The sequence below is a fragment of the Siminovitchia sp. FSL H7-0308 genome, assembly GCF_037980985.1.
GTDB classification, from domain to species: Bacteria; Bacillota; Bacilli; order Bacillales; family Bacillaceae_C; genus Siminovitchia; species Siminovitchia thermophila.
In genome coordinates, this window is the sequence record NZ_CP150282.1 from 3,690,975 (window position 1) to 3,748,645 (window position 57,671).

The window sequence follows — 57,671 nt, forward strand, 5'->3', positions numbered from 1 at the left end:
GCGGCCGTAATAGAAGCGATGACTTGTTGATGTTTATTAAATAACGGAACTGCCAGTCCGAATACTTGGTCTGTATATTCACCGTGGGTATAGCACCATTTTCTCTCTTTAATTTCTTTTAACTCATTCAATAAAGCGATTTTGTCTGTAGTCGTTTTTTCAGTGTACCTCGTTAGTCCTTGATCCATAATGGCAAGCTGTTCTTCTTCCGGCAAAAAAGCCATAATGACTTTGCAAGAAGCGCCCACATAAAGGGGTGTTCTAGTGCCGATTGACACTGAAAACTTAATTCGTTCCTCACTCTCGGCAATCGCCAACGTCACTCCGTCATTATTTTCCTTCCAAGTTAAAAAGATGGATTCTTTTGTTTTTTCCGCTATCTTTTCCATAATAGGCAAAATATCTTCTGTAATGGACATTCTTTCTCTGATAATTTCGCTAAATTCAATAAACTTTAAGCCCAGCTGATATTTTTTCGTCTCGGCATCTTGTGTTAAAAATCCATTCCTTTCATACGTTTTAACAATTCGATTGACAGCTGTATGGCTTATATTTAATTCTCTGGCCAGCTCCCTGACTCCCCATGCTTTCTTTTGCGCCGTAAAACAATTTAATACTTGAATGGCGTTATCTAGTGTTTTTAACATCATCATGATCTCCCTCCTGCTCTTTATACTAATTTATCAAGCCCATTTCTTCTAGTTTGTAAGAGCAGGAATGGGTATTGATGATTACACCTCTTTTTTATAAACCTTTCTGGCATCAGCCAACGAAATATAACCATTTTTCACATCACTGATCACTTGTTGTAAGGGCCGTTCTTCAGGATTGCCATACCCCCCTCCAGTTGCGGTAGCCAACTCTACAACATCGCCTTTATTAAATTGCAAGTTTTTCAGAATTCCCGTAGGCCCTACTTTTGTGCCATCCTTTCTCATTACTTTAATGTAGCTTTTCTCTCCCTCTTTACCGCCATTCACACCCCAAGGAGCATATTGATGCCTTCCAAAACTGATGGATAGTCTTTGCCCATCACTTAAAGCCCTGTATGTCCGAATCACACCTGAACCGCCAATAAATTTTCCAGCTCCTCCGCCATCACATCTTAAGGCGTATTGTTCTACTAGAACACCATATCTGGCTTCGGCAACTTCAATTGGGATGTTATACGTTTCTCCATCCCCCATACAAAATTGCCCTCTTTGTCCATCATGGTCATGAGCCGCACCCCAGCCGCCAACCGATGGTTCCACTAATAAGAACGGTTCCTCTGTTTCAGGATGTATGCCGCTTATTAATACCGAGGAAACAGATAGCAAGTGCCCGGCCGGCAACTGCTCCGGAATATACGGGGCCATCGCCTTCCATATTAAGTCCGCGCCCCCCAATCTGCCCTCAAAGTTCATCGAAACGGGGGCAGGTCTTTCGGCGGAAATAATGGAACCTTTATCCGTTATAATCTTTAGAGGGTGAAAAATACCTTCATTTATATTTTTCGTTGGATGAATAATCGCCAAGTACATCACTCTTACACTTGCCATCAAGCCATAATAAGAGCAATTCACCGGAGACTGAACTTGTTTATGGCTGCCTCTAAAATCACATATAAATTCATCATCCGTGATGGTCACTTTTACCTGAATAGGATATGGACCTCCAGTATTGGGATCATCCTCTATAAAATCGGACGCTTCGAAAGTTCCTTTTGGCAATTTTGCCAATGCCTGTTTTGATAATATTTCTCCTTGCCGCAGCAAAAAGTTGATGGATTGAATAACGGCTTTCTTTCTGTATTTTTGACAAAGCTCTTCAAATCTTTTCCTGCCCGTTCGCAATGCGGCAATTTGCGCCCACATATCACCTAATGATTGTTTGGGCAAACGAACATTTTGCTCAATAATACTGACAACCGCCTTGTTTACTTTTCCGCCTTCAAATAATTTAACACCCGGCAACTGAAGGCCTTCTTGATAAATTTCGATAGAATCATTCGTAAAAGACCCCGGGTCCTTTCCACCCACTTCTGTCCAATGGCCCTTGTTCACTGAAAAAGCAACAATCTCATTTTCGAAGAAGATGGGCATGACCAAACCTACATCTGATAAATGAGAGCCCCCTCCCACATAAGGATCATTGATAATAATTACATCACCATCTTGCAAGTCTTTTCCATCATCATAAAGTGTCAAGACATGCTGCACCATCGGACTTAGCATACCGATAAAACTGGTTACCCCATTGCCTTGGCTGATCAAATTTCCTTTGGCGTCTGTTAAACCACACGCATAATCCAAAGCTTCATAAAACATGGGGCTCATAGATGTTTTTGCCAACGCGATAAACATCTCATCCCCGATAGATAATAACGAATCTTTGATCACTTCAAGCAAAAATGGGCTTGGGCTTTCAATCTTTTCGGAAAACATGTTCATACCCCCGTTTCAATGATTAAGTTGCCGTACTTATCAACCGCTAACGTTTGGCCGGGATACAGTACTGTCGATGTTTGTTTCTCTTCTATAATGGCGGGACCTTGTATCACGGTATCTGTTCCTAAATATTCCCTGGCATACACTTTCGTTAGGAGCCAGCCCTCCTGTTCAAAATAAACACCCCGCACCTCTAAAATGGGGTTTTGCCGTTTTGAAGCCGCATCTATTTCTCGCGGGCTGATTTTATCCACTTGTCCAAAACCCGTCACATGAATATTGACGATTTCCGTATCGGTATCAGGCAATTTAAACGTATAATGTTGTTCGTGTAATTCATGAAACTTCTCGATGATTTCCTGGCGATTTTCGTTTGACCAGTCACCATTAGGAACAGGAACTTTGACCGAGTGTTCCTGGCCGGCATATCTCATATCCAAATATCTTGTGAACAAAATGCTGCCGGCTTCCATTCCCTCTTCCATAAACTCTTCAGCAGCCACTGATTCTATCTTTTTCCACTTGTGATTCAGTTTCTGTAAATCCAACTGTTCAAAAGGCTCCACATAAGTCTGGATATAATCGCGTCTCAGGTCTGTTTGCAGCATGCCCCAAGCTGAAAAAACAGCAGACGAAACCGGAATGATTACTTTTTTAACCCCTAATTCTCTCCCTAAAACAGCGGCATGCATGGACCCTCCGCCGCCATATGCAATCATGACAAATTCAGATGGATCATAACCCTTCCGGACAGATATTAACCGTAAAGCGTTCAACATATTGGAATTGGCAATTTGGATAATACCTAATGCCCCTTCCTCTGTTGACACTTGGAACGGTGCAGATACTTGTTCCTTCATCACTTGCTTTACTTTTTCCATATCCACATCGTAATCGAAGTTTTTGGGCGATAATCTTCCGGTAACCAAATGGGCGTCTGTTGTAGTAGGCGATTCTCCTCCCAAGCCGTAAGCAACCGGTCCGGGATAAGCGCCTGCTGACTGCGGCCCCACCTGCAAAGAGCCTAAATCGTCAATCCAGGCAATGGAGCCGCCGCCATTGCCGATTTCGACTATATCAACCACTGGCGCTTTTATCGGGTAGCCGGCGTTCGTATCTGTCTTTTCAATATAATAATCGGTCGTAATTTTCACTTCAGATTGGTGAATTAAGGAACATTTTGCGGTAGTCCCGCCAATATCAAATGCAATCATATTCTTTTCTCCTATCAATTCACCCAACACTTTCGCACCGTAAATCCCAGCGACAGGCCCCGACTCTACCATTTGAATCGGGTCATTTTTGGCATGTTCAAAAGTCGTGGACCCGCCATTAGATTGCATAATATACTTCGTTCCATCAATATGAATATTTTCAAGTTCCATTTTCAGGTTATTAATATACTCCGTTGCAATCGGCTTTACATAAGAATTCAATACTGTTGTATTCGTTCTCTCGTATTCACGCCATTCTTTTGATACTTCAAATGAAGCGGTTACATATACTTCAGGCCAATGCTTTTGAATGTACGCTTTCGCCATTTGTTCATGTATAGGGTTTTTATAAGAATGCAAGAAAACAATCGCAATGGCTTCAACGCCTTCTTGTCGAAAATATTCTATAGCTCTTTTTAAATCGCTTTCATGTAATTCAACTAAAACCTCGCCTTTGAAATTCAATCTTTCCGCCACTTCAAGCCGCAAATGCCTTTCAACAAAAGGCTTCGGTTTTTTATATTTGAAATTATAGAGATCAGGCCTGTTTCCCCTCGCTATTTCTAAAACATCTCTCATCCCTTGGGTCGTAATTAATCCTACTTTTACGCCCTTTCGTTCTGTCAACGTGTTGATGACGACTGTAGAACCATGAATGAACATGTCAATTTCACCGGGAGAAATCCCGCTCTTTTGTATGGCATTTAATATGCCCCTTTCGTACCTTCCGGGGGTGGTGTGATCTTTGGCAATGCCAAACTCGCCATTTTTTTTGATATAGACTAAATCTGTAAATGTTCCTCCGATATCTGTTGCAACTCTCATGTTATGCACCCCTCATAAAGTGTACCGATAATAGAACCAGTGGTTCTAAATTTAACTTTGTGTTATTCATTATAATACCAATTCAGAATAATGCAAGAGGTAAAATAAAATGAAACTTCATTCAGCTACTGAATGTTAATTGAACCAATCGGGCATTTAGCTGCCGTTTTCTCACACTTAGACCTTCTTTTGTATCAACTCACGTCTTGAAGTGGTGTATAGGGCACCTTACATGCGGGATAAAAAAGATAAATATGGTAATAGAAAATTCTTGTTGAATTTTATAAAACAATGCGAAATCTGCGAAAGTTGCATAAATGAAAAGCACAAAGAGTGGCACCAACATTTACGTGCATGGGATATGTAATGGATAATTACGCGCCAGTCTTTTTCAAAAGGGAAGCATAGTAGTGAATATGACGGAAGCCATTCATTAGATTCGCCTAGTAAAATCAGGATAATCGTCTAAGCTGGTAAACTGCCCAATGCGACTGGAGGCAGACATGAAGTATTTAAAAGGCATTCCGCCGACTTTGTGGAATCAAGAAAGAAGAGGAGGTGAAGATGACATTTTATAAAAAAGAGACTTTTCCCTTCACGACACGGGTATTGATTCTGTTGAAAACGTTCCTTTATGCGGCGTGGACCAGACCATCCTGATTCAGGCAGATGACCCAACCAAACCTGTTTTGTTGTTCATTCATGGGGGATCGTCCATGCCAGTTCCGAGAGTTGCGTCCCGCGTCCGGGTTGATGTGATCACCCTGGCAAAAGAACTCGTATTAGTTTTTGGGGATCAACGAGGGGCAGGTAAATCTTATCATCAATCCATTCCACCTGAATCTATAAGAGTGGCAAAGGGCTTTAACAAACATAGTTTGTATATCAGTTTGAGTGATGAGGAGTAACTGGGTAAATTGGAAATTACCTGCCCTTTATTTTGAGAAGAGGCAAGCTAGATACATTTTATCTTGCCCATCTTAAATGAACGTTTAATGAACGTACTATTAAAAAACTGGAACTACTATCAGAAAGCACCCATGTAATCTTCGATATTAATAAGAAATTAAAAAAACTGATTTTTCCATCCGGGAATCATCAGCTTTTACAACTTTTTATGATTATGAAAAGAAATATTTTCTCGCCGATTCTTGATATGCGCTTTACCAACATAGAGAAATGCGGCTATTAGCAATAGAGACAGGGAAAGAAATCCGAATGTAATGACGACCTTTTTAAAGCCAATCATATCGAGTAATAGACCTATTGTCACCAGCGATATTTGTAGTACAGTTCTTTCAATCATCGACTTAAATGCAAAAAAACGACCATGGAACTCATTGTCAATCGTTTCTTGGCATAGAGTATTAAAAATAGGGTTAAAGATCCCATAAGAAAGACCAAATAAGGCAAACGCGATAATTGGAAATAAAAATATATGAGAAAATGAAAGGAAAAATTGAACAATGACAATAAAAAAACTTACAACCAACATACTATATATACGATTTTTATGTTTAATTTTCTTACTTATAAAAGTACTAGAAAGAATGAGAGAAACTCCTTCAACAGCATATAATATTCCCTTCATAGAAGGGTTGTTTTGAATAGTACTTATTTGAACGACAAATAAATTAAAACCCGCAATAAAAATAATCGGGATGATAGATAAATAGAGCATCATTTTAACATCGAATGTTTTTGATATTACTGAAAATATCTCTTTGAATTCAACCTTTTTCTTTTTCTCCCTTTTAAAGCCAGTATCTTCGACTTTTAATAAAAATGTGATGATGAAAACAAATAAGAAAGCTACAAATGAAACAGCATAGAGGAAATGTAATGAAGCAAAAGCCAATAAAATTCCCCCCATCGTTGCTCCAAAAATTCTTGACAGCGTTACAATATTCAAGTTCAGTGAATTAGCTATAAGCAAATCTTTCTCTTCAGTTATTTCAACAATAATAGCTTGCAACGCGGGCTCAAAAAAAGAAGCTGAACAGCTTACACCAATACTATAGGCTAACATCCACCAAACTGATTCGGTCATTAAGGCAATGAACATAAACCCAACAGACATTATTCTCATTATACCGACAGTTAATAAAATTTGTTTTTTAGCTACACCATCAATGAGTCTGCCAGCATATGGACCAATTAATACACTACATACACTGCCTGCCACCAAAAATATAGATTGTAAAAGATGTGATTCCACATTTCTTTGTAAAAATTGCAGATTTCCTATCAGTCCAATCCATAATGCCAATTGGAATAGTAATTGACTCGTCAGTACTATTACTAAATTTCTGTTTTTAAATATGTTTGTTTTAAAATTCATTACATCCTTCCTTTACAAACCTTAGCTTAAGATCAAATGCTAGAGACTCATTTGATCTATATCTAATCCCTTGATTTCACTTTATTTTTAATTCCTCTTCGACATATCGCTCAGTTAAGTGACCTGAAAAAAATATCCTGGCCCAAATGGTTTGAAAACAGACACTTATATCATCCAATATGGTTATTATCTTACTTTTTTTTAATTTTCGTAAAGTTATTATCCTTAAGAAAATGAAAACGAATCTTTTAGACTATTTTAGTTTTGGATTAGCGTGTTGCAATATGGTTTACGGTTTACTTTTTCAAAAGTGGGACAAAACGATATAAAGTGAAACTTCATTCAGCTACTGAATGTTAATTGAACCAATCGGGCTTTTAGGTGCCGTTTTCTCACACTTGGACCTTTTGTATCAACTCAGGTCTTAAAGTGGTGTATAGGGCACCTTACATGCGGGATAAAAATGAATAAACCGCATGAAATCAAATGTAAAAATCTTGATTTCACGCGGCTCTATTTTCACTGTTGTACAAATATCTTCGTTTTCAACTGATTATGTCCAAGTCGTTTTCGAATAATATTTCGATGATTGATCATTCAACCTTGTTCATCTACGATGCTTTTCGCCTCCGGAAGTAGAGCACTCCACCAATGAGTAACATCATAATGCCCAGTGCCAGCCAGTTATAAATTGATGTGGCGGTATTTGGAAGCTTGCTCGATTCTGTATGATCCGCTTCACTTTGTTTCGTTGTACCCGCTTGTTTGCCATTTGCGTCTTTGGCTGATTTTTCACCTTCAGGACGCTTTGATTCTTCTTCTGGCTTTTTAGGCTCTGTTCCTGGTTTTGAAGAATCTTCTTCAGGTTGCTCTATTGGATCTCGTGGTTCTTCTCCCGGTTTATCGGGCTTCTGCTCTGTTTCCCCAGGTTTCTCCCCTGTTCCAGGTTGCTCAGGTTTTTCCTCTGGATCTGTTGGTTTCTCCCCTTCTCCCGGCTGCTCAGGTTTTTCTTCCGGGTCTGTTGGATTTTCTCCCTCTCCTGGCTGTTCAGGTTTTTCCTCCGGATCTGTTGGATTTTCTCCCTCTCCCGGCTGCTCAGGTTTTTCCTCTGGATCTGTTGGATTTTCTCCCTCTCCCGGCTGTTTGGTTAACGTATGGGAATCAATTAATTCATTGTCAGTTGTATAGGCTTCAATTTTTATTTCATTTTTATTGACTGCTAAAGAAGTGTATACTTGCTTGTTTTCCGCATAAAGCACGTCTACATAATCATGCTTTTCTCCAGGATAAAATTTAGGTCCTGCTGATCCGCCAATAATATAAGATGTGCCTGTTCCATCTTTCTGCGGCTTGCCATCCTTCATTGGGTAACTCCGCATATATGCATGGTCATGTCCTGTTAAAACTAAATCCACATTCAATCCTTCTAAAACGGGAGCGAAAGTCTCAATGGTTGCGTCCGTTCCTCTCTTTGGGTTGCTTTTATATGGCGGACGGTGGAATACAGCAATATTCCAAAGCTTATCTGAGTCTGCTATTTCTTCTTTGATCCACTCTTGTTGTTCTTCCATATCTTTAATACCGAACTCGGAATTCAACATAATAAATCGTACATTCCCGTAATCAAACGAGTAGACAAAGTTTTCCTTGCCTTTAGGTCCATTTTTAGGATAAGGGAATAATGTTTTGTACGTATTTTCTCCATCTCCATACACATCATGATTCCCCATTACTGACATGAATGGTACTTTACGAACCAATCCTTCGGACGCTGTTAAAAAATCATTCCATTGCGCTAATTTATTGCCTTCTTCTACAATATCCCCGCCATGAATAGCAAACTTGGCATCAGGATATTTTTCTAGAGCTGATTCATATAGCTTTGTCCATAATGAAAAACCAGCTTGGTCGTATGCTTGTGTATCCGCGAAAAGCAAGAAACGAAATGGATCGTCGTCCGCGGCATTTTCTGTTGTAAATGTACTTACTTCACTCCAGCCTTCAGCGGTTCCATCTCCCACTCTATATTGATACGTGGTACCCGGGGTTAATTTGGTTGCTTCTGCATAATGTTGCATAAACTCGCCAATTTCATCAGAAACGAATGTTTTGTTTCCTTTAAATCGAAGTACATGTTCACTATCGAAACCTGCTTTATCTGTTTTGGCAACTACTTCTAAAACAGAAGTATCAACGGCAGTATTTGTCCGCCATGTTACATGCTGGGTTGTTTTCGGGTCATTCGTCCAAGTTAACGTGATCTTCTCAGGTACAGGTGTTCCAAGCTGTGGAAGAACTTTAAATGAAAATACCTGGCTAACTAACTTCCCTTTGCTCGCTTGTAATTTTAATGGAATCTGGGCCAATGTAAGCAAGTCTGTTTTACTTTCTCCATTTACATCTGTAGGATTCAAAAGAGAACTCCATTCTACTTCCTCTACATCATCCTTTGGCACATGAAAATAACGTTGTTGGCCATCCGGCATATAAATCCGATAAAAATCAAAGCCTTTGTATGGAGTCTTAGCGACAGGAATATATGTCCCTGCTTCCACTGGCTGGAAAGGCTCCCCAGCTACTCCGCTTCCGCCTTTATAAATATGTGTTGATTTTTTTACTTGAATGAGCTTCTGATCTCCTAAAATATCGACTTTAGCCCCTTCAACCGGCTTTCCTTCCTGATCTACCACTTTAAAGGTACTTGGTGTATGAAGAGATTTACCTTCCACACTAAGTGTCAACGGTTGTGAAATCTTATTTTTATACGCTTTTGCATAAAACGGAATGGTACCTATTGCTTCATCCACATACGTTTGTGTGCCATTGGCAAGCGCAATCTCGAAGTCTCCAGACGCATCAATTCCTACATCGAACTTGAGTGTAGCAAGAACCTCATTGTCGGAAAGAGCCACATCTTCTAGGTTGTCCCATTCTAAAGTGATTTCTCCAGTCTCTTCATTAACACTGTTTTGTACAACAGATTGTTGTAACTTTTCCGGAATAATAGCTTTTGGCTTTTCTCCCTCTTCACTATGAAACTGTAACAAATTGCTGTCATATGTCAGAACCATCTTCGTCCCGCTCAATGCTTTAGCATGTTGCATCGTTACTTGCACTTCAAAGCTCGAACCAGCATAGATTTTCTCCGGTCCTTTCCAGGCAAATGCGGGACCACCATTAGAAACATAAAATTCCCAGCTTAGAAACTTATGGTTTCCTGCTTGATCAAACACTTCGATTCTGGCACGGTTTAACCCTTCAGCGAGTGCCTTTTCGGGTTTATAGGAAACTACACCTGTTTTCGCATCATATGCAACAGACACTGGCTCGCCATTAACTGTTAAAAAAATCTTTTTCGGATCAATGCCTGAACCATTTTCATCGCTGACCACAGCAGTAATTTCAGGCTTATTGGAATAGGCGATTTCACCGTCTGCCGGTTTAACATTTGCAATGGTTGGATTTGTTACATCTTCATCTGTATCCTCATATACCGCACGAATTTGATCAATATATATACTTCCGGCTGATTTGGACTGATCACTAGTTGCCATATAACGAATCGCTTGGCTGCTCATTGTATAAGGTGCTTGCCAATTATCCGGAATTGACGCTTCTACATATTTCCAACCTTCCCATGTTACGCCATTAGGATAGCTATCCGTATAGTCGATATTAAAATTTTCGCCATTAGCATCGGTGAGCTGTTGTCTTAACCAATGTTTGTGACCATCACCATAAACCCACATACCGATTTTCTTTGGTTTTCCCGGTATTTTGATTTTTTCTCCTAAAGACGCATAAATGCCTGATGTGCCTTGCGTGTTTAAAAAGTCATAATCCAATTTTAAAGCTTGTTTGCCAAACCTTACCACTTCATTTGATATACCAATATTGACTTTATTGTGCCTGGCTCCGCTGACAGTCCAACTTCCCAGCCCTTGTTCAAAATCTTCCAAGACAATATAGGGCTTATCAACTGTTTCTTCCGCCACCTTTTCCGCTTTGGCAGGATCTGATGTATTCAACTGCTTATTCTGATTATGTATATCTTCTTCGCTTTCCTTATTATGTTTAACTTCTTCGCTTTCCTTTTTGTTAGGAGTAATTACTTCGGCTTGTTCCTTTTTATTTTCTTCTGTATGAGGTACCGCTTCTTGTTTTGGTTGTTGCTTTTCTATACCAACAGGCGCCTCTTTACCAGCTTCCGGTTGACCTTCTACAGATAGGTCTTTTTCCTCAAGTATTTCTTCCTTATTTTGTTGTTGATCAACTTGTTCTTCCGTTTGAGTTGCTTGAGGTGGGTTTTCCATGCTCTCCAACTGATCAGCCTCAGCATAAACCCATCGTACATTACTTCCTATTTGTGTAAATACAATTAAGAAAATAATTGTAAATATAAATAATTTCTTTTTCATAGAAAAATTCTCCCCCCAGTGCGATAATGGTTATACTTTGTCAATAATCGACAGTATTTAACATACCATCACAAGGGTAATGATTTGTTAAGCTACTATAAAGTTCATGTAAAAGTTTCGTTTATCCAACTAACCCTATATACCTGCCTCAAGTATTCTCATAAATTGGCAAATGATTTAAAGCCATTACCAAAGTCACAAATGAAGAGAATTAACTAGGGGGAGGGGAATATGTCGAAAAAAGAGGAGAATTTTAGGCCATAATATGGGAGTCTTTCAAAAAGGCAGAGTGTTATTCAGATGACGGGAGTACTTTTATAAAGTAGAGAGTATTAGCCTGATGACGAGAGTACTTCAAAAAAGAACAGACCATTCCTTCAGATGACGGGAGTACTTTTATAAAGTGGAGAGTATTGGCCTGATGACGAGAGTATTTCATAAAGTAGCGAGTATCCCAGAGTTAGCAAGAAATATTTTTAGATGATCAGGTAACATCTCCTGCAACATTACTCATCACCTTCGTAGGCGTAGTTGTAGACAGATTGATCAGCCCCAGAAAAATGCTCAAATGATACGCTGTAGACAACGCCGCTCCTGGTGATGACCATATACGATATATATTAGATTCGTAAAAAATTGATATATTCGGAAAATATTACAAAAAGAGGGCTTATCCCCTCTCCTTGGTATTACCAAGTTTTCACACTCACACACCGAACTGATATATAAGTGACTTCCAAATCATTCAATATTCAATTTTACCCAAAATATAAGCAGCTACCAAACCAATGATAAAAGTCAAAATACTAACGAATGTTAATGTCAGATTTGCAGGCCATCCAGGAAAAATAACGAAAAACGATCCAATAACCATCCCGATGATAACTGCAAAAGTACTTATTCGATAATGAGTTAAAAAATAATGAATCACTTTACTCATTATGATAATTCCCAGGGCAATTCCAGCTCCAGTGACAGCAATGATATCAAGCTTAAAATTGCTAATAGCGCCAATTACAGTCGGATAGACACCAATTACCAATAATATAAATGAACCGCTGATCCCCGGTAGAATCATAGCAGAACTGCCGATGAATCCGGAAACAAATAACAGAAAATATGTTGCAAAAGTCATATTCTCTATCACGGCTCCTTCACTTTCGTTTAAAAAAGCGAGTGAAGCGATTAAAATGGCGCCGATGACCAACAGGACGTATTGCTGTGCTTTAAATGTACTCTTTGCACGTGCTTGGCGAAACAAAAAAGGTAAAACGCCCAATATTAAACCAAGAAAAAAGAAGTAAGTCGGTCCTGGATGCGTATGAAGCAGCCATTCCATAAGCCGACTTAACGAAAAAATGGAAAGAACAATACCTAACCCGAGAGGAATTAAAAAGCTTAATTGTTTTTTCCAACCTTTTGAAAATACTCCATTAATCGCTTCTATAAGCCGATCATAAATTCCTAATAGAACGGCAATCGTTCCGCCACTCACGCCTGGGATCACATCACTTGCTCCCATCACTATACCCCGATAAATATTTTTCCATTCCATGTTTGAAACTCCCTTATTTATATTTAGATTAAGATTTACCTCACATGAAAAATGTTCCAGAAAGATCCAATGGACATGTAGTAAAATACGCGAGTGTCCAGCATAGATAAGAAGATAGCGCAGACTCCAATAGTCAACATGATTGTCTTAATAAGGTGCACGGACATGTTTTTAAAGGGATTCCCTGAATTGGTTGCTTCCCTCTTGGCACCTTCTTCGCCACCACCTTGTTTCATCAAGTCATCCAATTATGTTCTTATCTTCATCACTCTGTTCCAATTGATTGCCATATCTAGTCCATCACCCTAATTTAACTACAAGCTATTTATGCGAATATGATTAATATAAATTAATGCAACTGTAATTGCAATTCAGTAGCAAAAATGAAACCCAAGTGGATCACTTCGAAAATTCAATCCAACTTGATTTTTCAAAAGTAAATTATATCTACTTTTCCTTTATATCTCTGAAACTAACTGTTTTTTTCCTTGTCACGAATGGCCCCCTAAAATAAATTTTTTCACCTATTCTCAAAATTTGATAGCCGAATAGCTTTACACTTTAGAAGGGATTCAGATAGACAGATTTTTTCATGTTCTGCCCATGCTATAGAACAAACTGGCTAATATTGGTAAAAGGAGAGTATGATCATGCGTAAGATCTCCACTTGACTAACGTGCGCTCATCCTCCCGTATCTCTCATATTGTTCTTCGTCCAGCTTATCCATTAGGTGGGGGTCGAATAATGGGTCTTCGTCGAATAGAATCAATAAATTTCGACTCTCTAATTTTTTTGGTAGCTTTCCCTCCGCATTCGTTTTCCCTTAAGTATTTGATTCATTAAAAAAATAAAATGATTTTCAGGAGGCTGAGACACAACCAAATCAGCTGATGAAAAAAACGAACCATAAAGTGAAACTTCATTCAGTAGGGCTCCTACTGAATGTTAGTTGAACCAATCGGGCATTTAGGTGCCGTTTTCTCCCACTTAGACCTTTTGTATTCACTCAAGATTTTGAAGTGGGAGTCTTACGGCACCTTACATGCGGGATAAAGTGAAACTTCATTCAGTAGGGCTCCTACTGAATGTTAGTTGAACCAATCGGGCATTTAGGTGCCGTTTTTCTCCCACTTAGACCTTCTATATCAACTCAGGTCTTGAAGTGGTGTATATGGCACCTTACATGCGGGATCAATTATCCCAGTGTATAATACGCAAACTTTTAGCGTAGTAAAATATGTAGACTCTTGCGGGAATAGCTCGAGCTGAAGATCCCGCAGGAAAGCGACCTTTGCTTTCCGAGGAAGCTGAAGCCGGGCCCGCGGAAAGCGAAATATGTTGACGGAGCGATGATAGGAAATAAACCAAACAATTATAAATTAAATGTTCGGTTTTTACTATTTTGTATTTGCTTATTTCCCAGCCTCTTGATAACACAATGCCTTGGGAACATTCAAGTAAAAATTCTTCTTAAATCATTCGGTCCTCTTTTGATCATTTCTGTATGAGAATCCCAAAAGATTGGACCTCTTCTTCGGGTGGGGATTGATAGCCTATTAATTTACTATGCGTCCAATTCATTTTATCTTTTATTTCAATCAAGAATTCAGCATATTTAAATGCCGCCAACCCTGAATCAATCACTGGAATCCCCAACTCTTGTTGAATTTCATCATACGTTCCAAATTCTGCTGTACACCCTAAAACAATGATATCCGCCCCATCTTTTTCAATAGCTTCTTTTGAGGCTTGCAAAATTCTTCTTTTCGTTTCTTGTAGATCTTTTTGAAATTCATGCACTTTTAAATCGACAGACTTAAAAGAAACGACCCTTTCACCAAATCCATATTTCCTTACGTTTTCTCTCATCTCAGGTATACACTTTTTTTCACTGACAATGATAGAAATCGTTTCCCCAAGAGTTGATGCAATATGAAGGGAAGATTCTGCTGGAGCGGCCACAACCATTTTTCTGCTAATTTCTCTGCTCGCTCTTAAAGCGGTATCATAAAAGCATCCAATAATCGCGGCATCATAATTTTCCTCTTCCGCTTCTCGAACTCTTTGTATGATTTTCGGCATCACCATTGCCTCATACGAATGGTATTGTAAGTGGCATGGTCCCTTCCCGTTTTCTAAAGAGACTACATCTACACTGGTATCCTGTAGCTTGGAATTATTTAACATTTGTTGAAATTCATGATTAAAAATATCTGTATGAATAGGATTTATAAATAAAATTTTCTTCACTCTTGATCATCTCCTCATCTTTTATACGAAATTTTCTTCTAAGAGCGGGGACTGGTACCCAATTCATTTACTATGGGACCAATTCATTTTTCCTTTCATTTCGGTCAGTAATTCCGCATATTTAAATGCGGCCAATCCTGAGTCAATTACTGGTATGCCTAATTCTTCTTGAAGCTCTCCATACATGCCAAACTCGGCCGTACAGCCTAAAATGATGACATCTGCTCCATCCTTTTCAATGGCTTCTTTTGAGGCTTGCATAATTCTCTTCTTAGTTTCTGTGAGATCTTTCTGAAATTCATGGACTCCCAGGTTGACAGATTTAAAAGATGTTACTTTTTTTGTAAAACCGTAATGTGAAACATTTTCCTGCATTTCAGGAATCCACTTTCGCTGCCCTACTATAATAGAGATAGATTCCCCTAAAGTAGCGCCAATATGAAGAGATGATTCAGCTGGAGCAGTGATCATCATATTTTGACTTACTTCTCGTGCCGCTCTAAGTGCCGTATCATAAAAGCAACCAATCACCATTCCGTCGAAGCCTGCGTTTTCTGCTTCTTTAACCTTTTTCACAATATTAGGCATGGCGATCGCCTCATAGCAGGTATACTCTAAATGCTGGGGACCAACGCCCTCAAGAGAGGATACTTCAATCTCTGTCTCTTTATTTTTATATTGTTTTAAGATTTCAAGATAAGGCTGATTAAAAATATTGGTATGGATAGGATTCAGAAATAATATCCTTTTCATTCTGCCACCTTCTCGTTTGGCGTCTTTTTAATGAATTTATGATAGACAGTATACAAAACAAAACTAATGATAAAGCCATTTACAGCAGGTATGAAATACGGGATTAAATAAGCTACAAATCCCCCAATCAGCCAAGTGATAATACCAGGCCAGTAAAAGCCTTCTTTTCGATTAAATTGTCCTTTTGATACAAAAAAGTATTCACTGATTAACACACCGGCAACTGGTGAGACAAAAACGGCAAGCAATCCTAAAAACAATAGAAAAAATTTAACAATTCCAAATATTGATAGTGCTGTACCAACTATTGCGACGATGAGTGTCCACCAAAATCTACTCCATCCAAATGCTTTTGTCAGTGCTAAACCCGCACTGTAAGCTGCCACGATATTGGTAGTCCATTGTAGCAAAATAACAAATATCAAGGCAATGGCTGGCAAACCTAAAACCGATAAGACTTGCGAGATATTCCAAGGTTCATCAACCCCAAGCGTTGTTGCAGTGAGTGCCATCATGGCTCCTATCAACGTTAATATAATAAGTGGCGCCACTATGCCAACAATCCCTGAAAGAGAAACACTAGAAACCTTTGGATGGGTCCAACGAGTATAATCGGGCGCAAACGAAGCACCTGCCACCATACTTCCTATCACAATATTGATTCCCCAAAAGAGAGATTCTGTAGTAGCAGGTTGATACGATAGTACATGGGATAAATCCGAAGTATTAAAAACTTTAATAACCCCTAAAATGGTAATCCCCAAAATAGCGGGAATGCTTACATAATCCAACCAAGCTATGCTGGTGATCCCGAACAATGCCGGAACAACAAATAGCAAACCGATAATAATCATGAATAGAGGCACTAGATTTGTATGACCCCCAAAAGCCTGATTTAATGCTTCTGCAGCAATTGACACTTGTACACCATACCATCCAAAGGCAGGCAATGCCCCTATCACCATACCTGTTGCGATGTTGGTTCCTTTCTTTCCAAAAGCCGCTTCTCCAACCATGTAAGTGTTCAATCCCTCTTTTGCGCCAATCACTCCCATCGGAATATAAAAGAGACAAAGTAAAATGGCTGTGGCAATACCTAATGATAGTAATGCTTGGGTGAGTGTTAAATTCACAATCAGACCACCACCAGTTGCAAAGGAGGAGATAGCTGCTGTCATGCCAAAAAAAATCGCCGCTACACCCAGCCATGACTTTCTATCTTTGTATGGAATGGGGTTTGTAGAATAATACTCTTCACTTTTAATTACATTGCTCTCATTCGTGGTCGCGATTGTCTTTTTAACGGCTGTATCTCCCATACTCTTCCTCCTTTGATAAATCACATTTTAGGAATATAATGAATTTTCGTGATTCTATCATCTTGAAACTATTCTTTTTCTATTCCAGCAATAGAATAGGAAAACTTTTTCTCCTATTCTATTGCTTTTATTAAAACATCAAGCCTTAATGAAGGCGTATACTAATTCACAAGCACTTTTACTTTTATTCACGCACCAATGCTTTTCTCCGGCTGGTATATAAGATGCCTCACCCGCACTTATTTCAAAAGGATTTCCTCCACTTTCACCAGACAAACTACCTTTCACAATATAAGCGTACTCATGCTCTGTATGGCTTGTCGTTCCTTCTTTTGGCAAACGTTCTCCGCCTGGTATGGAGACAAAGCCAAAGTCGATTTCTGCTCCAGGAAATTTTCTTTGAAAAAGACTTTTCACCGTTTCTTTTTCACTAAAATCGGGTTTTTTTATATTCATTGTTTTCCCTCCAAATGTCTTTCAGGCAGCTCTTTATATTCAAACGTAAGCGGATCTACTTCTACCAAAAAATGCTCTCTTGCCTCATCCACTGTGAAATAACCATTTTTAACGTCCTGAGCAACTTTTTCAGCAGGCCGTTTTCGAGGGTTTCCATATCCACCGCCTGTTCCTGTCATTAAGCGAATCACATCATTCTTGTTAAGCTTATATCGAGGATAGACACCATAAGGCCCATCAATTTCTCCGTTTGATTTATGAATATAAAACTCATTTGGCGAACCATCATTGCCGCCTTTCATGCCCCACGGACTGAATTTGTTGCGTCCGTAAGTAATAGTGGCCGCTTGATCATCCGACAATGCCCTGTAAGCTCGAATGACACCTTTACCGCCGATATATTCTCCCGCACCAGCCCCAGTGCCATCCTCACGCAAGCTGTATTCATCTACCCGTACCCCGTATCGCGTTTCAGCCACCTCTATGGGAATGTTATATGTTTCTCCATCCGCAATACAAAATTGTCCCGAAGCGCCATCTTGGCCTTCGGCCCCACCCCAGCCACCAACCGATGGTTCGACAATTAAGAACGGCTCTCGGGTATCGTGATGATTGCCGGACAAGGTGACAGAACTGACGGATAAATGATGGCCAGCAGTGAGACGATTAGGCAAATGTGGTGCCAACGCTTTCCAAACTAAATCCAAACTGCCCAGCAGCGTTTCAAAATAATTAGAAACAGGAACCGGCCGTTCCGCAGACATGATCGATTTCGGATCAACTAATACTTTTAAAGGGCGAAAGACACCGTCGTTGACATCCTGCTCGGGATTGGTAACAGCTAAGAAAATGACTCTTACCGCAGACATCAAACCTGTATAGGAACAGTTCATTGGACCCGGAACCTGTGGATGGCTCCCTCGAAAATCGCATATAAACTCATCATCCGTAATCGTAACTTTCACTTTAATTTTAAATGGGCCATTCCCCATACCATCGGTATCAATATAATCTTCCGCCGTAAATACACCCTTTGGAAGCTTTTGAAGTTCTTGGCGGGACATCGTTTCACCGTGGTCTAATAAGTAGTCAATCGCAGCCAAGATTGTCTCCCGGCCATGCTTGCTGCAAAGTTCTCTTAACCGGCGATCACCTGTGCGCAAAGCCGCCACCTGTGCCCACATATCGCCCAATGAAAGATCCGGAAATCTTACATTGGATCGAATGATTTCAACAATGCCCTCATTTAAGGTGCCTGCGTCATATAGCTTAATACAAGGAAACTGCAAACCTTCTTGAAATATATCGACCGCATCGTTTGTAAACGAACCGGGATCCTTTCCCCCTACCTCTGTCCAGTGGGCTTTATTGGCGGAAAAAGCGACCAGCTTGCCTTCAGCAAATATAGGCATCACGAGGCCAACATCAGATAAATGAGAACCCCCGCCATTATACGGATCATTAATGATGATGATATCCCCTGGCTTCAGCTGGTCGCCAGGATATTTACGAAGCGTTTCCTTCACCATAAATGTCAACATCCCAATAAAACCTGTCACACCATTTCCTTGAGTAAGCAAGTTTCCCTCTGAATCAGTCAAGCCGCTTGCATAATCAAGTACTTCGTAAATAATGGGACTCATGGATGTACGAGCCAGTGCTACAAACATTTCATCCCCTATCGCCAAAAGTGAGTCTTTCACAATTTCCAGCGTAAAAGGATCTACTTTCATAGTTGTTGTCATACTACCTTTCCTCCATTTCAATAATCAGGTTCCCATAATGATCTAAATGTAGTTTTTGATTTTCATATATGACTGTTACAGCTGATTTTTCTTCTACGACAGCCGGTCCCTGAATTTCTACTTTTGGCGGCAGTTTATCTCGGTCATAAATCGGCGTGTTGACCCAGCCTTTGCCCTCATAATAAATATCCCGATACTCCTTTTTAGCTTCCTCTACGTTCCCCGATCTTGTTATTTCCGCAATTAAAGGCTTCGGTACTTTTCCGAGAGCAATGACATGGAGGTTGACAATTTCCGTGGCGGTTTCTTCCAATTTAAATGTATAATTTTTTTCATGGAGTGCATGAAATGATTCAATAATGGACTCTTTGTCCGCTTGGCTCCACTTTCCATTAGGGACGGGAACCTTCACCGTATGTTCTTGACCCAAATAACGCATATCTGCAAATCTTTGAAAAACAACATTGTCAGCACTCATTCCCTCTTCTTGAAAATGATTGAATGCATGCTTTTCAATATTGTTCCATTGCTGGTCCATTTCTTCTAAAGAAAGCTCGTCCATACGCTTTATATACGTTTGGATATAATCGTGTCTTAGATCAGTCATTAACATACCCCATGCTGAGAAAACCGGAGAAGCGATTGGTACAATTACCTTTTTCACGCCAAGTTCTAATGCCAGTGCAGGAGCGTGCATGGACCCGCCCCCTCCAAAGGCCAATAATGTAAAATCTTGGGGATTATACCCCTTTCTGATTGATATTAATTTCAGTGCATTTAACATATTGGAATTTGCGATGCGAATAATCCCTAGTGCAGCTTCTTCCGCAGATATGCCGAAATGATTGCCTATTTTTTGTTCCATTGCTGATCTTACTTTATCTAAATCTACTTTATAGTCGAAGTTTTTCGGCGATAAACGACCCGTTAACAAGTTGGCATCTGTTGTAGTCGGTTCCGTTCCTCCTAATCCGTAAGCAACTGGTCCCGGGTTTGCGCCAGCAGATTGTGGTCCGACTTTCAATGCTCCCGCTTTGTCAATCCATGCAATCGAACCGCCTCCATTACCAATTTCCACAATGTCCACAACCGGAGTTTTAATGGGATACCCGGCATTTCGGGCATTCTTTTCAATGTAATAATCTGTAGAAACTTTTACTTCGCCATTTTCGATGAGAGAGCATTTTGCCGTAGTTCCCCCTATATCAAAAGCGATAATATTCTTTTCATGAATCAGTTCACCTAAAACCGCTGCCCCAAAAATCCCAGCTACCGGGCCGGATTCCACCATGTTAATGGGGGTTTTCTTTACCTTGTCAAATTTTGTGGTTCCTCCATTTGATTGCATAATATATCGTTGCTTAATATCGGTTTTTTCATGTAACTCATGATCTAATTTATCGATATAAGTAGTGGCTGCCGGCTGAACATATGCATTTAAAACAGCAGTATTTGTCCTTTCGTACTCTCTCCACTCTTTCGTAATATCACTTGATGCCGTAATCAATACTTCCGGCCAAAGTTCTTTGATTATATTTACGGTCTCTTTTTCATGTTGTGGATTGGCATATGAGTGTAAATATGATACGGCGATCGCTTCCACTCCTTCCTTTTTAAAATAATCCACACATTTTTCAACTTCTTCACGAAGAAGCGGCGATAATACTTCGCCTTTATCATTTGAGCGTTCACTTACTTCCAGGCGCAAATGTCTTTCCACAAATGGTTTGGGTTTTTTATAACGAATATTATATAAATCAGGCCGGTTCCCCCTGGCAATTTCTAGCACATCACGAAATCCTTTCGTGGTAATCAAGCCAACTTTCGCTCCTTTTCTTTCAGTCAAGGCATTAATGATAACCGTTGTTCCATGTATAAACATGGAAATCTTCTCAGTATCGACCTTTGCTTTATTCAGTACATCCATTACACCTTTTTCAAAATGAGGCGGGGTGGTATGGCTTTTTTCAATCCCGACCCGGCCTTTCTCATCGACATAAACAAGATCCGTAAAAGTACCACCTATATCTGTAGCAACCCTCATTATATATCCACCTTTCTCTTGCCAATTCGTTATTTAAAATGATGTGACTTTCTATGGGGAATATTATTCCTTAATCTTGGGATATTACATGAACCATTCATCATCCTTCTATACATTCAAAACGGAATCTACATTTTTAAGATTAGCTCTTTCCTCAGGTGACAACTCTAGTCTCGGATAAGGCGCGTTGTCTCCTTGATGCATTTCTCATCTTGAGCGCCTTGGCAATCACTTCGGAAGCGCTTTCAATAAGCGGGTCAAGCGCATCCGAGAACCTTCCTCCTGCCACCAATACGTCACAATGCTGTATGGTTGTCCCTCCTCGTTGTGTAACTGGTATCTTTTTTATTCTTGCAATTCATATGCCAAAACAGATAAACAGCCATTCACCGTTTTTCATAGGTCAACTTTGTATATTCCAAAAGTTGGTGTGCATTATTTTTTACAGAAACTGTCTAATTTCTTTTACAAGATGAAAAAATTAGACATCATGCGACACATATTGCGGCATTTCGGCAGTGGAGAAAAAAGTATGATGGTGACCATGACGCTTCAAGATGGACAGCTCCTTATCTTACAAACAAAATCGTCCCTTCCCGTAAAATGTAAGTATCACATCAACATTTTAGAAAAAGACGATTTGGGAGCCATCGAATTCGTTACTAAAAAATTCTAACACATAGATCACAATTCCGTAGAAGCAATGAATATGCATTGTTTTTTAACCTACATTGTTATTCCAAACAAAAATGAAAATCTGGATAGTGTTTTTCGATTGTTGTCTTTAATTTCTATCAAATATTCCAAAACAACGCGCCTCTTCTAGTGGAGGACTTTCGTATCCGTTGACTTTGCTATGGCCCCATCCCAATGTTTTATTGATCTCAACGAGAAATTCAGCGTATTTTAACGCGGCAATACTTGCATCCAGCACCGGCACACCCAACTCTTTTTGCAGCTCTTCATAAAATCCAAGCTCCGCTGTGCAGCCTAAAATAATCACATCCGCATGGTGATTCTCTATCGCGTCTTGGGCGGCATGGCGAATTTTCCGCATGGTTACTTCATGATCTTTTTGAAAATCTAAAACTCCGAGCCCAACAGACTTGAATGTTGAAAAACGCCTTTCCATTCCATACTCAAATATATTTCTTTTGATTTCCGGGATTGTTTTTTCCCGCCCCACAATAATCGCTATATTTTCTCCAAGCGATTGGGCGATAGTAAAAGAAGCTTCAGCGGGTGCGGTAACAATCATATTGTCGGCAATTTCCCTGCAAGCTCTTAGGGCGGGGTCATAAAAGCATCCAATAATAACGCCGTCAAACTGATTGTCTTGTGCTTCTTTCACTGTTTTAATCAAATCGGGTATAACCATTGCCTCATAACAACTGTACTCAACATGTTTCGGACCTTTTTTTTCACCTAAAGATGTTACATGAATGTCGATATGATCATATTTAATTTTTTCAAAATGCTCTTTAAACGCGTGTAAATAACTATTATCATATACGGGATCTATATATAAGATTTTCTTTTGCATTTATGCTTCTCCTTTTTTCTTTGAAGTAATAACGTGATACAACCAGTAAAAGGCTCCCCCTGCAATTAAGCCATTGATTGCTTCAATAAAATAAGGGAAAAAGTATGCGAATACGCTTCCAAATATCCAAGAAACAATCCCGGGCCAGTATACAAGATCTTTTCGAACGAGTTTTCCTTTTGCCACTAAGAAATAATCACTCATAATAACCCCGGCAACGGGTGAAACAAAGATAGACAATAACATAATAAAGTTGATAAAGTGATCAATAATGCCAAACATCGCTAATGCTGTTCCGAGAACCGCCGAGATAAAAGTCCACCAAAACCTGCTCCAGCCAAATATTTTCTCCAATGCCAACCCGGAGCTATACGCTGCTGTAATATTGGTTGTCCATTGTAAAATAATGACTAAAAATAATGCCACGACCGGAAGGCCCAAAGCATGCAACACTTCGGCAACATTCCATGGTTGATCAACGCCCAGTGTAGACGCTGTCAAAGCCATAATGACACCGACAATAACTAGAAGGAGTTCGGGTGATAAGCCGATAAATCCAGAAAGTGCTATTCCTGAAGGCTTTTTATGTGTCCATCTAGCATAATCGGGTAAAAATGTAGTCCCAATAATCATGCCGCCAACAGATAAGTTAATTCCCCATAAGATGGATTTTGCCGTTTCCGGTTCATATGCAAACAAACCATCCATTCCGCCGCCTATATGAATCGCTTTATACAGACCAAATCCAACGATAAATAAGATGATGGGAATACTAATAAAATCTAACCAAGCCATACTAGTGATTCCGTACATTGCCGGAATTGCAAATAAAATCCCCAAAAATATCATGATCCAAGGCGTTAAGGCTTCGGGACTTCCTAATCCAAGGGATAACGCATCCGCGGCTATTGATACTTGAATCCCATACCATCCTATACTTGGGATGATCGTCACAACAAGGGCGGTTGTTAGCTTGGAACCAAAAGCACCAAATGCCCCTTCACCAATGTTGTATGTGTTTAAGCCTTCTCTCGCCCCGATGATTCCCATCGGCAAAAAGAACACAAGTGTCAAAACACAATAGGATGTGATATTGGAAACAATCGCTTGACTGAGTGATAGACCGGTAATATAGCTTCCCGCAGTAGTAAAAGAGGACAGTGATGCTGTCAATCCAAAGTAAATCGCAGCCACATGAAGCCAATGCTTTCTTTTATTCAACGGGATCGGTCTATTTGCATAATAATCTTCTAATTTTCTTTGTTCAGCGGCCATTATGTTCCCCCATTCATATAAGCAAAGGATAAAGTGGAAAGGATGATTCAAATAGCAATCAGACCTTGATCGCAATGACAGCGTCCTGATATCCGCTTGTATTTGGCAGAATAATCGTTTTGTATAGAAAAAAACGCAGCTCTGTCGACTTCTGTCTCTCCTATTCTGCTTTACTCATATTCTCAAGAAATTGCTTTCTTTTCTCCGTTTCCCGGATAAATCGGCAAGTTTGCCTGTCCATCACTACACCAAACTTCTCTTCCGCATCCTCTACAGAAAAGTAACCATTCTTAACATCTCTGATTACTTGATTGACAGGCCGCAAATAAGGATTTCCATAACCGCCGCCCGTTCCAGTCACAAGCTTCAATACATCCCCCTCACGTAAAGGATATCTGGCATACATTCCATACGGTCCATCAGAAGTGCCATCGCTTTTCAGGATATAAAATCGGTTTGTCGATCCTTCTTCACCACCGTTAACTCCCCATGGCGCATACAGATGTCTGCCATAAGTGACAGTAGCCTTGGCCTGGTCAGACAAAATCCGGTAAGAGCGGATAGTGCCTGCCCCGCCGATGAATTGTCCTGCTCCTTTGCGATCACAGTTCAAACGATATTCATCAATCATGACCCCGTACCTGGCTTCTGCGATTTCTGCGGGAATATTATAGGTTTCTCCGTCTCCGATACAAAATTGTCCTCGTTGACCGTCATGCTTCTCACCCGCTCCCCATCCTCCAACCGAAGGCTCAACCAATAAATAAGGCTCTCCGAAATCCGGATGATTTCCCGACAAGGTCACCGAACATACTGATAGAAAATGTCCTGCTGTCAGGCGGCCGGGAAGAATGGAGGCGAGTGCTTGCCACACTAAATCTGCTCCAGAAGAACCACTTTCCCAATAATTGGATACAGGCGCGGGTCTTTCCGCCGAAAAAATCGATGCCCGGTCTGTAATGACTTTCAAGGGACGAAATACGCCGTCGTTGACATCTTGAGATGGATTCGTGATCGCTAAAAAAATCGTTCGAATATCCGTAACAAGCGTTGTATAGGAGCCATTGATCGGCCCCGGAACTTGTGGGTGACTCCCTCTAAAATCACAAATAAACTCATCATCCGTGATGGTCACTTTTACCTGAATGGGAAAAGGACCGTTGCCCAACCCATCCCCATCTATAAAATTTCGAGCTTCATATGTTCCATTGGGGAGCTTTGCGATTTCTTTCAAAGCCATCTGTTCCCCTTGGTATAACAGAAGATCAATCGATGCCTCGACGGTATCTTTTCCGTAGCGCTCACATAGTTCATTAAAGCGTTTCCCGCCAATTTTCAAGGCGGCAATCTGCGCCCACATATCACCAACAGACAATTCAGGGAATCTGACATTGCTTTTAATCAATTCAACAAGAGCATCGTTCATCTTCCCTTCCTCACAGAGCTTAATACACGGAAACTGGAGCCCTTCTTGATAAATATCTGTTGAATCATTGGTAAAAGATCCCGGATCTTTTCCCCCGACCTCTGTCCAGTGGGCTTTGTTGGCGGAAAAACCCAATAATTGCTCCTTGTAAAATACAGGCATAACCAACCCAACATCGGATAAATGTGTTCCTCCCCCGCCATATGGGTCATTAATGATAAAAATATCTCCCGGTTTAATCTCGTTTGTACTGCCATATTTGTTGATGACATCTTTGACCATATAACTCAATGTTCCGATAAATCCAGCAACCCCGTTGCCCTGTGTGAGCAACTGCCCCTGTCTATCGGTCAAGCCGCAAGCAAAATCAAGGACCTCATAAATAATGGGGCTCATGGAGGTTCTTGCCAATGTGTAAAACATTTCTTCGCCAATGGACAACAGTGATTCCCTGACAATCTCCAATGTGAATGGATCATGTTCTTTCATGAGCGTTTGGATATTATTCATCTGAACCTACTCCTGTTTTGATGATTAAATTGCCGTATTTATCTGCATGTAGATTTTGTCCTTTATAGATCACAGTTACCGCGGCTTTTTCTTCGATGACTGCCGGCCCTTCAATCTGCTTTCCCGTAGGCAGTTTGCTTCGGGCATATACGTTTGTTTGAACCCATCCTTCTTGTTCATAATAAACAGGTCTGATTTCGATTAGTGCGTCCTTGAGATGATCTCTGTTTTCAATCACTTCTAAAGAAGGTTTATCTGTTCTTCCCAATGCCACCAAATGAATGTTCACAATCTCTGTTTCCTGTCCTGGCAATTGAAAGGTGTAATTTTTTTCGTGAAGATGATGAAAGGCCTCAATCATTTCCCCAATCGTTTCTTTTGTCCACCTTCCGTTTGGAACAGGCACCTTTACCGTATGTTCTTGACCGATATAACGAATATCCATAAATCGGGAAAAAACGACCGATTTTTCCGGCATCCCTTCTTCCCGAAGCTTTTCCAATGCCGACTTTTCCATTGTGATCCATTTTTCATTTAGGTCGTCAACACGCAACTCCTCGGTTCTTTGAATATACGTTTGAATATAATCGTTTCTCAGATCCGTCATCAACATTCCCCACGCAGAAAAAACGGGAGAGGCAAAAGGAATGATTACCTTCCTTACACCCAATTCTTTGGCAAGAGCGGCAGCATGCATGGACCCGCCCCCACCAAAAGCCACAATGGAAAAATTGCGCGGATCATGGCCTTTACGGATTGAGATGAGCTTTAAAGCCGTAAGCATGTTGGAGTTGGCGATTCGAATAATGCCCAAGGCTGCTTCTTCCGGACTTATATGGAACGCTTTTGCGATCTTTTCCTGTAATGCGGCCTCCACCTTTTTCATGTCAACGGAATAGTCGAAATGATTGGGCGATAACCTTCCGGTATAAAGATTCGCATCCGTAGTAGTGGGTTCTGTTCCGCCCCTGTTATACGCCACTGGTCCAGGCGAAGCACCCGCCGATTGCGGCCCGACCTTTAAGGATCCTCCTTCATCTATCCAAGCTATTGATCCCCCGCCATTGCCGATTTCAACAATATCAACAACTGGCACCTTTACCGGATATCCGGCATTTCTGCTATCTCTTTCAATGTAATAATCAGTAGAGACTTTCATTTCTCCATTCTCGATCAGGGAACATTTAGCGGTTGTCCCGCCAATATCAAACGCGATCATATTTTTTTCACCGATCAACTCCCCCAAGATAGCAGCCCCATAAACACCAGCCACTGGCCCCGATTCCAGCATATTAATGGATTGTTTTTTGGCTTCGGCAAAAGTAGTCGTTCCACCATTGGATTGCATAATATAGTTTTTATCAGGCGACCGCTCAGTTATCTCCTCTTGGAGATTGTCAATATAGGTGGATGCAATTGGTTGAACATAGGCATTTAACACTGTCGTGCTTGTTCTCTCATATTCTCTCCATTCCTTTGTCAATTCGTGGGACACGCTCACGAACACTTCCGGCCAAAGCTTCATGACCTCTTCTCTGGCTAAAATTTCATGTTGTGGATTGATATAAGAATGCAAAAAGACAATGCCGATCGCTTCCACTCCTTCGGACTTAAACTCCTCAACAATCTCTTTCAGTTCATGTGTATGAAGCGGTTGCATGACTTCTCCTTTATAATTGATCCGTTCATTTACCTCTTTTCTTAAAAGCCGTTCCACAAAAGGAGTCGGCTTTTTATATCGAATATTAAAGAGATCCGGCCTGTTCCCGCGAGCAATCTCCAGTACATCCCTAAACCCTTTTGTCGTGATGAGTCCGGTTTTCACACCTTTTCTTTCCGTAATGGCATTGATGACAACGGTAGACCCATGAATAAATTGATCAATTGTTTCGACATGATTTTTTTCGATTACATTCATAACTCCTCTTTCAAAATGTGGAGGAGTCGTAGGGCTTTTATCAACCCGCAGCTTTCCAGAATCATCAATATATGCCAGATCTGTGAATGTGCCTCCAATATCTGTCGCCACTCTCATGTCATCCCACTCCCCTAACTTGTTGTTAAAAAATCACTGGTGTCAAAACACTGATAATAACCGTTTCTTCATTAAGCGGGTTCTTCCACATATGCTTCAGTTCTGAAGGAAAGTGAATAGACTCCCCTTCCTTTAAATAAAACTCTTCCTGTTCAACCACAAAAATGATGGCCCCTTTTAATACATAGTGAAACTCCTCGCCTGGATGTCCAAAGGTAAATGTATCAACTTGCAACGGCTTCACCAATACTTTAAACGCTTCCATTTTTCTGTCATTAAAATGGCCGCTTAACATCGTAAATGTAGAATCTGATCTCGTGGTTTGAAATGGCTTTTGATCCTCCTGCTTATTGATATACTTAATCGCTATATCCTTTTGAAAAAAATCTGCCATTTCAATCTGCAACGCATCGGCTATCTTCTTTAAAGAAGTGATTGCCAATGAGGAAGTGCCTCTTTCAACCTGGGATAAAAAACCCACCGATAATTCTGTAGCTTCACTTAACTCCTTTAGCGTCATTCCTTTAGCTTTCCTAAACTCTCTAATCTTCCGCGAAACACTTTCCATAATTTTAGTATCACCTGAACTTTTATAGTATATATTAAATTATTAATATAATATCATAATTATTAAAATACACAATACTTTTTTTATGTGGACTGCTTCCGCAATTCTTAACACTTTATTATGTATCAGTATGGAATGATGACGAAAAAACAGTGAACGGGGGTATTGGAGCCAGCTGTCATTGGCAAAACAAAAGGAGATGGCGGGAAGATGTGAGAGAATTTGGCATGATCGAAAGCAAAAGCGAGGAAGAAAGAGGTGTCCGAAAAAGGTGTATCTATAAAAAGATAGAAGGAATAGCATAATATAATTAAAGAGGAAGGCGCCCAAAGGCCGAAAACTCGGCTGATTGGACACCTTCCTTTTTCAGTACGATCAACCGGGATGGCGACCGCTATTTCAATTCATTTTTCCATAACTCGCTCCCGAACACTACGACCTGAGAATCGTTTTTCGGTTAGCTTTGCAGTACAAGTACGATCACTATAGCATAAGGTCTGTCTTTTCTTTTATCTCCATAGTGCAGGTTTTTCAATTATCTCCATAGATAAGCACTTGGGGCTTGAGGGCGTTTTTTCAGTTAAATCCATAATTCAGTCCCGTGCACTACAGCTTTACTACAATTTTCTCGAATTTCCTAGAATTCTCGGTCACAATAAATGAACGTGAATGATCTTTTATGAGCACCTCCATTGTTAGGGTGGATAGGCTCAACAACTGGAAAAATGAGGAACAAAATGTGGAAGCTAAAGGGAAGTCTTCCATCCATATCCTTGAGATAATCTAAGCCCTTCTCATGCTGCTCATCCATCTTGGATGGCCATGAAGTAAGACTCCCACACGCATAAACTTCTGATGACCCGCCCAACAATAACACGGCATCAAGCTCATCTTCGTCACTCGCCATTACATGATGCCGCTAAGCGGTCGGGTTATTCTAAAGTGGGCACTTTAAAATATCTTAAAATGGACCCAAATCTATCGCAAAGGCTACAAATATGGCAATGACGCCAATGCCGATCCATATAATTAACAGCGGCAACATAAATTTCAGCCATTTTGTCCACGATACGCCCGCAACTGCAATACTCGCCATCAATATGCCAGAAGTAGGGGCAATTGTATTTGTAAAACCATCCCCCATGTTATAAGCGACAACGGCAATTTGTCTGGAGAAGCCCAGTAAATCAGCAAGGGGAGCCATGATTGGCATAACGACAGCTGCTTGCCCACTACCTGAAGTAACGATTAAATTAAATAACAAGTTAAAGAAATACATGCCTAAAGCTCCGGCAATGGCAGGTAATGGTTCTAACATCTTTGCGAAAAAGTGAACAACGGTATCCAACACCATCCCATGTTCCAGCACAACAACAATAGATCGGGCCAAACCAACGATAAGTGCGGCATACATCATTTTTTTAGCGCCTTCGACAAACAATTTGACAAACTCATTCGGTTTCACTCTTTCAATGATAGCGGTACCAATACCAATAATCATAAAAATGGCGGACATTTCACTTAATCCCCAGCCACTTTTAAAAACACCAATTGTATATACGGCCAACGCAGCCACGAAATAAAGCAATACCATTTTATGGCGCCTTGTAAAAGCCATATTTTCATCCATACGGCTAGAAATGTTTCCTTCAAATTTTTTCGTCCCCATTATACTTTTAGAAGGGTCTTTTTTAATTTTTTTTATATAAAGTAAAATATAAAGGATAGTAGATACCAAAATCACCAAGTATAGGAAAAAACGAAAAGATAACCCGCTAAAAATGGGCAGCCCGGAAATTTCCTGTGCAAATCCTGTTGTTACTGGATCAAGTCCTCCAATAGTATAGCCGGAATAGGCGCCTAAATATATAATAGCCACTCCAACAATGGCATATAATTTTAGGGCTCTTGCGATAATGACGCCGACTGGTATGAAGGCAATAACAGCGGTGTGCAATACACCCAGAAATCCGGCGATTGAAAAAACAGAAGCAACGGAAATGACAAGCAAGGTTCTTTTATTTCTCGTTTTATTGATGAGTTTCATGATTCCGGCATATACAGCACCGGAAGAATCAATGATCGCGAAAGATCCCCCAATGATTAACACGAGCATGATAATATCGGCAGCTTGGACCATTCCAGATTGAATGGAAGTAAAAAAGTCCAAAAAACCGACTGGATTACTTTCAACCACGGCATAACTGTCTGGGATAACCGTAGGAACCTTTGTAGAACTGTCTCTTTCAAATGACCCGGCAGGTAAAATATAGGTCAAAAGCGTTGCAATCATTAACAGCATAAACAAAATGACATAAGAATCAGGCATTGAGAACTTCGTCTTTTTCGTTTTTGTCACTAAACCCACTCTTATCGCCCCCTTTTTGTCAGCCAATGATTAAGGACTGTAAATCTCTTGGATAATAAGTCAATAATTCCATTCCATCTTTCGTTATTAAAATCGTATCGGAATGGCGAAAAGCACCTAATCCTTTTACATATAGCCCCGGCTCTACAGAAAATACCATTCCTGGTTGCAAAATCGTATGGTCTCCTAAATCAAAGAACGGTGCTTCATGATTTAACATCCCAATATTGTGCCCTGTATGATGTCTCGTTAATTCCGTTACGCCTTTTTCTTTGAAATAACGTTGAACTTCCTCTTCCACTTTGGATGCGGGAATCCCAGGACGAATCGTTCTAAAAGCTACCTCTTGAGCTCCTAGCATAATATGAAAGTATGTTTCTTGCTCTTTATTGATGTCTTGAATAAACATTGTCCTTTCTAGCTCACTCGTATATCCCCAAACAAATGAAGCAGACTGCGAAACAACGTTATAACCGCGTTCAAATGTTGCGTTTTGGTTTTGAGAGTGTGGAAAAGCTGAATGCGGTCCAATTTGTCCCCGATAAAACGTATGGACTGCGGGCGAACCAAATGGTTTGTAATGGGGGCCCAATGTGTCAAACATACATTGTGTTGCTTCCAAACTGGCTCTTCCTTCTACCTCAATTTCTCGTTTTCCTACCTCTGTATATTTCACCAACAGCGTGTGTGCCAGATTCCCCCAACGGACTGATTCTTTGATTAACTCGATTTCGCCGGGAGACTTAATATATCTTAGCTGTTCAACGTATCCTTTAATGCTTTTGGCAAAAGGCATCGCAAGTAAATCAGAAATGGCTGGACCTTTATATCCTTTGGTTGAACTATAAGACAATGCATCATATCCTACCACTAAAGTTTCAAAGAAAAGCGTTTTCAAAATGTCCGCCAAATAATTCATTGGGTGGACTTTACCAGGATATTCCGGGTAATCATAAACTTTTTTTACAACAGCATATTCTTCCGCATGCTCTTTTTCCAATTGAGGAACAAACAAATGGCCATCCCCATGTTGATCCAATATAAAAGCAATGGGTCTTTCGGAAGGACGGAACTGAAAGCCTGTTAGATAAAAAATATCAACGTAATCAAATAGAATGGCAGCTTCAATTCCTTCTTCTTCTAGCTTCTGAATGAAACTCTTTTGTCTTTGTCTTATTTCCTCTTGACTAATGAATAGTTTCATCTGATCATCTCCTTATTTTTCATGCTACAATATACAGAATGATATGTATAATACATAATTTAATCTCATTGATATAAAAAAAGTATTAATGAAGGTGATGTGGATGATAGAAACGAGACATCTTGTCTATTTCAAAACAGTGGCAGAACATTTAAACTTCACGAAAGCGGCCAAGCATTTAAATATTTCTCAACCGCCTTTGAGCTACCAAATCAAACAATTAGAAGAGTTGTTAGGAGTTCCTTTATTTCACCGGACCAATCGCAAAGTAGAATTAACGGATGCCGGAAAGTACTTTTATGAGGTCACCATCAAAACCTTACACAATTTGGACAACCACATCGATCACGTTAGAAAAATCGGGAAGGGAGAAATCGGGAGTCTGCGAATTGGGTTTGGAGGTTCAGTCATCTATGATATCTTGCCGAAAATCATTCGCAGCATTCGTCAACGCTATTCTGAACTAAAACTCACTGTACAGCAGCTCACCACGTTTCAACAGGTGAATGCTTTAAAAAATGGAGAAATTGATATCGGTATACTTGTCCCGCCAATAAATGAGGAATCGATAAACATATTGCCTATTCGGAAAGAAGAATTTATTGTATGTCTAAACAAAAACCATCCACTATCCAGCAGAAAAGAACCTCTTGCGGTGCAATTATTTTCCAATGAGGATGTGATTATGACACCCCATTATGCGGGGATTGGCTATTATGAATCCGTCATTAACTTATGTAAGCGCGGAGGATTTACCCCACATGTTGCACAAACTGCCCAAGAACAACTAACAATTGTATCACTTGTCGCATCAGGGTTAGGAGTCGCTTTTGTTCCTCTATCCACCGCCAACATTTATCATGAAAATGTCGTTTATCGAACGTTACAAGAAAAAGTGTATAAAGAAACGGCAATCGCATGGAATAAAGGGGATGTTACACCATCAGTCGAGCTATTTTTAACTTTTATGAAAGAACAAATGAATTCAAATGGTAAAAGCATATGAGTGTTAGGAGTGAGCCGGATCGTAAAGTCTGAAAAGCGGTGAGTATTGTATTTCTTGCTCGTATTTTTCAAATCCGGATAATCGTATCCGCAGAAATAGCTAGCATTGGCGAAAAAAATAGCCAGGTTAACATGAAGTCTCATCATTTTTTACATGAGTGCCGGCTATCATGTCCATACTAAACATTGAGGTGGGCAATATGACTCTTGTACGTCTCGGCTATGTCGCCATGAGTATGGAACTTCAAAATGCTTCCCCATCAAAAACAATGACATTTTCACAATTTCAAAAAATAAAGGACCGGGAAGCTGCCATTCGTAAGCTGGAACGGATTGCGCTTAACAATCTGGAAAATACACTGCGGCTTTTTAAGCATAATCTGATAAATGAGATACATTTTTATCGAATGACTTCGCGGCTTATTCCACTTGCCACACATGAGGAATTATTGGATTGGGATTACCTTGCGCCATTGTTGGGGATGTTGCGTGAAGTAGGAGCTTTTGCCAAAAAACACCAGATGAGAGTCGATTTTCATCCGGATCATTTTGTATTGATTAATTCTCCCAAGCAAGAGGTGCTGAAAAACTCCGTACAAAATTTAAAGCTTCATTATTTATTGTTGAAAGGGATGGGCCTCGATCAAACCCATCGTTGTGTCATGCATGTAGGCGGCAATTATAAGGAGACCGTCCAGTCGTTGGAACGATTCGTAGACAATTGGATGTTGCTGCCGCCTGCGATCCAACGGATGATCATGCTTGAAAATGACGATACATCGTTCACCCTGGATGACACCTTGTATCTTTGTGAAAAGCTTGGCATCCCCTTGGTGTTTGACTATCATCATCACCTCGCCCATCACAAGGACCCCCATTGGGAAGACCGCTGGGACCGAGTCACACAAACTTGGAAAGATTCTCCCTTTCCAATTAAAATGCATATTTCCAGCCCCAAAAGCGAAAAAACCTTTCGCCATCACGCAGATTATGTAGATGCCGACATGCTTTTCGCATTTTTACATGAAATAAAGGGATCCGTCCCGCAAATTGACTGTATGATCGAAGCAAAGATGAAAGATCAGGCCCTCTTTACATTGATGGAAGACTGCAAGAAGCGGGAGGATGTCGAAATTGTGGATGGGTCATCTTTCTTTTTACGTTAATGATTTTTGCTATACATGACAATGTGCATGCTAACCATCCTCCCACAATTTTACAATCTGCCCAATCAGTTCTCCAGATCGAAAAATAACTTCACTTACTTCACGAGCTGCCTGATTGATCTCTTCTTTGGCAACATAGTAACAGACCCGATTGGGCGGACGGTCAGTCAGTTGTAAGATTGGCCACCCTCCCTTTTCCCTCAATGCTCGTGCAACTGAGATAGGAACAATTGCCCAATAACCGCCTTTCGAAAGAAACATATAGAGCATCTTAACGGTATCCACTTGAATTGCAGTGTTAGCCACCGGACCCCAGTGTTTCTCATGCCAAATTTGATATTCGGCACCCCAGTTGATTAAAAGTTGCTTTGTAGGATTCAAGCTGCCGTTTTCAACTACTGATTCGCCATCTTCGGTTGGATAAACTAACACCATTTGCTCTTCAAATAGTTGAGTGACTTTCACATCGCGCATAATCCGATCCTGCAGGGAAAAACCAATATCCAATTGATTACCGGCAATTAATGAGTAGATTTGATCTGACTGATAAGTATGTATTCCCAGTCGGATATGTGGCAGTTCATCTATAATCCTGGCATATAAGTCATGTAAAATGTAATTATGAACGCTATCAACTGCACCAACTGTCACCGTTGTTCCTTCTTGCATTTTTCCAATGCTTCTTGCCTCAATCATAAGAGTCTCATATTTTAATGCAAGCTGGTAGAAACGCTCTCCCTCATTCGTAAGCGAAATGCTCTTTACTCCTTTTTCTCTATTCAGCAATTTTACTCCATATTCTTTCTCCAGAGAATCAAGCCTTTGGCTAATTGTAGACTGAGATACAAATAAATGGTGAGCTGCCCTGGATAAACTTCCTTGACGAACAATCGCTAAATACGTTTCCAATTGGACCGGGTTCATATAGTTCCTCCTAATATCTAATTCTTTAATATTTCAATCCTTTAAATTTAATTTTACTATATATCGGAACGGTGATACACTTCATGAAAGGGATTTCATAGTATGAGGCCTGAGGTGAAATGTCAAATAAAAAATAAATAAATATTTCATTCCCAATCTTCGAACTTATTGAAAAATAACCTTTAAGCTAAACGGTCTGTCTAAAAAGCCTAAACGATTTCATCAACTTAACGTAGGATCGTGACCGTACTAAGGCGGCAATCAAAAAAAACGGTCACATACCTATATGATCGTAAACTACAGGGTAGGTCATCAGCATTCATCGCGCCTAAAGATGGTGTAAAAACATCATGTACTAACGTCCAGGACGCTACAAGTAAAAATTGATAGGCATTAAAGGAAGCCTAAATATACGATACGAGGAGAAATGCACATGAAATGGTGGATGAGACAACCGCTGTACAAGCAGATAGCGCTCGGAGGGCTGATCGGTGTTCTTTTAGGCTTCATGCTTGGGGAAAACGTCAAGTATATTGAACCCTTTGGCACACTATTCCTCAGACTCCTGCAAATGCTCATTATTCCGTTGGTCATCACTTCCATCTTGGCCGGCATTTTACAGATGAAAGATGCAAAGTCAGTTGGAAAGGTTGGAGGCGGCTTTCTTATTTATCTTGTTGTTTCAAGCTTAATCGCAACAACAATTGGTGTTCTTACAGCTTTCATCATTCAGCCTGGTAAAGGGGTCGGTTCCATCCTCGATCACGGTGAATCGGTTGAGTCACAGGATTTCAGCTTTGTCGAACATTTCCTCTCTTGGGTACCGACAAACATTTTTGAGTCCCTGGCGAACTTGGAAATGTTGCAAATCATCATTTTTACAGTATTTATCGGACTTGTAATGCTTTCCTTGGGCAAGGAAAAGACATCCACAATAACAAATTTTGTTAATGAAAGCTCAGACATCATGATGAAGTTGACGAATTATGTAATTCAACTTGCTCCTTACGGCATCCTTGCACTCCTCGCAGGACTCGTCGGTCAGTTCGACTCCGATATGCTGGGTGAAGTTTTAAAATTTGTGATCGCAGACTATATTGCCTTATTAGTCGTCGTCTTGCTCGTCTATCCGTTTTTGCTTAAGTTAACGACAGGTCTGAGCCCGCTTCAATTCTATAAAAACGTCTATCCATCCATGCTATTTGCTTTCACTACATCCACCAGCTCTGCGACGATCCCAATTTCCCTGCAAGTCGCAAAAAAGAACCTGGGGATATCAGAACGTACAGCGGGCTTTACGATTCCATTCGGTGCTACCGCTAATATGGATGGGTTTGCAGTCGCCATTGGGATCATCTCTGTTTTTGCAGCAAACTTGTACGGTATCGATTTAACATTCGGTATGATCGTACAGTTCGTTCTTCTTGGATTAGTGTTATCTATAGGGGCTGCCGGAGTAAGAGGAGCTGGTGTGGTCATGTCAATCGTTCTTTTAGAGTCACTTGGAATGCCGCTCACCCTTATTCCAATCCTCGCAGCAATCTGGCCGGTCATAGACATGGGACATACAACCGTTAACATCACAAGTGATTTGACCGGAACGACAATCGTCGCTAAGAAAACGAATGACCTTGATGAATCCGCATTCAATAGAGCAAACAAAGAGAAAATTTTAACTGCAACATCTTCTCAAGAAATTTCTTAAACATTAGGAAGGCTGTGTTAGAAATGACTAAACGAAACACTGAGTTTTTTCCGAGCGACCTTGGAAACGAAATTGCTTCACAATTTATATATTTGAATGAAGACCCGGCTGGAAACAAGCGTCTCTTTTTCGAAAATGCAGGTGGTTCACTTCGATTAAAGGCAGCGGTGGATGCACAGAGTAAGCTTTCTTCCATTCCAGATTGCCCTGAACGCACACATGATATTGCACTTGAAATACGTGAAATAATTAAACAAGGGGAGCGCGATATTCGACTATTCTTGAATGCAAAAGACGGCACAGTCGCCGCCTCCCTTACCGCTTCAAAACTGATGTTCGAGATGGTGACAGTAATAGCCTCAGCTTCTGAGAAAGGAAATATTGTCACAACTGCTATCGAACATCCGTCTTCCTTTGATGCCTGTCAACTTGCTTCGGATTGGTTTGGACATGAACTTCGTGTAGCCGATGCAAACCCGGCATCCGGAAGCATTCCACTCGATCATATTTTGGAGTTAATCGATGAAAATACAGTCATGGCATCCATCATTATGACATCCAATATCACAGGGGCGATGCACGATATTCATACATATGCTTCCGCAATTCGGGAAAAGAATCCCGCTGTCTTTATCGTGGTAGATGCCGTTCAGGGGGCGCCGCACGGCCCAATTGACGTCAACAGCTGGGGAATAGATGCGCTCAATATCGCTCCATACAAAATGTTCGGAAACCGGGGAATTGGCTTCGCTTATCTGTCGGACCGCGTCGCCTGCCTTCCACATCATCGGCTACTTGCCACTCCAGAAAATAACTGGAGTGTAGGAAGCCCGACTCCGGCCCACTACGCATCATTCAGCAAAGTCATCGACTATATTTGCAGGATTGGTGCCTACTTCATTAACAGTGAAGATCGGCGCGCGCTTATCGAAGAAGGAATGAATCGGATTCATCTTCAAGAACAAGCCATTCTCCATCGGCTTTTGAATGGCTCTGAACGGCAGCCAGGTACAAAGCAAATGGAAAATGTCAATGTCCATTTTGAAGAAATAAATGGAGTGAATCAAGATTTGATTCTTGCACTTACATTCGATAACCTTTCTTGTACAGATGTGATACTTAAGTATGGAGAACAAGGCATCCTTGTCTATGCCCGAGAATCAACTAGCCATTATTCAAAGCGCATTCTCAACGCCGTCAGTCTCGATGCCATCGTCCGTGTCTCTCCCATCCACTGCCATAGAGAGGAAGATGTCGACAGATTCTTAGAAGTAACAGAAGGGATTGCAGCAGGCCAAATTTAAATCGGAAATATTTTTAAAATATAAGCCCAAGAGTGAAGCATTATAACCTATACGGATATCCTACATACAAATATTCCGGTGAGTGAACGATAAGACGACTTCAGCATTTGCGGGGTCGTCTTTTCACTTTGCTCCTTCCCCTATACTTAGCCCAACAGTTGAAAAGTAATTATTCGCTATTTAAAAAGTACATTGTACCCCAGCCGACCGTTCAAATCAGAGTAATTAGCCTGATAAGCAATTAAGGAGTTATTTAGAGAAGTGACGGATATTTCTTTAGCAGCACGAGAAATCCCCCCTTCTTTTTCGGAGAAAAATGAAATGTCATCAGCAGCCTAAAGCTGGTACTGCAGACTGTACTTCATTGTGTCCAAACACATCCTGGTCAAGCGATTTCTCCTGATACTTATGTTGCCATGCCCTTCGTTCCTATGAGCGACATGATCAATGAACGAAATTTCTTTTGCCCACGTCCTAATCTAGCTTGTCACTATTGGGAAAAGGAACCTCTTTTAATTGTTAAACATGTGTATAATGTTACGAAAATAAAGTGGCGACGTTTATAATTTTGCAAAGAAAGTGATGAGCACACAACAAGAAATTTTTAAAATCGAATTGAACCTTTTTAAAAAAATAAAAAAACCCCGAATAGATGAACTTTTCCTAATATTTTTTATAATTCGGGGTTCGGTTCAATCAAGTTGATTCCCCTATTTTCATTTTCCCCTTAGTCCGTGTGTGCGACGGCGCTGATTTCGATCAGTTGCTCCGGGAATGCCAAGTAATTCACGCCGATGAGGCTGCCGGCCGGCCGATGTTGTCCCATGTATTCCTTTAACAGCCGGATGACTGGTTCAGTATGCTCTTGCGCATTTGTTAAATAGATCTCGATGTAAGCGAGATTGGACTTTGTGACATCAAACCCCTGCAGTACGCGATCGAGATTTTCAAGCGTCTGTCGAGTTTGAGCTTCGATATCGCCCTCGCCAATGAACGCACCCTCCATATCATGGGAAAATTGCCCCGAAATGTAGATATTGCCGTTGACACTGTAACCTTGGGTAATACCGTGATCCCAAAGACCGTGATCATAGATTTGAACATGAGTCATTTTTTGTCTCCTTTACTTCAATGTAATGTCAGTATAAAATGAACGCAAACAAAAGAATAGTACGCACTTTTTTGATAGGTACTTCCTGAAAGGATAGTGTAAATATGAGTATGGCTGATTATAAAGAGAAGGGTAATAGTAAAGAGACACCTTTTGGTTATACGATATCGGTGATTGGTGGTAAATGGAAAATGCTCATTATTTATCTCCTGGCCGAAAACCAAACAGTTCGCTTCAATGATTTGAAAAGAAAAATAGGAACGATTACTTTTAAAACATTGAGCTCACAACTTAAAGAATTGGAAGCAGATGGGATTGTTAAACGGAAAGAGTATCCGCAAATTCCCCCCAAAGTTGAGTACAGTCTCACACAAAAAGCAGAAACGCTATTACCTGTTTTGGAGCAGTTATGTGAGTGGGGAGAAAAAAACCGCAAATAAAAATGCGGAAGTTTTTTACGAGAGCAATGAGAAAACGGTGGTTTTTATTCTTTGCTCATGGCAGAGGCATGGCGGAATATGACTCATTGACATGATCAAACTATTTAGTAGGCGTTTTCTTCCATCTCCTACTGAATGTTAGTTGAACGAAATTTAGGTGCCGTTTTCTCTACTTAGACCTTTTGTATCAACTCAAGTTTTGAAGTAGTGTATATGGCACCTTACATGGGGGATAAAAATCCCATACTTTACTCAAAATACAATGATTTCATTTTGAACAAACTTTTCAAAATGGATACTTTTCATTTGCAGTAACATCGGGCTTCATTCGATATTTTTAATAAAACTTTATTTAAAAGCAGCAGCACGATCGACATTTCGTTCTCTTCCGGCACCCGCCATTTATTTCTATATTGGGCCTGTCACACCAACTATACCGTTGCACGAATCGACACGAAATGACAGCTTTCTACCAAGAGCGGGGAACGAAAAAGATTTTAAGACTCTTACGTTCAGACCTTGACATGTTTTCTAAGGAAAGGGCACTTTTTACTGTATCGCCGGATTTTAAAACAAGTGCTGGAAAAGCGCCAACTGTCCATAAGCGACATTCATTTTTGTGAAATATTTCACATAGAAGGACTGAAAAGCTTCCCTTTTATCTGGTTAACTTTTCCAATACAAGTACTACAATTTTTACTTGAACCTCTAGTCACGTCACCTTATATGATGAATCCAGTCACTACAAATTGGAGGAATCACTTATGGAAAAAGAGAGACTGTCATATAGGGTATGGGCTAGTTTCATGCACTTGTTTTCACTGTTGCTTACTTTCATTTTACCTATTGTCGTATACTTGCTATCAAAGGGGAGAAATGATTATTTTACCCGACATGCAAAAGAGGGGATGAATCTCCACTTTACATTCTTTCCCATTTTTTTGACGTTGACTTTTATGTCTCAAAAGTTTAGCGTGGCTTCCACCTTGTCCATAGCACTGCTTATTCTCGAAACAATCTTGATTATTATAGCAACGGTTTGTACGCTAATCGGGAAAAAGTTTTCTTATCCTGTCATTAAGTACTTTAAAGTCTAAAACTGCAAGAAAGGAGGGAGAAAATCGTTGGAAAAGAATATGTTTACGATTGGCGAGTTTGCACAAAAATCCGGAGTCAGTATTAGAACTCTCCGCTATTATGACAACATCGGCCTATTAAAACCGAGTGGTTATTCGGAAGGAGGACATCGATTATACTCACATGACGATTCCACCATCCTGCAACAGATAAAAGCCTTGCAATTCCTTGGTTTTCCCTTAAAAGATATTAAAGGTATGCTGCAAAATAACACTGTTGAAGGTGATCTATTATTAAAAGCTTTAAACGAGCAAAAGCAGTTATTTGAAGCAAAAAAACTTGAAATTGAAAATATCCTATCTGATTTACACCATATGATAGAAGTGGTTGAAAATGAAGAATCCGTCCATATTGAAGCTTTTTGTGCCATGCTTCAAAAATTAATGTTTGATGAAGATACAGAAAAGTGGTTTAAAGATCATTTTTCCAAAGATGTGGCTGACAAATTATTCAATATCCAAACATCAGAAGAAATTACCCTAGATAAAAGATGGATGAACATGTTATCTTCCATTAAACAATTATCGGCTAATGAGACAACGCCATCTTCAAAAGAAGCACAAGAAACCATAGCAGCCCTGTTACAATTGATCAATGACACAATGAAGGGAAATCTCGAAATCATCGAAGAAAAGTTACCGTCCATAGAACCATTGGCCTTCCCAAACCCCTTAACAGAAAGAGAACAGCTATTTTTAAAGCAAGCCTGGGACATTTATCAGACGCATCACCAATGAGATCGAAAAAATATCTAGTCGGATAAAAACAACCACGTGACGGCGCCCTCTTTATGGTAAACAGGTCTTTCAACCCTTGTAAAAAGACAACAGATGGACTTTTCAACATAGAGCACTTGAAGTTGGTTGAGCCCGTCCGAGAGTAAGTTGCCCGTCAAAGAGGCGATAACATACCTAAAAGCCGGACGAGGCGGATCTAGCCTATTTATTTTCTCCTGAATCCACCCGGCTTTTCAGGTATTTCCCCTTATGAGCGAGGAGATCCGCCTTCTATACGCTGGGATTTCACCTTATTCGCGGGGATCTGCCTTCTGATATTCATTAAATGTTTGATTAGAGGTGAGTGAACAGGTGGCGTCAAAAACAAAGTTTACGAAAGAACAGATCATTGATGCGGCGTTTGAAATTGCAAGGACGGAAGGAATCGATTCAATTACAATCTGTTTTTAAAGTCTTTTTGCCAGGCCAATGCCATTTCAGCTTCATTTTCACTTGCTACTTGAAAAACATATTCTTCTTTGTTTCATTCAATGATCAGGTCCGTGCTCACCTTTAAAAATCCAAAAACTTTCCTCATGGTTTCTTTCCTTATTGGTATACTCCCTGCAAACCCAACTACTTTTAAATCTCCCTTTTTCGAGATCAATCATAGAAACGTAGTTTAAATAAAAGGAAATGGTAAAATTCCCATTAAACAAGTATTTATTGAAACTATCATAGAGCATCTTCCAGGCAATAAATCCGCATAAAAAATTAAAAGGCCTGAGCCCGGTAGAATACCGAATTCAGACCTTGGAGGTTGCTTAAGAAAATATGATGCCTACCTTTTTGGAGTACCTCAAAATGAGTGTTTCTTTTTTCCTGCTTTCATGATTGAAAGAGTGATATTTAAATAATCTTATATATTTATCATTCACTTACATAAGATTTTGCATTGGCTGAAGCTTTATCAGCCTTTATTATCTTTTTTCCTTCCTCATACGGTTAAACTATGCTGTTGTGGTTCTTCAACGTTTACTTGGTCCATCCAATCTTTTCCTTCTAATTGTCTTGAAACGAGCATACTTGCTACTGTATCCCCAGTAGCGTTGACCATTGTCGCTGGCGGATCTACGACGACACCGATGGCTGAAATAATTGGCAATGCTTGGATCGGCAAGCCATAGAGAGTAACAATAACCATTTCGCCAATAAAGCCACCTCCAGGAATCCCGCTCATTACAACCCCGGATAATAAGGCTATACCAATAGCTGTTAGAAATGTATCTATTCCGCTATAGTCCATGTTGAACACACCAAATACAAAAGCAATTTTAAGTATTGCTGAAAGACAGGATCCATCCATATGAATGGTTGCTCCAAGAGGTAATACGGTTTCCCGGATATCTTTCGGAACGCCTATGTTTTTGGCAGCTTGTAAGTTTACAGGTAATGTGGCAAAACTGCTTCCGGTTCCCAATGCCGTTGCTGCTGGTGTAAGGATATTTTTCCAAAAACGGGTAACCCCCTTTTTTCCTCCTGCAATAAATGCATAAAGTGTAAATCCGATCGCAAAGTAAAGAATGGCAACCGGATAATAAAGGAGGAATGCTTGAGCGTAATCACCAATCAACTCCGCGCCCATATCTCCTATCAACGCAGCGAAATAAGCTCCTAAACCGATGGGTGCATAATACATAATAAGTTGAATGACCTTCATAAATATTTCAGATCCACTTTCAAGAAATCTGGCAAACGGTTTGCCAACTTCACCGGTTAACCCTGTTGCGATTCCAATAAGAACAGAAAACACAATGAGAGCCAGCATGTGTTGACGGGAAAACAAGTTAACAAAATCCGGAACTGTGAAAGTGTTTACAAGTTGTTCTGAAAGTGAAACCGTTTCTACGTTTTCCGGAGTTTCCAAAGGGATATCCACACCAGATCCCATCGGAAAAATGACCGTTGCAGCAAGCATCGTTACCGATGCAATAATACCAGTAATGACGAAAATGGTTATCATCAATCCCATGATTTTACCAAGCCGGCGCATGCTGTCCATGTTGGCTACAGCCGATGAAATGGAAAAGAAAACAAGTGGAACAACGACCATGAAAAGTAGATTGATAAACAAGTCTCCAAGTGGCCGAATGACACCAGCCTTTTCACCAAAAATCAGTCCGATAATGGAGCCGATCATAATTGCGGAAAGAAGAATTAATGGAAAACGATAGGCTTTTAATTTTTTTCCCAAAGTCGTTACCCCCTATGTTTGTTAGCTTCTATTCCATTCGAATTAATATTTATCCCGCATGCAAGGTGCCATATACACCACTTCAAAATCTTGAGTAAATACAAAAGGTCTAAGTGGAAGATAACGGCACCTACATGCCCGCTTCGTTCAACGAACATGCAGTAGGAGATGGAAGAAAACCCCTACTGAATGAAGTTTCACTTTATTCCAGTGGTAATATCCCTTCTCTTTTCTGCCACCCTTGTCAATTTTACATGTTTGCTTTAGCCATTTAATCGTTATATCTCCACTTAAGCTAACATATATAATATTCTGAATACGACAAAACTGCAACAGCCCCCATATGTTTAGCCGTTCTTTCAACACTTTTTATCATTTAATCCACAATCCAAATACATTTTCTCTCCGCTGTATACGTCAACCCTGCAAAACAAATAAATCTTCATTGAATAATGTATGGTTTGCGTATAGGGAAGGAGAACCGCCTGTATGTATGAACAGTACATTTTCACCCTTCTTGAAAGTTTCATTTCGGACCAATACAATCAGTCCTGCCATTACTTTCCCAGTGTAAACGGGATCTAATAGGATCCCTTCTGTACGTGCCAGCATTTGTACTGCTTCAATCATGCCTTCAGTTGGAATCGTGTAACCTCCGCCAACAAACTGATCGTTGCATTGCACCCTTTCGATGGGAAGATCACATGAAACATTTAGAAACTTGGCTGTCTCCTGAACTAGTTGATAGATTTTAGGGATCTGTAATTCATTTGATCTGGAAACATTGATCCCTGTTACCTTAATGGGGGCATTGTTTCCATGTAACCCAACAATTAATCCTGCTTGTGTTCCACCGCTTCCACTTGCCACAACAATATGGTCAATCGTGAGCCCTTGTTCAAATGATTGTTGGAGGATTTCCTGTGCACAAGCAACATAACCTACAGTACCCAACTCATTTGATCCACCGACAGGAATGACGTAGGGATTTCTTCCTGAAGCAATCAGTTTCTCACTTACTGCCTGCATCTCGTCATTTAAATCTGAACCATTTTTTACGACTATAATCTCTTCTGCTCCAAGCAATTTATATAGGAGGTTATTTCCATTCGCATTTGGGTCATATGTTGTTGCAACCCCTTCTTCTAATACAAGCTGGCATTTTAATCCCTCTTTCACTGCTGCAGCCAATGTTAGACGGCAATGGTTCGATTGAAGCGCACCACATGTTACAATCGTGTCTGCTCCCTTTGCAATTGCATCCGCCATTAAAAACTCTAATTTTCTTGTTTTATTGCCGCCTCCGGTCAGTCCCAACAAATCATCTCTTTTAATGAAAATATTAGGCCCATTTAATAAATGAGTAAGCCAATTTAACTTTTCAATGGGTGTTTGTACTTGTGTATAACATCTTCTCGGTATTTTTGATAATAACATTCAAATATCCCCACCTTTTTTGACGGCCGTATTGTTTCGTCAATTCTATTACAAACAACCGCCGATCTCTACATCACCCTGTTTATGAATCTTAGATGTCCCGTGTAAATACATATTCCTCCCCCTTTCCACTTTATACGCTGACTGATGCTTCTGACAGAAGTTCTCCCTCAGCAACAAGAACCGCATTTCCCTCCAAAAATATATCTTGAACATAGTCTTCTGTGATTCGAAAGGTAATCGTCAAAATGCCTCCCTTGGTATGAACTTTCACAGGAGGAGATACATTGCTCAACAAACCTGAAATAATGGCCGAAGCGGTCGCACCAGAACCACAGGCCAATGTCTCATCTTCCACTCCACGTTCATACGTTCTAATCTTGATTTGATTTTCACCACATATTTCAATTAAGTTTACATTCGTTCCACTTGTACAGATGGCTGGATTGTATCTGATTGCTCTGGCCCACTGAATAAAATATTGATCCTGTTTTAGATCAATATTCCTTTCAACAAATACTGTATGTGGTACGCCTACCCAAGCAAAATGATAGAAAGCGCTTTCATCCGAAGGAAAAGGTTGATGGAGATCGAAACCCTGAATCGGTATGGGCGGAAATTTAATTTGGACATTCTCATTAAGTATTCTTCCTTTGTAAATACCATTCAACGTTTCAAAAGTCATGATATCCCCGCCTATTCCCATTAAATAGGCATATTTCACAATACAGCGTGCTCCGTTTCCGCACATCTCCCCTTCACTGCCGTCTGAGTTGAAATATCTCATTTTAAAATCTGCTGAGGTAGATTTTTCCAATAACATGAGGCCATCCGCACCAATATGGAACCTCCTGGTGCAAACGGACTTGACAAAATGAGAAAGCTCAAAACTTTTCATTACAGATTCCCGATTATCAATCACAATAAAATCATTGCCGCAACCATGCATTTTTTTAAACGGTACTTTTCTCAAGCCTGAATCACTCCTCTTATGATGATTTCACTCACATCATTAAGTTCCCTCCCATATTTCAAGTTGTAGGTCGTGTCGTTTACAATAACCTGTTGACTCTATGTGAAGAACAGCTATATAAGCACTAGCAAGTTTCATGCCTACGCAACATTTTTCTTAAAACAAATGAAAAAACAACATTTTAAAGTCTTTACAGAAAGATGTAACTTTATCTAATATTATAAATTTTATATATGAATAATGCAAAAACTGCCGAATATTCAGCAGTTTACTTTTGATAGATTAATTTTGCCAGTATAGATTGCAAAGTTTGTAAAGGCTTATCCAATAATATAGAAAGGTGGCATTGGTTTCACAGCAACAGTAACTCTCATGTTGTTTTGTTTCTTTCATCATATTCAAGTATCCTTCAGCTCTTCCGTCCACCTGCAAGCCTCTTTAATATCCATATCAAGATATTCATAGACTGTTGTCCTGGACAGATTACATTTTCTCGCGATTGCAGCGACTTTAAAACCCTGTCTTTTCAATTTGATGGACTCTTTGGTCAAGTAATTCACATACAAAAAAATCCCTCCCATAAGAAGGAGGAATTCTCGTTTTTTCCTCAGGTAGCAGGAAATCTCCTGGAAAGGAAAACCGTTCCGCTGCTTCAAATTACACCAATAATTAGAGCGATCATGACTAAGATGATGCTTAGTCCCCACATCCAGAATAGGGAATAGCGCAGGTGTTTTCCCATTTCCAATCCTGCCAATCCGAGTGCCAGCCAAACTGCCGGCGCCAATGGGCTGACAAAAGTACCAACTATGTTTCCAATAATCATTGCATACGCTGTAGATAAAGAGGATACGCCAACACTTGCAGCAATTTGATCAACAACAGGAAACAATGCGAAGTAATAGGCATCTGTACTTAATACTAAATCGAACGGTACACCTAATACCCCAATGATTATATGCAAATAAGGGATAACGGTTTCAGGCAGTACCTTTACAACATCATTTGCAATTGCATCTAACATCCCTGCTCCATTCAATATTCCTAAGAACAGTCCTGCAGCCAAAATGATCGAGGCCATAGTAAGTGCATTGGGTGCATGGGCACGCAATCTCTCCATCTGATCATTAACCTTTCTAAAGTTAATGGGCAATGCGATACTTACACCAATCATGAAAGCTAAACCTGCCGGGATAATCCCTGCAACGAGTACTCCAATAACGGCTAATGCTAAAAGCGAGTTTACCCAAATTAATTTAGGGCGATTTAAAGAATCATCTCTTGTAGAATGGGCAGCCTCGTGATGATCTTCTACCGAAGCATCCAGTGCTGCTGCCATTTCCAATGCTCCATAGTTCGCAATAATTCTTCTCTTTTCTCTTATTCCTAGAAAAACCGCTAAGACAATCATCAATATTAATCCAATCATTTGTATTGGAATCAGGGGTCTCCATAATTCTGTTACATCCATCTTCAAGACAGAAGCCGTTCTTCCTAATGGCCCCGCCCAAGGAAGCATATTCATAATGCTTGCGCTCCCTCCAACTAGCAGAAGAAGCAAATATGGATTCATTTTCAATCGTTTATACAGCGGCAAAAGTGCCGGAATTGTTATTAAAAAGGTAGAAGCACCCGATCCATCCAATTGTGCAATCGCTGCAATTAAAACGGTTCCAACACTCACTGTAATTACATTTCCGCGTGAAATAACGACCATTTTATTAATGAGCGGGTCAAAGAGTCCTACATCTTGCAAAATTCCAAAGAAAATAATCGCAAAGATAAACATTATGGCAACATTCATAACAGACCCGACACCACTTTCAAAAAAGCCGCCAATTTTTCCCATACTAAACCCCGCAGCCAACGCGCCGAGAATAGGGGGTATAACCATAGCAACAATTGGGGTGACTCTTCCACTGATTAGTAAAGCGACAATGACTAAAATCGTAATAAGACCGATTAAACTAAGACTCAATTGATATTCCCCTTTCCGTAGTTCACTAACTTCCTTTATCTGGATGCGTTTTCATTTGGTGCTCTATTTTTGTTAGTAAAAAATTATCACGGAATAAGGAAAGGGTAAATGTTCTACTCATAAAACAAATAATTATCATTTTGGTAATTTTGTTCATAAGCTTCACAACGAGTGTATTGACGTTCTGGCCTGCCGACAGTTCCGTAGTTGAGCTTTGTTTTTACCTTTTTTATAGAAACTAAATATTCCAAGTAACGGCGTGCTGTCGAACGGCTTATTCCTAATAATTTGCTCAATTCTACAGCTGTTACTCCCACTCCCGCAGCCATCTTATCGTTTAATAATTGATTAATTTTGCCTAAAGTAATCGAATCTATGCCTTTTGGAAGCTGCCGATCTGGACTATGTGAATCCAATAAACGGCGAAAACCCGTCAGATAGTCAATATCTGCTTGTTCAAGCTCTTTTTTAGACTGCATATAATTTCTATATTTTTTGTACCTATATAAAGTTTGTGCAAATCGGGCATCGTCCACAGGCTTCACGATAAAATCAAAAATTCCACCGCGCAATGTTTCTTGTATAGCCGATGTATCTTTTTCGGCACTTACGACTACCATATCTACCTCTTGATATTCATGGCGAATTTGCCAAAATAGCTCCAAACCCTCAACATCTGGAATATATAGATCCAGCAATAGCAAATCGGGCATGTTTTGACAGTTTTCAAGATATTGCAATGCCTCGTTACCACTTTTTACAACCTTTTGAACATCAAACCCTGCTACTTTTTCAACATATTGACGATTAATTTCCGCCACTCTAAAATCATCCTCAATAATGAGTACCGAATATGTTTTCTTCATCCTTCTCTCCTCTAATCTTTTGGTATGATGATGACGAAACAGGCCCCTTCAAGTTCGCCTTCTTCCAAAACAATGGCACCGCCGGCTTCATTCAGCGCGAATTTAGTGAGAGCCAAGCCTGTTCCTCGATTGAAACCTTTCTTGGTTGAATATCCTTGCTGAAAAATCCGGGACATATTTTCTTGCGGTACACCAATGCCAGCGTCTTCAATTTCAAAAATACAATCGTCTCCTATATCAGTAAAAAAGATGGAAACCTTACGCTCACTTTCACCTTTAGTTTTTACCGCATCAAATGCATTTTCAATTACATTACCCAGTGCGGTTAGTATGGCATCCTGCTTTTTCTCAGAAAACTCGTATTCCAGGTGGCTATCTGGATGAATCGTCATCATAATACCCAGTTCATTTGCTTGATTAAATTTCCCTTGCAATAATGCATGAATTAACGGATCAGAAACCTTTTCTTTCAAAAGGTTCAATCTATTCTGTTGCATATTGCTTTCTTTCTTTATAAAATCAATTGCGTCTATCTTTCTATCGTTCTGTATCAATCCCAGAATGATATGAAGTTTGTTAAAGTATTCATGTGTCAGGGCGCGCTGCGTATTAGCATATTGCTTGATTCGTACTAACTCCGCCGTCATTTTTTCCAATTCCGTTTTTTTACGGAAAGTATAAACAACTCCGGTAAAAACATTTTCGCTGTATATCGGAGTTTGATTAACAAGGGCGATATTTTTCCCGAGAACCATTTCCCTGTCATAGTAACGATCCTTTTGTTTAAATAAAGCACTTTTATATAATGAGGGGGTAATCTCTTTGATTGATGTCCCCAGATAATTTATTTCTTTCTGCTTCTTTTTGGAAAAAAGAATGTCTTTTGCCGCCAAATTCATGGCTGTAATCATCCCTTGGTTGTCCACAGCGATGATCCCTTCATGTGTCGACTGTAAAATTGCTTCGTTTTGTAAATATAAACGGGATATTTCCTCCGGCTCCATATGATGCAATAAGCTTTTAATATAATAGGAAATCAAACTAGCTCCTAAAATACCTAAAAGCATAATATTACCAAGTGTAAACCACAATGTTTGGCTTTGATTTTTGATCATTTTTTGGACACTATCGTTAAGAAAACCAACCGACACGATTCCAATAATTTTTCCTTCTGAATAGATGGGTACCTTCCCGCGAATAGATAGACCAAGTGATCCGTTTTTTTTCGATACATAAGATTCCCCGTGAAACAATGCTCTATCATTATCCCCGCCCACCATTTTTTTCCCAAGTTTGCTAGTATCGGGATGCGAGTATCTAATTCCTTCTGTATTCCCGACAACGATGAACTCAGCACCCGATTCCTTTTGTATTGGCGAAACGATTTCTTGAATCGCTAATGAAGGATCTTCCAATTGTAGTGCTTCTTTGATTTCAGGGATATTTGCTACACTATGGGCTAAACCAATGGCTCGTTCTCCTATTTGATCCTCTATCACATTTATAATAAATTTATGAAGAAATATCGAAAAAATAATGCAAATTCCAATGATCAACAAACTGATTAATATGATCATTTTGATTTTCAAGCTATACTTCACCTTTGGAATTCTGCGTTTTCGATGCATATGACAAATCCCCTAAAAATATTTTTAAAGTTTATTATAACATTTGTTTAAAGGACCAGGCGATTTCAGAGCTATTTGAGGAGGATAAAGCAGCGTTCCATCTTTTGCCGGTAAAAGAGTATAAATGCGTCAAATATGGAACTTTAAAAGCCGATAAATATGGCTATGTGAAGGTGGATCTTAACCTGCACTCAACTTCACCAAGGTACGCGCTTAACAAGGTCCTGGTCAAGATTTCTTATAACAAGGTTGACGTTTTAAATGATGAAAATCAGGTGATAGTCAATCATTCCCGACTTTATGGCCAATATAGAAAATCAATGAAATGGCAGCCCTACCTCAACTTAATGGCCAAACGGCCTACGGCACTTAAATAGGGCTTACTGAACAACTTATATCCTAAGCAAAAATTACCTTTCGGAAGTTAAGAGAGGAAAACAACCGGTGGATGAGCCGACGAAAAAACGGCAAAAAGGGATCCCGGAGGATCTTTTCAAGGTTCATGATGAGTATTTCAATGGATTCATGCCCGCCAGTTCAGTTTGACCAGATGAGGATGAAGTGAAATGTCAATACATGAAAAAATGGGAACCACTTCGGTATCATTTCATTATCTTTCCACACGATTTTCCAAATGCCTTTTTTAAATGGAAAAAGAGATGGGAATTGAAAATATTTTGTGCAATAATGAAATGAATATTGATATTTCATATTATTAATAATATTTAAACAAAAAATATTTTACTGGGAGGCTGCAATTATGAACAAACAAAAAATGAAAATCAATGGGGAAAGACTAAAAAACGCTTTGGAAAAGTTTGCTGATTTTGGCCGTACAAAAAATAATGGAGTAACACGGCTGGCATTAACTGAAGAGGATCGGCTGGCAAGAGATTACCTTCGCTCTTGTTTTGAAGAGCTTGGCTTAACTGTAAAGGTTGATGATATAGGAAATATGTATGGTACTCTTGAAGGTATTGAAAACAAACCGCCAATTGTCATTGGCTCCCATATAGATACAGTAAAAAAAGGCGGACGCTTTGATGGGATTTTAGGCGTAGTGGCAGGATTAGAGGTTGTTAGAACATTAGTAGACAATAACATAAAGCCGAATATTCCGATTACTGTGATGAATGTGACGAATGAGGAAGGTGCCAGATTTGAGCCATCCTTGATGTCATCAGGGGTTCTCTCAGGAAAGTTCAATAAGGAAGCCATGTTTAAGAGTACGGATACGGACGGTATTACATTTGGAGAGGCTCTCGGCTCCATAGGATATGCAGGGTCTGAAGAAAACAGGTTAAAAGAAGCGACCGCATTTTTAGAATTGCATATTGAACAAGGCCCGATTTTGGAAAGAGAGCAGCTTTCAATAGGTGTTGTTGATTGTGTCCTGGGTATGGTTTGCTATGATATTGAAGTAAGGGGAGAATCTAACCATGCCGGAACAACTCCGATGGGGATGAGACAGGATGCTCTTTTCGCAGCAAATAATGTCATTTCGGAAATTCGGAATAAACTAAGCGATATTGATGATCAACTCGTTTATACGATCGGAAGATTGAATGTAGCTCCTAATATTCATACGGTGATCCCGAATCAAGTTGTTTTTTCACTGGAGGCAAGACATACCGATAGAGAGGTAATCAAAAAGGTTGAACAGGTCATTCATCAGCTTCCTAAGTCAGAGGGCGTTTTACAGGAAGGCTGCGAGGCAAGGGTCAATAAACTATGGGAAAGAGACACAGTATGGTTCGATAAAGAGTTATGCCGCTTATTCGAACAATCGGCCAGGGAACTGGGATATTCTTATAAAAGAATGGTAAGCGGGGCTGGTCATGATGCCCAGTTTTTACAAAGCTACATTCCATCTGCGATGGTTTTTGTGCCGAGTATTAATGGCAAAAGCCACGTTGAATCCGAGCTGACGAAGTGGGAAGATTGTGAAAAAGGTGCAAATGTTCTTTTGGAAACGGTCTTGTCAATGATTTCATAGTCGGACGACCCGGAGCCTTGGAGTATAAACTTTTTAACTGCACTTCTAAAGCTTTTGTCCAAAATCCAGAAGTGCAGGTCATTTTTTAATTAATAGAATTGTTTTTTTCTTTATTGTATTGGTCCATTCCTTTTTTAAAAAATTCCAAAACCAGGTCGTGTTGGGTTTTGCCTAAAACATGCTTTCTAATCTCATTAAGTTCGGAAACGAGGTCGGCATCAAGGTGCAGGTTAATTGTTTTTCCTCTTTCCTTTGGTTTGATTTCAATTCCATCCCCTTTTTCTTTTGCCTGTCCTTCAATCAGCATTTTATTTGAAAACCAGGTTTTCTTCGGAATCCAAATAAACTTTCCTTCAATATGAAATTCTGATAAATCTTTTTCGAAATTGATCTCAACTGAATTCGATATTTCTCGGTTGGCATACCTGATTTTCCGGCCAATCTGTTGATTTTCCAGCGTGTTTTTCATTTTTATTTTTACCCTCAACCTTGAATCTCTCCTCTCCTATTCAATTTTTTTCATATATTCCTCGCTGATCATGGTAAATTTCTCTAAAGAACCTTCTTTTTGAACCATGTAAAGAAACTTTGCTTGCTTTAGCTCCCAATCTATTACTATTCCTGTAAAAGATTCGCCGTCAGGTATGGTGATTTGCACCCGATCCAACACTTCATATTTCGGGGAAAGATACCCCTTTTCATATAAAAAGTGATACACATCAATGACTGGATATAAAAAGCGCTTTTTTCCCTGTTTCCGTTCCAGGGCCCAAAACTTGTCTTTTTCTTCCACAATCTCGCCTAAATATCCTTCGTCTGCCCATCTTTTTATCGTAGACATATTTATCTTTTTTCCTGTATGTTTAAAAATCAAATCAACGATTTCACTCGAAGAAATGTAATTTCTTCTTTTTTTCTCCTGTTCGATAAGTATGTCCAATTCCTTCCTCAAATCGGACAAAGTATTTTTATAATCGCTAATTTTTTCTTCAATCGAGTTTATTTCATTTTCTAATTCTTTTCTTTTCAAGCTAGTCACTGCTCCCTTGACATGACAATGATCCTTTATAAATAAAGAATTTGCTTTATACTTTGCATTGCAATTTTATTACAGAAAAGAAAAAACTTTCATTTTTTTAAAAGTATAACTCCATTCAACAAAAAGTAAAAACATAAAGAATTACATTTCATTATAAAATATTAAAAGTATGCAATCAATGATATTGACAAGTGATTATTGATTCAATAATATTAATATAAATAATATTTGCTCAATTCAAATATCCGGCGGTGACGTTAAAGAAAAAGGATCGGTTTTACGATTACTCAATTGGATGTGAAATGGATAGACGATTTCAAACCGAAATACACCGAAAAAGATCATTCGTTCGCCGATTTGGAATGAGAAGCTGAACGCGGCATAGCTTCCAGATTTCATTACTGTACTGAATGTGGAACGGTTGTATTGAATCACACAAACAAGTTGGGAGGGCGCGAAGATGAATTTTAATCGTATAAAAATACAAGCAATTTCACTGACGGATTTGGCTCAAAATTTTAAGGAAATAGAGCCGGACTTAACAGAAAAAGAGGCGATTGATGAAGCAAACAGATGCCTTTATTGCTATGATGCTCCTTGTATTCAGGCTTGTCCGACAGGTATTGATATTCCGTCGTTCATAAAAAAGATTGCATCAGGAAATGTAAGGGGATCCGCCCGGGTGATTATGGAGTCAAACCCGGTCGGGGCAAGTTGTTCACGGGTTTGTCCCGTTGAGGAGTTGTGCGAAGGGGCCTTTGTTGTAAATGAACTGTCCCTGCCGATTATGATTGGGAATTTGCAAAGGCATGCGACAAACTGGGCAATCAAAAATAAAGCGGAGCTATTTGAAGCAGGTAAAGATAACGGAAAAACTGTCGCAGTGATCGGTGGAGGACCGGCAGGTTTGTCGGCTGCCCGGGAATTGGCCCGCCTCGGTTTCAGGGTAACCGTTTTTGAAGCAAAAGATAAAGCCGGCGGATTGGACACGTATGGAATTGTTTCATTCAGATTGCCGCAAGAGGTCTCTCTTTGGGAAGTTGAGCAGGTGGAAAAGCTTGGGGTAGAGATTCGAACGAATACGATGGTTGGCCGTGACATTTCAGCCGAAGAAATTGTAAGCGGTTACGACGCGGTCGTTCTGGCAATTGGCATGTCCGCGGTTCCAATGCTGGGCATCGAAGGTGAAGATGCGGTTGGAATGCTGGATGCGATTGAATTTGTGGAGTCGACAAAAACACCTCCATTAGATGAATCATTCATCGGAAAAAAAGTAGCGGTTATTGGTGCCGGAAACACGGCTATTGACGCAGCAACATGTTCAGTACGCCTCGGTGCCAGCGATGTAAAAATTCTCTACCGCCGGACAGAGGCCGAAATGACTGCTTATGAATTTGAATATGAATTTGCAAAGCTTGATAAAGTTGAATTTAGATGGCTAACACAGCCAGTGAGAGTGATGAAAGACAATGAAGGAAAAGTAAATGCACTTGATTGTATAAAAATGGAGCTGGGTGAACCGGATGAAGATGGACGCCGCCGCCCGACACCGGTTGAAGGAACAGAATTCACGATGGAAGTCGATGTGGTTATCAAGGCAATAGGACAATCACGTTATATTCAATTAATTGAACAACTCGGGCTTGAACACAACAACGGAACCGTAAAAGTAAACCCTGAGACACTGCAAACATCCAATCCAAAAATATTTGCTGCAGGTGACGTTATTTTTGGGGATAACCAAGGGGAAGCGATGGTTGTTGCTGCGGCGCAGCAAGGCAAGGAAACAGCCTATTCCATTTACAAGCAGCTAATCGAAGACAAAGAAACGGTAAGTGCGTGATTTTACTATTAAGGAGGAATCAACATGGCTGACTTAACTATTCATTTTGCCGGTATTAAAGCACCAAACCCTTTTTGGTTGGCCTCTGCCCCCCCAACGAACACTGGATATCAAGTGCAAAGGGCTTTTGAAGCCGGTTGGGGCGGTGCCGTTTGGAAAACGCTGGGAGACCCGATTATTAACACATCATCCCGTTTTGGAGCTATACATTTTAATGGGCAAAGAGTAGCCGGTTTTAACAACATTGAGTTAATTACAGACCGTCCATTGGAAGTGAATTTAAAGGAAATTGAAGAAACAAAAAAGAAATATCCCAATCATGCGTTAATGGTTTCTCTGATGGTCGAGCCTCAACAGGAAAAATGGCATGAAATTGTTAAAAAAGTTGAGGCAGTAGGTGTGGATGGTCTGGAATTGAACTTTGGATGTCCTCACGGTATGGCTGAACGTGGTATGGGCTCAGCTTCCGGCCAAGTGCCTGAACTTGTTGAAAAGCAAACGCATTGGGTGAAAGAAGTTGCACAAACACCCGTAATCGTTAAGTTAACTCCCAACATTACCGATGTTACTGCTACCGCGTATGCTGCCGTTCAAGGCGGAGCGGATGCTATCAGCATGATCAATACGATTAATAGTTTGGCCGGTGTTGACCTGGATACGTGGAATACGATTCCTCATGTAGCGGGAAAAGGTGCACATGGAGGATATTGCGGGCCTGCTGTTAAACCCATTGCATTAAATATGGTAGCAGAATGTGCACGCAGTCCGGAAATCAATGTCGTGCCAATTTGCGGAATTGGCGGAGTTTCGAATTGGCGGGACGCAGTCGAGTTCATGCTCATGGGGGCAGGAAGTGTGCAAGTTTGTACAGCAGCCATGCACCACGGTTTCAGGATTGTTGAAGATATGATTGATGGCCTGAATAACTACCTGGATCATAAAGGGTTAGCTTCTGTAAACGACTTAATCGGCAAATCTGTGCACAAGTATTCAGATTGGGGCGACCTTGATCTTAACTACAAAATTGTTGCCCGAATTCATACAGAAATATGTATTAATTGCAATAAGTGCCATATCGCGTGTGAAGATACATCCCATCAATGCATTGATATGCTTACTTCTAAAGATGGAAGCAAGTATCTGGAAGTTCGCGAAGAGGATTGTGTCGGCTGTAATCTTTGCCAGATCGTCTGCCCGGTTGACGGCGCGATCGATATGATTGAAATTCCAAGCGAAACACCGATGACATGGAAGGAGCGGCAAACTGCGCTCCAACAACTGGCGGGCAGCCTTGTTAAATAAAAGGGAGGAGCTGCATAAATGAAAAAATTAATTAAGAATGGAACAATTGTGACAGCTGCTGATGAGTATAAAGCGGACGTCCTTATTGAAAATGGAAAAGTGTCTGCAATCGGCCATGATTTGACCAAACATGCGGATGAAGTAATGCATGCTGCGGGACTTTACCTCTTTCCGGGGGGAGTTGATCCGCATACTCATTTAGATATGCCATTCGGAGGAACAGTGACAGCCGATGATTATGAGACGGGAACCATTGCAGCAGCCTATGGCGGAACCACGACTGTTCTTGATTTTTGTTTGACGAACAAAGGCGAACCTTTAAAGGACGCCATTAAAGAATGGCACGAAAAGGCAAAGGGAAAAGCAGTCATTGATTATGGTTTCCATTTAATGATTAGTGAGGTAAATCAAGAGGTATTAAATGAACTCCCATCCATTATCGACGAAGAAGGAATCACATCTTTCAAGGTTTTTATGGCTTATAAAAATGTCTTCCAAGCCGACGACGGTGTGTTGTTTCAGACCCTCTTGACAGCAAAGGAACATGGTGCCTTGGTCATGGTGCACG

The 57,671-nt window shown here is 40.2% G+C and carries 42 protein-coding genes (2 of these 42 cut by a window edge); 12 read left to right on the top strand and 30 right to left on the bottom strand.

Annotated features, from left to right (window positions below):
* From MHB50_RS17385 to MHB50_RS17395, 3 genes are all read right to left on the bottom strand, one after another.
* On the bottom strand, window positions 1-653 hold the 5' portion of the coding sequence (locus tag MHB50_RS17385; RefSeq protein ID WP_340084312.1) for an IclR family transcriptional regulator. The gene continues 103 nt to the left of window position 1, outside the view; 653 of the gene's 756 nt are visible here — the first part of the coding sequence; the start codon lies at window positions 651-653; the stop codon falls past the left edge of the window.
* 78 nt (window positions 654-731) lie between these two features.
* Window positions 732-2,432 carry a hydantoinase B/oxoprolinase family protein gene (locus MHB50_RS17390; protein WP_340084314.1) on the bottom strand — a complete coding sequence of 567 codons (1,701 nt, stop codon included), beginning with the start codon at window positions 2,430-2,432 and terminating at the stop codon, window positions 732-734.
* Complete coding sequence (locus tag MHB50_RS17395; protein ID WP_340084315.1) at window positions 2,429-4,468, bottom strand: hydantoinase/oxoprolinase family protein; 2,040 nt, start codon at window positions 4,466-4,468, stop codon at window positions 2,429-2,431. The genes MHB50_RS17390 and MHB50_RS17395 overlap by 4 nt, the downstream gene beginning before the upstream one ends.
* A gap of 716 nt (window positions 4,469-5,184) precedes the next feature.
* On the opposite strand from MHB50_RS17395, the gene MHB50_RS17400 reads away from it, so the two are divergent.
* On the top strand, window positions 5,185-5,376 hold the full coding sequence (locus MHB50_RS17400) for a hypothetical protein (RefSeq protein ID WP_339164950.1): 192 nt from the start codon (window positions 5,185-5,187) through the stop codon (window positions 5,374-5,376).
* A gap of 197 nt (window positions 5,377-5,573) precedes the next feature.
* On the opposite strand, the gene MHB50_RS17405 is transcribed toward MHB50_RS17400, so the two are convergent.
* From MHB50_RS17405 to MHB50_RS17480, 16 genes are all read right to left on the bottom strand, one after another.
* A complete protein-coding gene (locus MHB50_RS17405; RefSeq protein ID WP_340084316.1) occupies window positions 5,574-6,809 on the bottom strand; it encodes an MFS transporter in 1,236 nt (411 codons plus the stop codon).
* A 611-nt stretch (window positions 6,810-7,420) separates the two neighbouring features.
* Window positions 7,421-11,227, bottom strand: a complete 3,807-nt coding sequence (locus MHB50_RS17410; RefSeq protein ID WP_340084317.1) for a metallophosphoesterase — start codon at window positions 11,225-11,227, stop codon at window positions 7,421-7,423.
* A gap of 745 nt (window positions 11,228-11,972) precedes the next feature.
* A complete protein-coding gene (locus MHB50_RS17415; protein WP_339164955.1) occupies window positions 11,973-12,782 on the bottom strand; it encodes a DUF368 domain-containing protein in 810 nt (269 codons plus the stop codon).
* A gap of 1,495 nt (window positions 12,783-14,277) precedes the next feature.
* Window positions 14,278-15,033: an aspartate/glutamate racemase family protein gene (locus MHB50_RS17420; protein WP_340084318.1), complete on the bottom strand. Its 756-nt coding sequence runs from the start codon at window positions 15,031-15,033 to the stop codon at window positions 14,278-14,280.
* A gap of 63 nt (window positions 15,034-15,096) precedes the next feature.
* On the bottom strand, window positions 15,097-15,786 hold the full coding sequence (locus MHB50_RS17425) for an aspartate/glutamate racemase family protein (RefSeq protein ID WP_340084320.1): 690 nt from the start codon (window positions 15,784-15,786) through the stop codon (window positions 15,097-15,099).
* The gene (locus MHB50_RS17430; protein WP_340084322.1) at window positions 15,783-17,105 is read right to left on the bottom strand and encodes a cytosine permease; all 1,323 of its coding nucleotides are present in this window, start codon (window positions 17,103-17,105) and stop codon (window positions 15,783-15,785) included. Before MHB50_RS17430 ends, MHB50_RS17425 begins: the two co-directional genes overlap by 4 nt.
* Before the next feature lie 138 nt (window positions 17,106-17,243).
* Window positions 17,244-17,561 (bottom strand): cupin domain-containing protein, encoded by a 318-nt coding sequence (locus tag MHB50_RS17435; RefSeq protein WP_340084323.1) that lies wholly within the window; start codon window positions 17,559-17,561, stop codon window positions 17,244-17,246.
* On the bottom strand, window positions 17,558-19,306 hold the full coding sequence (locus MHB50_RS17440) for a hydantoinase B/oxoprolinase family protein (RefSeq protein WP_339164962.1): 1,749 nt from the start codon (window positions 19,304-19,306) through the stop codon (window positions 17,558-17,560). The genes MHB50_RS17435 and MHB50_RS17440 overlap by 4 nt, the downstream gene beginning before the upstream one ends.
* 1 nt (window position 19,307) lies before the next feature.
* The gene (locus tag MHB50_RS17445) at window positions 19,308-21,350 is read right to left on the bottom strand and encodes a hydantoinase/oxoprolinase family protein (protein WP_339164963.1); all 2,043 of its coding nucleotides are present in this window, start codon (window positions 21,348-21,350) and stop codon (window positions 19,308-19,310) included.
* A gap of 784 nt (window positions 21,351-22,134) precedes the next feature.
* Complete coding sequence (locus MHB50_RS17450; RefSeq protein ID WP_340084324.1) at window positions 22,135-22,893, bottom strand: aspartate/glutamate racemase family protein; 759 nt, start codon at window positions 22,891-22,893, stop codon at window positions 22,135-22,137.
* Window positions 22,894-24,168, bottom strand: coding sequence for a cytosine permease (locus MHB50_RS17455; protein WP_339164967.1), 1,275 nt, complete (start codon window positions 24,166-24,168; stop codon window positions 22,894-22,896).
* A gap of 160 nt (window positions 24,169-24,328) precedes the next feature.
* Complete coding sequence (locus tag MHB50_RS17460; RefSeq protein ID WP_340084325.1) at window positions 24,329-26,104, bottom strand: hydantoinase B/oxoprolinase family protein; 1,776 nt, start codon at window positions 26,102-26,104, stop codon at window positions 24,329-24,331.
* Complete coding sequence (locus MHB50_RS17465) at window positions 26,097-28,139, bottom strand: hydantoinase/oxoprolinase family protein (RefSeq protein ID WP_339164970.1); 2,043 nt, start codon at window positions 28,137-28,139, stop codon at window positions 26,097-26,099. Before MHB50_RS17465 ends, MHB50_RS17460 begins: the two co-directional genes overlap by 8 nt.
* Before the next feature lie 25 nt (window positions 28,140-28,164).
* Entirely contained in the window at window positions 28,165-28,659 is a 495-nt protein-coding gene (locus MHB50_RS17470; RefSeq protein WP_340084326.1) for an XRE family transcriptional regulator, read from the bottom strand.
* Between the two features lie 1,009 nt (window positions 28,660-29,668).
* Window positions 29,669-31,075, bottom strand: coding sequence for an AbgT family transporter (locus tag MHB50_RS17475; protein ID WP_340084328.1), 1,407 nt, complete (start codon window positions 31,073-31,075; stop codon window positions 29,669-29,671).
* Window positions 31,076-31,094: 19 nt separating this feature from the next.
* Window positions 31,095-32,279, bottom strand: a complete 1,185-nt coding sequence (locus MHB50_RS17480) for a Xaa-Pro peptidase family protein (RefSeq protein ID WP_340084329.1) — start codon at window positions 32,277-32,279, stop codon at window positions 31,095-31,097.
* 103 nt (window positions 32,280-32,382) lie between these two features.
* On the opposite strand from MHB50_RS17480, the gene MHB50_RS17485 reads away from it, so the two are divergent.
* Both MHB50_RS17485 and uvsE read left to right on the top strand, forming a co-directional pair.
* The gene (locus MHB50_RS17485) at window positions 32,383-33,285 is read left to right on the top strand and encodes a LysR family transcriptional regulator (protein WP_340084330.1); all 903 of its coding nucleotides are present in this window, start codon (window positions 32,383-32,385) and stop codon (window positions 33,283-33,285) included.
* Between the two features lie 199 nt (window positions 33,286-33,484).
* The gene (uvsE, locus tag MHB50_RS17490) at window positions 33,485-34,450 is read left to right on the top strand and encodes a UV DNA damage repair endonuclease UvsE (RefSeq protein WP_340085359.1); all 966 of its coding nucleotides are present in this window, start codon (window positions 33,485-33,487) and stop codon (window positions 34,448-34,450) included.
* Window positions 34,451-34,480: 30 nt separating this feature from the next.
* Here uvsE and MHB50_RS17495 read toward each other — a convergent pair whose 3' ends face one another.
* Entirely contained in the window at window positions 34,481-35,374 is an 894-nt protein-coding gene (locus tag MHB50_RS17495; RefSeq protein ID WP_077114418.1) for a LysR family transcriptional regulator, read from the bottom strand.
* A 433-nt stretch (window positions 35,375-35,807) separates the two neighbouring features.
* Between MHB50_RS17495 and MHB50_RS17500 the strand changes: the two genes are divergently transcribed.
* Entirely contained in the window at window positions 35,808-37,079 is a 1,272-nt protein-coding gene (locus tag MHB50_RS17500; protein ID WP_340084331.1) for a dicarboxylate/amino acid:cation symporter, read from the top strand.
* A 23-nt stretch (window positions 37,080-37,102) separates the two neighbouring features.
* Entirely contained in the window at window positions 37,103-38,383 is a 1,281-nt protein-coding gene (locus tag MHB50_RS17505; protein WP_340084333.1) for an aminotransferase class V-fold PLP-dependent enzyme, read from the top strand.
* Between the two features lie 727 nt (window positions 38,384-39,110).
* On the opposite strand, the gene MHB50_RS17510 is transcribed toward MHB50_RS17505, so the two are convergent.
* Window positions 39,111-39,494, bottom strand: a complete 384-nt coding sequence (locus tag MHB50_RS17510; RefSeq protein ID WP_340084334.1) for a RidA family protein — start codon at window positions 39,492-39,494, stop codon at window positions 39,111-39,113.
* 104 nt (window positions 39,495-39,598) lie between these two features.
* Between MHB50_RS17510 and MHB50_RS17515 the strand changes: the two genes are divergently transcribed.
* The 3 genes from MHB50_RS17515 to MHB50_RS17525 all read left to right on the top strand — a co-directional run bounded on the left by MHB50_RS17515 (window position 39,599) and on the right by MHB50_RS17525 (window position 41,808).
* Window positions 39,599-39,934, top strand: coding sequence for a helix-turn-helix domain-containing protein (locus tag MHB50_RS17515; RefSeq protein WP_340084335.1), 336 nt, complete (start codon window positions 39,599-39,601; stop codon window positions 39,932-39,934).
* Window positions 39,935-40,698: 764 nt separating this feature from the next.
* Window positions 40,699-41,031, top strand: a complete 333-nt coding sequence (locus MHB50_RS17520) for a DUF4870 domain-containing protein (protein ID WP_339164976.1) — start codon at window positions 40,699-40,701, stop codon at window positions 41,029-41,031.
* 27 nt (window positions 41,032-41,058) lie between these two features.
* On the top strand, window positions 41,059-41,808 hold the full coding sequence (locus tag MHB50_RS17525; RefSeq protein WP_340084336.1) for a MerR family transcriptional regulator: 750 nt from the start codon (window positions 41,059-41,061) through the stop codon (window positions 41,806-41,808).
* Between the two features lie 976 nt (window positions 41,809-42,784).
* Here the strand turns inward: MHB50_RS17525 and MHB50_RS17530 are convergent.
* The 7 genes from MHB50_RS17530 to MHB50_RS17560 form a co-directional block, all read right to left on the bottom strand.
* Window positions 42,785-44,041, bottom strand: a complete 1,257-nt coding sequence (locus tag MHB50_RS17530) for a dicarboxylate/amino acid:cation symporter (RefSeq protein ID WP_340084337.1) — start codon at window positions 44,039-44,041, stop codon at window positions 42,785-42,787.
* Between the two features lie 417 nt (window positions 44,042-44,458).
* The gene (locus tag MHB50_RS17535; protein ID WP_340084338.1) at window positions 44,459-45,478 is read right to left on the bottom strand and encodes a D-cysteine desulfhydrase; all 1,020 of its coding nucleotides are present in this window, start codon (window positions 45,476-45,478) and stop codon (window positions 44,459-44,461) included.
* Between the two features lie 133 nt (window positions 45,479-45,611).
* A complete protein-coding gene (dapF, locus tag MHB50_RS17540; protein ID WP_340084340.1) occupies window positions 45,612-46,451 on the bottom strand; it encodes a diaminopimelate epimerase in 840 nt (279 codons plus the stop codon).
* Between the two features lie 398 nt (window positions 46,452-46,849).
* Complete coding sequence (locus MHB50_RS17545; protein ID WP_339164983.1) at window positions 46,850-47,017, bottom strand: helix-turn-helix domain-containing protein; 168 nt, start codon at window positions 47,015-47,017, stop codon at window positions 46,850-46,852.
* Window positions 47,018-47,103: 86 nt separating this feature from the next.
* Window positions 47,104-48,429, bottom strand: coding sequence for a citrate:proton symporter (locus MHB50_RS17550; RefSeq protein WP_339164984.1), 1,326 nt, complete (start codon window positions 48,427-48,429; stop codon window positions 47,104-47,106).
* 113 nt (window positions 48,430-48,542) lie between these two features.
* A complete protein-coding gene (locus MHB50_RS17555) occupies window positions 48,543-49,295 on the bottom strand; it encodes a response regulator (protein WP_340084341.1) in 753 nt (250 codons plus the stop codon).
* An 11-nt stretch (window positions 49,296-49,306) separates the two neighbouring features.
* The gene (locus tag MHB50_RS17560) at window positions 49,307-50,884 is read right to left on the bottom strand and encodes a sensor histidine kinase (protein WP_340084343.1); all 1,578 of its coding nucleotides are present in this window, start codon (window positions 50,882-50,884) and stop codon (window positions 49,307-49,309) included.
* A gap of 799 nt (window positions 50,885-51,683) precedes the next feature.
* Here MHB50_RS17560 and MHB50_RS17565 point away from each other — a divergent pair.
* Window positions 51,684-52,919: a Zn-dependent hydrolase gene (locus MHB50_RS17565; RefSeq protein WP_340084344.1), complete on the top strand. Its 1,236-nt coding sequence runs from the start codon at window positions 51,684-51,686 to the stop codon at window positions 52,917-52,919.
* 85 nt (window positions 52,920-53,004) lie between these two features.
* Here the strand turns inward: MHB50_RS17565 and MHB50_RS17570 are convergent, their stop codons facing one another.
* Together MHB50_RS17570 and MHB50_RS17575 are read right to left on the bottom strand one after the other, a co-directional pair.
* Window positions 53,005-53,406, bottom strand: a complete 402-nt coding sequence (locus MHB50_RS17570; protein WP_339164988.1) for a hypothetical protein — start codon at window positions 53,404-53,406, stop codon at window positions 53,005-53,007.
* An 18-nt stretch (window positions 53,407-53,424) separates the two neighbouring features.
* Window positions 53,425-53,949 (bottom strand): hypothetical protein, encoded by a 525-nt coding sequence (locus tag MHB50_RS17575; protein WP_340084346.1) that lies wholly within the window; start codon window positions 53,947-53,949, stop codon window positions 53,425-53,427.
* 469 nt (window positions 53,950-54,418) lie between these two features.
* On the opposite strand from MHB50_RS17575, the gene MHB50_RS17580 reads away from it, so the two are divergent.
* The 3 genes in view from MHB50_RS17580 to hydA are tightly spaced (at most 24 nt apart) and all read left to right on the top strand, a layout consistent with a single transcriptional unit that may run on beyond the window.
* The gene (locus MHB50_RS17580; protein WP_340084347.1) at window positions 54,419-55,801 is read left to right on the top strand and encodes an NAD(P)-dependent oxidoreductase; all 1,383 of its coding nucleotides are present in this window, start codon (window positions 54,419-54,421) and stop codon (window positions 55,799-55,801) included.
* Window positions 55,802-55,825: 24 nt separating this feature from the next.
* The gene (gene preA / locus MHB50_RS17585) at window positions 55,826-57,103 is read left to right on the top strand and encodes an NAD-dependent dihydropyrimidine dehydrogenase subunit PreA (protein ID WP_340084348.1); all 1,278 of its coding nucleotides are present in this window, start codon (window positions 55,826-55,828) and stop codon (window positions 57,101-57,103) included.
* An 18-nt stretch (window positions 57,104-57,121) separates the two neighbouring features.
* On the top strand, window positions 57,122-57,671 hold the 5' portion of the coding sequence (gene hydA / locus MHB50_RS17590) for a dihydropyrimidinase (protein ID WP_340084350.1). Its footprint extends 863 nt past the window's final position; 550 of the gene's 1,413 nt are visible here — the first part of the coding sequence; the start codon lies at window positions 57,122-57,124; its stop codon lies off the right edge, out of view.

Bases quoted from the DNA above. Each gene is read 5' to 3' on its own strand.
- MHB50_RS17440 (WP_339164962.1), bottom strand. From the start codon at position 19,306: ATGACAACAACTATGAAAGTAGATCCTTTTACGCTGGAAATTGTGAAA.
- MHB50_RS17445 (WP_339164963.1), bottom strand. From the start codon at position 21,350: ATGAGGGTTGCTACAGATATAGGTGGTACTTTTACGGATCTTGTTTAT.
- MHB50_RS17555 (WP_340084341.1), bottom strand. From the start codon at position 49,295: ATGAAGAAAACATATTCGGTACTCATTATTGAGGATGATTTTAGAGTG.
- MHB50_RS17565 (WP_340084344.1), top strand. From the start codon at position 51,684: ATGAACAAACAAAAAATGAAAATCAATGGGGAAAGACTAAAAAACGCT.
- MHB50_RS17430 (WP_340084322.1), bottom strand. From the start codon at position 17,105: ATGGGAGATACAGCCGTTAAAAAGACAATCGCGACCACGAATGAGAGC.
- MHB50_RS17395 (WP_340084315.1), bottom strand. From the start codon at position 4,468: ATGAGAGTTGCAACAGATATCGGAGGAACATTTACAGATTTAGTCTAT.
- MHB50_RS17435 (WP_340084323.1), bottom strand. From the start codon at position 17,561: ATGAATATAAAAAAACCCGATTTTAGTGAAAAAGAAACGGTGAAAAGT.
- MHB50_RS17485 (WP_340084330.1), top strand. From the start codon at position 32,383: ATGATAGAAACGAGACATCTTGTCTATTTCAAAACAGTGGCAGAACAT.
- MHB50_RS17470 (WP_340084326.1), bottom strand. From the start codon at position 28,659: ATGACGCTAAAGGAGTTAAGTGAAGCTACAGAATTATCGGTGGGTTTT.
- preA (WP_340084348.1), top strand. From the start codon at position 55,826: ATGGCTGACTTAACTATTCATTTTGCCGGTATTAAAGCACCAAACCCT.
- MHB50_RS17460 (WP_340084325.1), bottom strand. From the start codon at position 26,104: ATGAATAATATCCAAACGCTCATGAAAGAACATGATCCATTCACATTG.
- MHB50_RS17390 (WP_340084314.1), bottom strand. From the start codon at position 2,432: ATGAACATGTTTTCCGAAAAGATTGAAAGCCCAAGCCCATTTTTGCTT.
- MHB50_RS17495 (WP_077114418.1), bottom strand. From the start codon at position 35,374: ATGAACCCGGTCCAATTGGAAACGTATTTAGCGATTGTTCGTCAAGGA.
- MHB50_RS17455 (WP_339164967.1), bottom strand. From the start codon at position 24,168: ATGGCCGCTGAACAAAGAAAATTAGAAGATTATTATGCAAATAGACCG.
- MHB50_RS17520 (WP_339164976.1), top strand. From the start codon at position 40,699: ATGGAAAAAGAGAGACTGTCATATAGGGTATGGGCTAGTTTCATGCAC.
- MHB50_RS17480 (WP_340084329.1), bottom strand. From the start codon at position 32,279: ATGAAACTATTCATTAGTCAAGAGGAAATAAGACAAAGACAAAAGAGT.
- MHB50_RS17425 (WP_340084320.1), bottom strand. From the start codon at position 15,786: ATGAAAAGGATATTATTTCTGAATCCTATCCATACCAATATTTTTAAT.
- MHB50_RS17400 (WP_339164950.1), top strand. From the start codon at position 5,185: ATGCCAGTTCCGAGAGTTGCGTCCCGCGTCCGGGTTGATGTGATCACC.
- MHB50_RS17450 (WP_340084324.1), bottom strand. From the start codon at position 22,893: ATGCAAAAGAAAATCTTATATATAGATCCCGTATATGATAATAGTTAT.
- MHB50_RS17505 (WP_340084333.1), top strand. From the start codon at position 37,103: ATGACTAAACGAAACACTGAGTTTTTTCCGAGCGACCTTGGAAACGAA.
- MHB50_RS17410 (WP_340084317.1), bottom strand. From the start codon at position 11,227: ATGAAAAAGAAATTATTTATATTTACAATTATTTTCTTAATTGTATTT.
- MHB50_RS17405 (WP_340084316.1), bottom strand. From the start codon at position 6,809: ATGAATTTTAAAACAAACATATTTAAAAACAGAAATTTAGTAATAGTA.
- MHB50_RS17510 (WP_340084334.1), bottom strand. From the start codon at position 39,494: ATGACTCATGTTCAAATCTATGATCACGGTCTTTGGGATCACGGTATT.
- uvsE (WP_340085359.1), top strand. From the start codon at position 33,485: ATGACTCTTGTACGTCTCGGCTATGTCGCCATGAGTATGGAACTTCAA.
- MHB50_RS17465 (WP_339164970.1), bottom strand. From the start codon at position 28,139: ATGAGAGTGGCGACAGATATTGGAGGCACATTCACAGATCTGGCATAT.
- MHB50_RS17515 (WP_340084335.1), top strand. From the start codon at position 39,599: ATGAGTATGGCTGATTATAAAGAGAAGGGTAATAGTAAAGAGACACCT.
- MHB50_RS17580 (WP_340084347.1), top strand. From the start codon at position 54,419: ATGAATTTTAATCGTATAAAAATACAAGCAATTTCACTGACGGATTTG.
- MHB50_RS17535 (WP_340084338.1), bottom strand. From the start codon at position 45,478: ATGTTATTATCAAAAATACCGAGAAGATGTTATACACAAGTACAAACA.
- MHB50_RS17500 (WP_340084331.1), top strand. From the start codon at position 35,808: ATGAAATGGTGGATGAGACAACCGCTGTACAAGCAGATAGCGCTCGGA.
- MHB50_RS17415 (WP_339164955.1), bottom strand. From the start codon at position 12,782: ATGGAATGGAAAAATATTTATCGGGGTATAGTGATGGGAGCAAGTGAT.